This is a genomic window from Streptomyces sp. 5K101 (assembly GCF_046506645.1).
GTDB lineage: Bacteria > Actinomycetota > Actinomycetes > Streptomycetales > Streptomycetaceae > Streptomyces.
Window position 1 is genome coordinate 115,343 of the sequence record NZ_JBKFFO010000009.1, and the last position, 56,646, is coordinate 171,988.

Annotated in this window: 50 protein-coding genes and 3 pseudogenes (1 of these 53 running past the window's edge); 39 read left to right on the top strand and 14 right to left on the bottom strand. The window is 72.2% G+C overall.

The features are described 5' to 3' along the window. The first annotated feature begins 498 nt into the window (after positions 1 to 498). The 3 genes from ACLB9X_RS18895 (at position 499) to ACLB9X_RS18905 (ending at position 4,745) form a co-directional block, all read left to right on the top strand. Complete coding sequence (locus ACLB9X_RS18895) at positions 499 to 1,146, top strand: helix-hairpin-helix domain-containing protein (RefSeq protein ID WP_410361549.1); 648 nt, start codon at positions 499 to 501, stop codon at positions 1,144 to 1,146. Continuing rightward, positions 1,143 to 3,746, top strand: a complete 2,604-nt coding sequence (locus ACLB9X_RS18900) for a ComEC/Rec2 family competence protein (protein WP_410361550.1) — start codon at positions 1,143 to 1,145, stop codon at positions 3,744 to 3,746. The genes ACLB9X_RS18895 and ACLB9X_RS18900 overlap by 4 nt, the downstream gene beginning before the upstream one ends. A 171-nt stretch (positions 3,747 to 3,917) precedes the next feature. Continuing rightward, positions 3,918 to 4,745: an arylamine N-acetyltransferase family protein gene (locus ACLB9X_RS18905; RefSeq protein WP_410361551.1), complete on the top strand. Its 828-nt coding sequence runs from the start codon at positions 3,918 to 3,920 to the stop codon at positions 4,743 to 4,745. Between the two features lie 112 nt (positions 4,746 to 4,857). Here the strand turns inward: ACLB9X_RS18905 and ACLB9X_RS18910 are convergent, their stop codons facing one another. After that, positions 4,858 to 5,100: a hypothetical protein gene (locus ACLB9X_RS18910; RefSeq protein WP_410361552.1), complete on the bottom strand. Its 243-nt coding sequence runs from the start codon at positions 5,098 to 5,100 to the stop codon at positions 4,858 to 4,860. 69 nt (positions 5,101 to 5,169) lie between these two features. Here ACLB9X_RS18910 and holA point away from each other — a divergent pair, with 69 nt between their 5' ends. Then, positions 5,170 to 6,156: a DNA polymerase III subunit delta gene (holA, locus tag ACLB9X_RS18915; RefSeq protein ID WP_410361553.1), complete on the top strand. Its 987-nt coding sequence runs from the start codon at positions 5,170 to 5,172 to the stop codon at positions 6,154 to 6,156. Positions 6,157 to 6,468: 312 nt separating this feature from the next. Here the strand turns inward: holA and rpsT are convergent, their stop codons facing one another. Continuing rightward, positions 6,469 to 6,735, bottom strand: a complete 267-nt coding sequence (gene rpsT, locus ACLB9X_RS18920) for a 30S ribosomal protein S20 (protein ID WP_365990413.1) — start codon at positions 6,733 to 6,735, stop codon at positions 6,469 to 6,471. 270 nt (positions 6,736 to 7,005) lie between these two features. Between rpsT and lepA the strand changes: the two genes are divergently transcribed. The 4 genes from lepA to hemW all read left to right on the top strand — a co-directional run bounded on the left by lepA (position 7,006) and on the right by hemW (position 14,556). After that, the gene (gene lepA, locus ACLB9X_RS18925; RefSeq protein ID WP_410361554.1) at positions 7,006 to 8,871 is read left to right on the top strand and encodes a translation elongation factor 4; all 1,866 of its coding nucleotides are present in this window, start codon (positions 7,006 to 7,008) and stop codon (positions 8,869 to 8,871) included. A 328-nt stretch (positions 8,872 to 9,199) separates the two neighbouring features. Then, positions 9,200 to 11,089, top strand: a complete 1,890-nt coding sequence (locus ACLB9X_RS18930; RefSeq protein ID WP_410361555.1) for an AMP-dependent synthetase/ligase — start codon at positions 9,200 to 9,202, stop codon at positions 11,087 to 11,089. 206 nt (positions 11,090 to 11,295) lie between these two features. Next, positions 11,296 to 13,296, top strand: a complete 2,001-nt coding sequence (locus ACLB9X_RS18935; protein WP_410361723.1) for a SpoIIE family protein phosphatase — start codon at positions 11,296 to 11,298, stop codon at positions 13,294 to 13,296. Between the two features lie 27 nt (positions 13,297 to 13,323). Then, positions 13,324 to 14,556 (top strand): radical SAM family heme chaperone HemW, encoded by a 1,233-nt coding sequence (gene hemW, locus ACLB9X_RS18940; protein WP_410361556.1) that lies wholly within the window; start codon positions 13,324 to 13,326, stop codon positions 14,554 to 14,556. A gap of 39 nt (positions 14,557 to 14,595) precedes the next feature. Here the strand turns inward: hemW and ACLB9X_RS18945 are convergent, their stop codons facing one another. Continuing rightward, entirely contained in the window at positions 14,596 to 15,402 is an 807-nt protein-coding gene (locus tag ACLB9X_RS18945; protein WP_410361557.1) for a DUF3097 domain-containing protein, read from the bottom strand. Between the two features lie 26 nt (positions 15,403 to 15,428). After that, positions 15,429 to 16,151: an MBL fold metallo-hydrolase gene (locus tag ACLB9X_RS18950; protein ID WP_410361558.1), complete on the bottom strand. Its 723-nt coding sequence runs from the start codon at positions 16,149 to 16,151 to the stop codon at positions 15,429 to 15,431. A gap of 163 nt (positions 16,152 to 16,314) precedes the next feature. Here ACLB9X_RS18950 and hrcA point away from each other — a divergent pair, with 163 nt between their 5' ends. The 9 genes from hrcA (at position 16,315) to ACLB9X_RS18995 (ending at position 27,106) form a co-directional block, all read left to right on the top strand. Next, a complete protein-coding gene (gene hrcA / locus ACLB9X_RS18955; protein WP_410361724.1) occupies positions 16,315 to 17,331 on the top strand; it encodes a heat-inducible transcriptional repressor HrcA in 1,017 nt (338 codons plus the stop codon). Further along, on the top strand, positions 17,332 to 18,468 hold the full coding sequence (gene dnaJ, locus ACLB9X_RS18960; protein ID WP_410361559.1) for a molecular chaperone DnaJ: 1,137 nt from the start codon (positions 17,332 to 17,334) through the stop codon (positions 18,466 to 18,468). It begins immediately after the preceding gene. Positions 18,469 to 18,826: 358 nt separating this feature from the next. Then, positions 18,827 to 19,900 (top strand): nitronate monooxygenase, encoded by a 1,074-nt coding sequence (locus ACLB9X_RS18965; RefSeq protein WP_410361560.1) that lies wholly within the window; start codon positions 18,827 to 18,829, stop codon positions 19,898 to 19,900. Continuing rightward, positions 19,897 to 20,640: a 16S rRNA (uracil(1498)-N(3))-methyltransferase gene (locus tag ACLB9X_RS18970; RefSeq protein WP_410361561.1), complete on the top strand. Its 744-nt coding sequence runs from the start codon at positions 19,897 to 19,899 to the stop codon at positions 20,638 to 20,640. Before ACLB9X_RS18965 ends, ACLB9X_RS18970 begins: the two co-directional genes overlap by 4 nt. Before the next feature lie 93 nt (positions 20,641 to 20,733). After that, positions 20,734 to 21,264 (top strand): hypothetical protein, encoded by a 531-nt coding sequence (locus ACLB9X_RS18975; RefSeq protein WP_410361562.1) that lies wholly within the window; start codon positions 20,734 to 20,736, stop codon positions 21,262 to 21,264. A 45-nt stretch (positions 21,265 to 21,309) separates the two neighbouring features. Further along, positions 21,310 to 24,510 carry a S41 family peptidase gene (locus tag ACLB9X_RS18980; protein ID WP_410361563.1) on the top strand — a complete coding sequence of 1,067 codons (3,201 nt, stop codon included), beginning with the start codon at positions 21,310 to 21,312 and terminating at the stop codon, positions 24,508 to 24,510. 288 nt (positions 24,511 to 24,798) lie between these two features. Next, positions 24,799 to 25,158 carry a histidine triad nucleotide-binding protein gene (locus ACLB9X_RS18985; protein WP_410361564.1) on the top strand — a complete coding sequence of 120 codons (360 nt, stop codon included), beginning with the start codon at positions 24,799 to 24,801 and terminating at the stop codon, positions 25,156 to 25,158. Between the two features lie 15 nt (positions 25,159 to 25,173). Continuing rightward, positions 25,174 to 26,082, top strand: a complete 909-nt coding sequence (locus ACLB9X_RS18990) for a ribonuclease Z (protein WP_410361565.1) — start codon at positions 25,174 to 25,176, stop codon at positions 26,080 to 26,082. A gap of 25 nt (positions 26,083 to 26,107) precedes the next feature. Then, a complete protein-coding gene (locus ACLB9X_RS18995; protein ID WP_410361566.1) occupies positions 26,108 to 27,106 on the top strand; it encodes an adenosine deaminase in 999 nt (332 codons plus the stop codon). Positions 27,107 to 27,113: 7 nt separating this feature from the next. Here ACLB9X_RS18995 and ACLB9X_RS19000 read toward each other — a convergent pair whose 3' ends face one another. Beyond that, positions 27,114 to 28,409 carry a YncE family protein gene (locus ACLB9X_RS19000; RefSeq protein ID WP_410361567.1) on the bottom strand — a complete coding sequence of 432 codons (1,296 nt, stop codon included), beginning with the start codon at positions 28,407 to 28,409 and terminating at the stop codon, positions 27,114 to 27,116. 150 nt (positions 28,410 to 28,559) lie between these two features. On the opposite strand from ACLB9X_RS19000, the gene ACLB9X_RS19005 reads away from it, so the two are divergent. From ACLB9X_RS19005 to era, 10 genes and pseudogenes are all read left to right on the top strand, one after another. Next, the gene (locus ACLB9X_RS19005; protein WP_410361568.1) at positions 28,560 to 29,210 is read left to right on the top strand and encodes a TetR/AcrR family transcriptional regulator; all 651 of its coding nucleotides are present in this window, start codon (positions 28,560 to 28,562) and stop codon (positions 29,208 to 29,210) included. 55 nt (positions 29,211 to 29,265) lie between these two features. Beyond that, positions 29,266 to 29,828 (top strand): annotated as a pseudogene (locus ACLB9X_RS19010) (enolase C-terminal domain-like protein); the annotation flags it as partial. Between the two features lie 279 nt (positions 29,829 to 30,107). Further along, positions 30,108 to 31,214: a carbohydrate kinase family protein gene (locus ACLB9X_RS19015; protein ID WP_410361569.1), complete on the top strand. Its 1,107-nt coding sequence runs from the start codon at positions 30,108 to 30,110 to the stop codon at positions 31,212 to 31,214. 145 nt (positions 31,215 to 31,359) lie between these two features. After that, positions 31,360 to 32,373 carry a PhoH family protein gene (locus ACLB9X_RS19020; RefSeq protein ID WP_410361570.1) on the top strand — a complete coding sequence of 338 codons (1,014 nt, stop codon included), beginning with the start codon at positions 31,360 to 31,362 and terminating at the stop codon, positions 32,371 to 32,373. A 12-nt stretch (positions 32,374 to 32,385) separates the two neighbouring features. Next, entirely contained in the window at positions 32,386 to 32,883 is a 498-nt protein-coding gene (ybeY, locus tag ACLB9X_RS19025; RefSeq protein WP_410361571.1) for an rRNA maturation RNase YbeY, read from the top strand. Continuing rightward, positions 32,880 to 34,184 carry a hemolysin family protein gene (locus tag ACLB9X_RS19030; RefSeq protein WP_410361572.1) on the top strand — a complete coding sequence of 435 codons (1,305 nt, stop codon included), beginning with the start codon at positions 32,880 to 32,882 and terminating at the stop codon, positions 34,182 to 34,184. The genes ybeY and ACLB9X_RS19030 overlap by 4 nt, the downstream gene beginning before the upstream one ends. Further along, positions 34,181 to 34,534 (top strand): MmcQ/YjbR family DNA-binding protein, encoded by a 354-nt coding sequence (locus tag ACLB9X_RS19035; RefSeq protein ID WP_410361573.1) that lies wholly within the window; start codon positions 34,181 to 34,183, stop codon positions 34,532 to 34,534. The genes ACLB9X_RS19030 and ACLB9X_RS19035 overlap by 4 nt, the downstream gene beginning before the upstream one ends. A 108-nt stretch (positions 34,535 to 34,642) precedes the next feature. After that, positions 34,643 to 35,380: a hypothetical protein gene (locus ACLB9X_RS19040; RefSeq protein ID WP_410361574.1), complete on the top strand. Its 738-nt coding sequence runs from the start codon at positions 34,643 to 34,645 to the stop codon at positions 35,378 to 35,380. A 38-nt stretch (positions 35,381 to 35,418) separates the two neighbouring features. Then, positions 35,419 to 35,772, top strand: a complete 354-nt coding sequence (locus tag ACLB9X_RS19045) for a cytidine deaminase (protein WP_410361575.1) — start codon at positions 35,419 to 35,421, stop codon at positions 35,770 to 35,772. Between the two features lie 108 nt (positions 35,773 to 35,880). Then, the gene (gene era / locus ACLB9X_RS19050) at positions 35,881 to 36,831 is read left to right on the top strand and encodes a GTPase Era (RefSeq protein ID WP_410361576.1); all 951 of its coding nucleotides are present in this window, start codon (positions 35,881 to 35,883) and stop codon (positions 36,829 to 36,831) included. Between the two features lie 60 nt (positions 36,832 to 36,891). Here era and ACLB9X_RS19055 read toward each other — a convergent pair whose 3' ends face one another. Together ACLB9X_RS19055 and ACLB9X_RS19060 are read right to left on the bottom strand one after the other, a co-directional pair. After that, a complete protein-coding gene (locus ACLB9X_RS19055; protein ID WP_410361577.1) occupies positions 36,892 to 37,158 on the bottom strand; it encodes a protealysin inhibitor emfourin in 267 nt (88 codons plus the stop codon). 78 nt (positions 37,159 to 37,236) lie between these two features. Continuing rightward, a complete protein-coding gene (locus ACLB9X_RS19060) occupies positions 37,237 to 38,295 on the bottom strand; it encodes a M4 family metallopeptidase (RefSeq protein WP_410361578.1) in 1,059 nt (352 codons plus the stop codon). A gap of 292 nt (positions 38,296 to 38,587) precedes the next feature. Here ACLB9X_RS19060 and leuA point away from each other — a divergent pair, with 292 nt between their 5' ends. The 5 genes and pseudogenes from leuA (at position 38,588) to ACLB9X_RS19085 (ending at position 45,702) form a co-directional block, all read left to right on the top strand. After that, positions 38,588 to 40,354: a 2-isopropylmalate synthase gene (leuA, locus tag ACLB9X_RS19065; RefSeq protein WP_410361579.1), complete on the top strand. Its 1,767-nt coding sequence runs from the start codon at positions 38,588 to 38,590 to the stop codon at positions 40,352 to 40,354. 234 nt (positions 40,355 to 40,588) lie between these two features. After that, positions 40,589 to 41,299, top strand: a complete 711-nt coding sequence (locus tag ACLB9X_RS19070; protein WP_410361580.1) for a TerB family tellurite resistance protein — start codon at positions 40,589 to 40,591, stop codon at positions 41,297 to 41,299. Between the two features lie 196 nt (positions 41,300 to 41,495). Next, a pseudogene (locus tag ACLB9X_RS19075) lies at positions 41,496 to 43,660 on the top strand (MMPL family transporter). 199 nt (positions 43,661 to 43,859) lie between these two features. Then, a pseudogene (locus tag ACLB9X_RS19080) lies at positions 43,860 to 45,046 on the top strand (sensor histidine kinase). Continuing rightward, positions 45,043 to 45,702 (top strand): response regulator, encoded by a 660-nt coding sequence (locus ACLB9X_RS19085; RefSeq protein ID WP_410361581.1) that lies wholly within the window; start codon positions 45,043 to 45,045, stop codon positions 45,700 to 45,702. The pseudogene ACLB9X_RS19080 and the gene ACLB9X_RS19085 overlap by 4 nt, the downstream one beginning before the upstream one ends. A gap of 142 nt (positions 45,703 to 45,844) precedes the next feature. Here the strand turns inward: ACLB9X_RS19085 and ACLB9X_RS19090 are convergent, their stop codons facing one another. Beyond that, positions 45,845 to 47,212, bottom strand: coding sequence for an FAD-dependent oxidoreductase (locus ACLB9X_RS19090; RefSeq protein WP_410361582.1), 1,368 nt, complete (start codon positions 47,210 to 47,212; stop codon positions 45,845 to 45,847). 331 nt (positions 47,213 to 47,543) lie between these two features. On the opposite strand from ACLB9X_RS19090, the gene ACLB9X_RS19095 reads away from it, so the two are divergent. Beyond that, positions 47,544 to 47,759: a hypothetical protein gene (locus tag ACLB9X_RS19095; RefSeq protein ID WP_410361583.1), complete on the top strand. Its 216-nt coding sequence runs from the start codon at positions 47,544 to 47,546 to the stop codon at positions 47,757 to 47,759. An 11-nt stretch (positions 47,760 to 47,770) separates the two neighbouring features. Here the strand turns inward: ACLB9X_RS19095 and ACLB9X_RS19100 are convergent, their stop codons facing one another. Then, entirely contained in the window at positions 47,771 to 48,283 is a 513-nt protein-coding gene (locus tag ACLB9X_RS19100) for a DinB family protein (RefSeq protein WP_410361584.1), read from the bottom strand. Between the two features lie 134 nt (positions 48,284 to 48,417). On the opposite strand from ACLB9X_RS19100, the gene recO reads away from it, so the two are divergent. The 4 genes from recO (at position 48,418) to ACLB9X_RS19120 (ending at position 51,211) form a co-directional block, all read left to right on the top strand. Next, on the top strand, positions 48,418 to 49,164 hold the full coding sequence (gene recO, locus ACLB9X_RS19105) for a DNA repair protein RecO (RefSeq protein WP_410361585.1): 747 nt from the start codon (positions 48,418 to 48,420) through the stop codon (positions 49,162 to 49,164). 14 nt (positions 49,165 to 49,178) lie between these two features. After that, on the top strand, positions 49,179 to 50,024 hold the full coding sequence (locus tag ACLB9X_RS19110; protein ID WP_410361586.1) for an isoprenyl transferase: 846 nt from the start codon (positions 49,179 to 49,181) through the stop codon (positions 50,022 to 50,024). 34 nt (positions 50,025 to 50,058) lie between these two features. Next, positions 50,059 to 50,583 carry a YcxB family protein gene (locus ACLB9X_RS19115; RefSeq protein WP_410361587.1) on the top strand — a complete coding sequence of 175 codons (525 nt, stop codon included), beginning with the start codon at positions 50,059 to 50,061 and terminating at the stop codon, positions 50,581 to 50,583. Between the two features lie 88 nt (positions 50,584 to 50,671). Next, positions 50,672 to 51,211, top strand: coding sequence for a YcxB family protein (locus tag ACLB9X_RS19120; RefSeq protein ID WP_410361588.1), 540 nt, complete (start codon positions 50,672 to 50,674; stop codon positions 51,209 to 51,211). Between the two features lie 284 nt (positions 51,212 to 51,495). Here ACLB9X_RS19120 and ACLB9X_RS19125 read toward each other — a convergent pair whose 3' ends face one another. From ACLB9X_RS19125 to ACLB9X_RS19140, 4 genes are all read right to left on the bottom strand, one after another. After that, a complete protein-coding gene (locus tag ACLB9X_RS19125) occupies positions 51,496 to 51,927 on the bottom strand; it encodes a Fur family transcriptional regulator (RefSeq protein ID WP_410361589.1) in 432 nt (143 codons plus the stop codon). 72 nt (positions 51,928 to 51,999) lie between these two features. Then, positions 52,000 to 52,890 (bottom strand): metal ABC transporter permease, encoded by an 891-nt coding sequence (locus ACLB9X_RS19130; protein ID WP_410361590.1) that lies wholly within the window; start codon positions 52,888 to 52,890, stop codon positions 52,000 to 52,002. 2 nt (positions 52,891 to 52,892) lie between these two features. Then, the gene (locus ACLB9X_RS19135) at positions 52,893 to 53,675 is read right to left on the bottom strand and encodes a metal ABC transporter ATP-binding protein (protein WP_410361591.1); all 783 of its coding nucleotides are present in this window, start codon (positions 53,673 to 53,675) and stop codon (positions 52,893 to 52,895) included. Between the two features lie 50 nt (positions 53,676 to 53,725). Next, positions 53,726 to 54,715 (bottom strand): metal ABC transporter substrate-binding protein, encoded by a 990-nt coding sequence (locus tag ACLB9X_RS19140; RefSeq protein WP_410361592.1) that lies wholly within the window; start codon positions 54,713 to 54,715, stop codon positions 53,726 to 53,728. Positions 54,716 to 54,860: 145 nt separating this feature from the next. On the opposite strand from ACLB9X_RS19140, the gene ACLB9X_RS19145 reads away from it, so the two are divergent. Continuing rightward, positions 54,861 to 56,240 carry a glycine--tRNA ligase gene (locus tag ACLB9X_RS19145; protein ID WP_410361593.1) on the top strand — a complete coding sequence of 460 codons (1,380 nt, stop codon included), beginning with the start codon at positions 54,861 to 54,863 and terminating at the stop codon, positions 56,238 to 56,240. 75 nt (positions 56,241 to 56,315) lie between these two features. Further along, the gene (locus ACLB9X_RS19150) at positions 56,316 to 56,519 is read left to right on the top strand and encodes a hypothetical protein (protein ID WP_410361594.1); all 204 of its coding nucleotides are present in this window, start codon (positions 56,316 to 56,318) and stop codon (positions 56,517 to 56,519) included. Between the two features lie 9 nt (positions 56,520 to 56,528). On the opposite strand, the gene ACLB9X_RS19155 is transcribed toward ACLB9X_RS19150, so the two are convergent. Beyond that, positions 56,529 to 56,646: the end of a TetR/AcrR family transcriptional regulator gene (locus tag ACLB9X_RS19155; protein ID WP_410361595.1), read on the bottom strand. Its footprint extends 467 nt past the window's final position; 118 of the gene's 585 nt are visible here — the last part of the coding sequence; its start codon lies beyond the right edge, outside the window; it ends in the stop codon at positions 56,529 to 56,531.

Here is a 56,646-nt window from a genome sequence, read left to right on the forward strand (position 1 = left end):
GCCGTCCGCCGGAGGGCCGACGCACTGTTCGCGGGCGTCCCGCCCGCCACGGGAGGGGACAGGACGACGCCGACCATCCCGTCGGCCCCCGATCCCCCGGCCCGTCCAGGCACCGCGGCGAGGCGTCCGTCGTCCGCCGGGCCGGGTGCGCCGGTGTACGAGCCGGGCGCCGGCGTTGCCGCTGCTGCGGCGAGGCGTGCGTCATCTGCCGGTCCCGGCAGTTCGGCGTACCGGCCGGTGCCCGGAGCGGACACTGCCGCTGCGGCGAGGCGTGGCCCGTCGATTGGCCCGGGTGCGTCGGCTTATCGGCCGGGACCCGGCGTGGCGGGAGCCGCCGCGGCGGAGCTGCGTGACCCCGCCCATCGCGGCGGTCGGCTCGGCACCGGCGCAGACGGGCGACCGACGGCGGCGACGAACCTGGCAGACGCCGGCCACGCAGGCACAGGACCGCGCGGCGCTGCGCGGTGGCTCACGGTGCGCGAGCGGTTACCCCTATGGGTGCAACTCAGGTGCGGGCTCGAACCGCGGACCCTCGCCGCCCTGTCCGTAGTCCTCGTAGTCGCCGCGGTCTTCGCGGTCCAGCACTCCTGGGCAGGGCGGCCGCAGGCCGTGCGGGCCCCGGAGGTGGTTGAGCAGGGCGCCACGCCACTGCCGGGCCCCGTGGCGGAACCCGCGCCGTCGCCGGGTGCCCCTGCGTCCGCCGACGCACGGCAGTCCGCACGGATCGTGGTGGATGTGAGCGGCAAGGTCCGCAGGCCCGGCGTGCTGCGCCTGCCCGCCGGGTCACGCGTGGCCGATGCGCTGGAGGCGGCCGGGGGAGTGACAGCGGGGACGGACATGACCGGGCTCAACCGGGCACGTGTGCTGATGGACGGCGAGCAGGTGGTCGTCGGTGCTCCGCCGTCCGTCGCCGGGGCCGGGCCGCCCGGCCCGACGGGCACCGGGCCGGAGACCGGACCGATCAGTCTCAATACGGCGACCGCCGAGCAGTTGGAGACGCTGCCGGGCGTCGGCCCGGTCCTGGCCCAGCACATCATCGACCACCGCACCCGAAGCGGAGGCTTTCGCTCGGTCGACGAACTGCGCGAGGTCAACGGGATCGGCGACCGGCGCTTCGCGGACCTGCAGAACCGGGTGCGGCCATGACACGGGCGGCCGTGCACGCTGCCTCAGGGAACCGGCTCGGCGTGGCGGACCCGCGCCAGGAGGGACCCGCCGACCTGCGCCTCGTCCCTCCCGCCCTGGCGGCCTGGGCGGCGGCGGCGCTCGCCGTCGCCGCTCCGGGCCGGTGGACGGCGACCGGTGTCGCCGCATGCATCGTGACGGCGGGCATGATCCCGCTCGTCCCGGCCGCACGTCGGCGGTGGAGGGCCCGAGGCCAGTCGTCCCACGGCTCCGGGGAAGACGGCCCGCAGAGGCTCGACGCGGACGTCTCGGCGCTGTGGCATGACCGGGACGACTGCCGTGGGCGACCCGACGCGCACGGCTCGCGGCTGCGGCTCAACGCGACGGCCGTCGTCGCGGTGCTGCTGTGCGCCGCCGCCTCGGCCGCCTCCGCGGGGCTGCACAGCGCCGACGTGCGCCGGGGGCCGCTGCCCGGGCTTGCCCGTCAGCAGGCCGAGGTGACACTGGAGTTGACCGTCACCTCGGACCCGAGACCTGTGCGGCCCAGGGTCGTCGGCAACCGGATCGCGCCGGGAGCGACTGTGCTGAACGCCGAGGCGACCCGGGTGACGGGGCCTGGCGGCGTCACCACCGGCACGCGGACGCCGATCCTCGTGATGGTTCCCGCGGGCGGAGCGGTCGCGAAGTGGCGGCGGCTCCTGCCCTCCACCCGGCTGACGCTCGCCGGCCGGCTCGTACCGCCGCTCCGGCCGGACGACCCCGTCGCCGCCGTGCTGCGAGCCCAAGGCTCCGGCCCACCGCGGATCACCGGACCACCGACCGCCCTGCAGCGCATGGCGGGGGACCTGCGGGCCGGGCTGCGCGCGGCCACCGACGATCTGGCGCCGGACGCCCGGGCTCTGCTGCCCGGCCTGGTCGTCGGCGACACCTCCCGCGTACCGGAGGACCTGCACGAGGCGTTCGAGGCGACGGACCTGACGCATCTGCTGGCCGTGTCCGGCAGCAACCTCACCATCGTCCTCATTCTGCTGATCGGCCCACCCGGCAGGGCACTGCTCGCGGAACGGGGCGGCCTCGCACCACGTTTGGGCATCACCCTGCGCGGCACGGCCCTGCTTGGGGGAGCGCTCACGCTCGCCTTTGTCATCGTGTGCCGACCGGAGCCGAGCGTGCTGCGGGCGGCCGCCTGCGGGCTCGTCACCCTGCTTGCCATCGGGACCGGCCGCCGCAGATCGCTCGTGCCCGCGCTGGCCGCCGCCGTCCTTCTGCTCGTGCTGTACGACCCGTGGTTGGCGCGGAGTTACGGCTTCCTGCTCTCCGTTCTGGCGACGGGGGCGCTGCTCACCGTGGCGCCCGGGTGGAGCGCCGCTCTCCAGCGCCGGCGCGTGCCGCCACGGCTCGCGGAGGCCCTGGCCGCGGCCGCCGCGGCACAGGCCGTGTGCGGACCTGTGGTGGCGGTCTTCGCCGCCCGGGTCAGTCTGGTGGCGATCCCGTGCAACCTCGTCGCCGAAATCGCTGTCGCGCCGGCCACGGTCCTCGGCTTCGCCGCGCTGGCGGCGGCGCCGGTGGCGATACCGGTCGCGGAGGTGCTGGCCCGCTGCGCGGGTTGGCCGGCCGGCTGGATCGCCTCTGTGGCGCGGACCGGCGCGGCGCTCCCAGGTGCGGACGCCGAATGGCCGCGCGGCTGGACCGGCGGGCTGCTGCTGGCGGCGGTCACGGTCGTGGTCCTGCTCCTGGTCCGGCGGCTGCCACGCCATCCACTGGCAGGCGCGCTGTGCGCACTGCTGCTGCTCCTGGTGGTGCTGCGCCCGCCGCCGGTCACCGGAGTCATCAGCGGCTGGCCACCGCGGGAGTGGGACTACGTGATGTGCGACGTCGGGCAGGGGGACGCCACCGTCCTCGCGGCGGGGAGCGGTACGGCCGTGGTCGTGGACGCGGGCCCCGACCCGGAGCTGGCGGACCGCTGTCTGCGGGATCTCGGCGTGACGAGGATTCCGCTCCTGCTGATCACGCATTTCCATGCCGACCATGTCGCCGGGCTTCCCGGCGCGCTCAGAGGAAGGAGTGTCGGGGTCATCCAGACGACGATCCTTCAGGAGCCTTGCGGGCAGGCGGAATTCGTCCGGCGCATCGCCGCGGCGGCCGGAGTGCCGGTGGCGCGCGCCGCGCCGGGGGAGCGCCGCCGTACGGGCGGCATCGACTGGCAGGTGCTGTGGCCCGACGCCCGGGCGGGCCTGAGGCCGCAGGAACCGAACGACTCCAGCGTCGCCCTGCGGGTCCGCGCGGCGGGCGGCCTGTCACTGCTGCTCCTCGGCGACCTCGAACCGCCCGCCCAGCAGGCGCTGCTGCGGGCGCATCCAGAGATACCGCACGTGGACGTGCTCAAGGTGGCCCATCACGGCTCGGCGTACCAGCACCCCGCACTGATCGCCGGGGTCCGGCCGAGACTGGCGCTCATCAGCTGCGGTCGCGACAACCCGTACGGTCACCCGGCGCCCGGGACCGTCGGGCTGCTGCGGTCACAGGGGGCGATGGTGCTGCGCACGGACCGGGACGGGGCGATCGCGGTGGCCGGAGCGGGCCCGCGCCTGCGGGTCACGACCCGCGCGGGGCCTGGATGATCCCTGGCTCGCACGATTCGAGCCGCCGCGGCGCCGCTGCCTCCGGCAATGCCGGGCACGGCCGGGACGTGGCGGGCTCGGTACCTAGGTCCGGAGACCGACCCCTCCTACCGGAGGCCCGGGACCAGCGGCGCATGGCGTGGCGGCGCGCGACCGACGAGACTGCTCGACATGGGAACACCAGGACAGGAACGGCGGCCCCAGCCCGCGCTCTCCCCGCGGACCGTGGACGCGTACCTGCGCCGGATCGGCGCCGACCGGCCGGCGCGGGCCGACGCGGCGGCCCTGCGCGAGCTCCAGCTGCGGCATCTGCGCACGGTGCCGTTCGAGAATCTGTCGATCCACCGGGGCGAGGACATCGTCCTCGCCGACGACGTGCTCGTCGCCAAGATCGTGGAGGCCCGGCGGGGCGGCTTCTGCTACGAACTCAACGGCGCCTTCGCGGCGTTGCTGCGGGCTCTCGGCTTCACCGTGACGCTCTACCAGGCGCGCGTCTTCGGGGACGCCGGGCGGCTGGGCATCCCGTACGACCACCTCACCCTGCGCGTGGAGACGGTGGACGGCACCGGGCCGTGGCTGGCCGACGTCGGGTTCGGGGACCACAGCCACCATCCGCTCGTGCTGGACGACAGGGGGGACCAGCAGGACCCGGCCGGTGTGTTCCGGATCGTGGCCGGAGCGCAGTACGGGGACCTCGACCTGCTGCGGGACGGCAAGCCGCAGTTCCGGATCGACACCCGGCCGCGTGACCTCACCGACTTCGAGGCCGGCGCATGGTACCACCGCACGTCGCCGGCCTCGCACTTCACCCGCTCCCTGGTCTGCTCGCGGCTGACTCCCGAAGGCCGGGTCACCCTGAGCGGCCGCAAGCTGGTGGTCACCGAGCGCGGCGAGCGGCACGAGCGGCAGCTCGCCGGCGACGCCGCCGTACTGGCCGCGTACGAGGAGCACTTCGGGCTGGTGCTCGACCGGCTCCCGCCCGATCCGGCGGCCGGCTAGCAGCCGCCGGGGGGCCGATTCGCGCCTGGCGGCGCGCAGTCCCGTCCGCCCGTCCCGTGGGACCCGGCGCGGGCGCATCAGGCGGACTGCCGCCCGGTCTGCGCGCTCCCGGTCACGGGGCCTCGAGCCAGCCGTCGTACTCGGCGGCGAACTCGTCGAGAGCGCTCGCGTCCAGGCGTCCGTCGGGGTCCTCCACCACCACGAGCCACTGGGCGTCCTCGGCGTCGTCCTCGCCCGCCAGCGCGTCCCGCACCAGCTGTGGTTCATCCGTGACGCCGAAGCGTTCCGCCAGCTCCTCGGCCGCCTCCTCTGCGGCGTCGCGGTCGGGCAGCACCAGTACATGTCGTTCGTTCACCGGCCCATTCTCCGCTACGGCTCGGGACGCGCCGGAGGGTGTCAGTGGGCCGTGGGATGCTTGACCGCGATGGCCAGGAAGAATTCGACCGACGACCCGCTCGCCCCCGTCACGCTCGCCGTGGGCCAGGAGGACCTGCTCCTCGACCGCGCCGTGCAGCAGGTGGTGGCCGCGGCGCGGGCGGCCGACGCCGACACGGACGTACGCGACCTCACCGCCGACCAGTTGCAGCCCGGCACGCTCGCCGAGCTGACGAGCCCCTCGCTCTTCGCCGAGCGCAAGGTCGTGATCGTGCGCAACGCGCAGGATCTGTCGGCGGACACGATCAAGGACGTCAAGGCGTATCTCGATTCCCCCGTCGAGGAGATCACGCTCGTGCTCCTGCACCCCGGCGGCGCCAAGGGCAAGGGGCTGCTCGACGCGGCGCGGAAGGCGGGGGCGCGCGAGGTCGCCTGCCCCAAGACGACGAAGCCGGGCGAGCGGCTCACCTTCGTCCGCGCGGAGTTCCGGGCGCTGGGGCGGTCAGCGACGCCCGAGGCGTGCCAGGCCCTGGTCGACGCCATCGGCAGCGACCTGCGGGAGCTGGCGAGCGCGGTGTCCCAGCTGACCGCCGACGTCGAGGGCACGATCGACGAGGCGATCGTCGGGCGTTACTACACCGGCCGCGCCGAGGCGTCGAGCTTCCACGTCGCCGACCGGGCCGTCGAGGGCCGGGCGGCGGAGGCGCTGGAAGCGCTGCGCTGGTCGCTGTCGACCGGCGTCGCGCCCGTGCTGATCACGAGCGCGCTGGCGCAGGGCGTGCGCGCGATCGGAAAGCTGTCCTCGGCGCGGGGCGGCAGGCCCGCCGACCTGGCGCGGGAGCTGGGCATGCCGCCGTGGAAGATCGATCGGGTCCGCCAGCAGATGCGCGGCTGGACCCCCGACGGCGTCGCGATGGCCCTGCGGGCGATCGCGGAGGCGGACGCGGGGGTGAAGGGCGGCGGGGACGACGCGGAGTACGCCCTGGAGAAGGCGGTCGTCACGATCGCCCGAGCGGCCCGCCTCCGCCGCGCCTGACCCTCCGGGGCGTTGGCCCACGGCCCCGCCGCCCCTCGGGGGCCGTGCCGCCCCACTCGGACGCGGCCACTCCCTGAGGGCCCACCCCGAACCGCCAGGCGCGGCCGGCCCCTGCGCCCTCAGGCCCGAACTCTCCCCGGGCATGGCAAAGGCCCCGTCCGGTCCTGGGGAAGGAGCCGGGGCCGGGGCCTTGGCTTCGAGCTTGGTGCGCCGCACCCGCGTGGCGAACGCAGGCCGCGTGCGGCGCGAGGGGTGCCGGTCGGGAGCGGATGAGAGGGCCCGCTTGATCCCTAACGGCGATCAGTCACGTGCTCAGCCCTGGAGGGAGGCAACCTTGGAGGCCAGCGCCGACTTCTTGTTGGCGGCGGCGTTCTTGTGGATGACACCCTTCGAGACGGCCTTGTCGAGCTGACGCGAGGCGGCACGGGCAGCCACGGTCGCCTTCTCGACGTCGCCGGCGGCGACGGCCTCACGGGCCTTGCGGATCGCGGTCTTGAGCGACGACTTGACGGCCTTGTTGCGCAGGCGCGCCTTCTCGTTCGTCTTGTTCCGCTTGATCTGGGACTTGATGTTCGCCACGAAAAGCCCTTTTCTGGGGTTTCACCCACGCCCATGGGGCGCAGGGGGAGTTCGATGATCTTCAACTGCATGTCTCTTCCCCCTGGCCCTTCGGACACGGGAGGTGCCCCCGGAGAGGGCGCGAGACACAGCTGCTCAGGCTACCAGTCGCCCCACGGGTGGCCCAAACCGGGCACAGCCCCGCACGCGTGGGACCATAGAGCCTACGTATCGATCCGACACGGACCCGAGCTCACCGACCCGGCGTCTGCCAAAGAATCAGGACCCTGCGTGCCCGCGACTCCTACCCACGTGCCCGAGCCGAGCCGTACCGACCCGGCGCTGATCCGCAATTTCTGCATCATCGCGCACATCGACCACGGCAAGTCGACGCTTGCCGACCGGATGCTCCAGCTGACCGGTGTGGTCGAGCAGCGGCAGATGCGTGCTCAGTACCTCGACCGTATGGACATCGAGCGCGAGCGCGGCATCACGATCAAGTCCCAGGCGGTCCGTCTGCCGTGGGCGCCCACCGAGGGTGAGGACCAGGGGAGGACCCACATCCTCAACATGATCGACACCCCCGGGCACGTCGACTTCACCTATGAAGTGTCGCGGTCGCTCGCCGCCTGCGAGGGCACCATCCTGCTCGTGGACGCCGCTCAGGGCATCGAGGCGCAGACCCTGGCCAACCTCTACCTGGCCATGGAGAACGACCTCACGATCGTCCCGGTGTTGAACAAGATCGACCTGCCGGCCGCGCAGCCGGAGAAGTTCGCCGAGGAGCTGGCGAACCTCGTCGGCTGCGAGCCGGACGACGTCCTGCGCGTCTCCGCCAAGACGGGCGTCGGTGTCGAGGCGCTGCTCGACCGGGTGGTCAAGGACGTCCCGGCCCCGGTCGGTGTCGCCGACGCGCCCGCCCGCGCGATGATCTTCGACTCGGTCTACGACTCGTACCGCGGTGTGGTCACGTACGTGCGAGTGGTCGACGGCCAGCTCAGCAAGCGTGAGCGGATCCGGATGATGTCGACCGGCGCGACGCACGAGCTGCTGGAGATCGGCACCAACTCCCCGGAGATGCTGCCCGCCGACGGCCTCGGCGTCGGCGAGGTGGGTTACCTGATCACCGGTGTGAAGGACGTCCGCCAGTCCAAGGTGGGTGACACCATCACCCAGCAGACCAAGGGGGCCACCGAGGCGCTCGGCGGCTACAAGGACCCCAAGCCCATGGTCTTCTCCGGGCTGTATCCGCTGGACGGCTCGGACTACCCGGAGCTGCGCGACGCACTCGACAAGCTCCAGCTCAACGACGCGGCCCTGGTCTACGAGCCGGAGACCTCCGCCGCCCTCGGCTTCGGTTTCCGCGTGGGCTTCCTCGGCCTGCTGCACCTCGACGTCATCCGGGAGCGGCTGGAGCGCGAGTTCGGCCTCGACCTGATCGCCACGGCCCCGAACGTGGTCTACCGCGTGACCATGGAGGACGGCACCGAGCACACGGTCACGAACCCGAGCGAGTTCCCCGAGGGCAAGATCAACGAGGTGCACGAGCCGGTCGTGCGGGCCACGATCCTCGCGCCGAGCGAGTTCATCGGCTCGATCATGGAGCTCTGCCAGACCCGCCGCGGCACCCTGCTCGGCATGGACTACCTCTCCGAGGACCGGGTCGAGATCCGCTACACCCTGCCCCTCGCGGAGATCGTCTTCGACTTCTTCGACCAGCTGAAGTCCAAGACGCGCGGTTACGCCTCCCTCGACTACGAGCCCACCGGCGAGCAGGCCTCCAGCCTCGTCAAGGTCGACATCCTGCTGCACGGCGACAAGGTCGACGCCTTCTCCGCCATCACCCACAAGGACCAGGCGTACGCGTACGGCGTCCGGCTCGTCGCCAAGCTCAAGGAGCTCATCCCGCGGCAGGCGTTCGAGGTCCCGGTCCAGGCGGCCATCGGCTCCCGGGTCATCGCCCGCGAGACCATCCGCGCCATCCGCAAGGACGTTCTCGCCAAGTGCTACGGCGGTGACATCTCCCGTAAGCGGAAGCTGCTGGAGAAGCAGAAGGAAGGCAAGAAGCGCATGAAGATGGTCGGCTCCGTGGAGGTCCCGCAGGAGGCCTTCATCGCGGTGCTGTCCAGCGACGATGGCGGCAAGAGCAAGAAGTAGTCACGAGGCCGGGCGGGTGACGGCGGGTGCGCCGGGAACGGCCCCCCACGCCGGCAGCCCGCCTTCCCTTCCCGCGCGTACCAAAAAGCGCCCGTCCGGACCAGGACGGGCGCTTTTCGGCCACCTGGACAGGTGCGAATCGTTACATGTGCGGGGCACCGATCCGTTGCTCCGGAGAGCGGACCTGCGCTCCGTTCGTTATGAAGCGGCAGCCCGCAGGCTCTTACGCGCCGCCCATGTGCGCTCTACTCTGATCACGGCTCGATGGTTACTCGCCAGTTAAACAACCAGCCAGTCGTGCATGCTGCCGCCAGGCCCGGAGGACGTCGTGAGCGAAACCCAGACCCAGATCGAGAACCGACCGCCATCGGTGGCGACCATCTTCACCGAGCGCGTGGCCGCCACGCCGGACGGCGAGGCCTACCGCTATCCGGTGCCCCCCGCCTCGGGGACGGGGCCCGACGACTGGAAGTCCCTGAGCTGGGGCCAGGCCGCCGAGCGGGTCTACGCCATCGCGGCCGGCCTCATCGACCTCGGGGTCGCCCACGAGGAGCGGGTCGCGCTCGCCTCCTCCACCCGGGTCGAGTGGATCCTCGCCGACCTCGGCGTCATGTGCGCGGGCGGCGCGACCACCACCGTCTACCCCTCGACCAATGCCGAGGAGTCGGCGTACATCCTCGCCGACTCCGAGAGCCGGGTGCTCATCGCCGAGGACGCCGCCCAGCTGGCGAAGGCCCGTGAGCGCCGCGCCGAGCTGCCCGAGCTGCGCCACGTCGTCGTCTTCGACGCCGAAGGCGTCGAGCCCGACGACGCCGACCCGGAGGGCTGGGTCCTCACTCTCGCCGACCTGGAGGCGCGCGGCGCCGCGTACCTCGAGAAGCACCCCGAGGCCGTCAAGGAGCGGGTCGCGGCCATCACCGCCGACCAGCTCGCGACGCTCATCTACACCTCCGGCACCACGGGCCGGCCCAAGGGCGTGCGGCTGCCGCACGACAACTGGTCCTACATGGCCAAGGCCATGACCGCCACGGGCCTGATCGGCAAGGACGACGTCCAGTACCTGTGGCTGCCCCTCGCCCACGTCTTCGGCAAGGTGCTGACCTCCGGCCAGATCGAGGTCGGGCACGTCACCGCCGTCGACGGCCGCGTCGACAAGATCATCGAGAACCTGCCGGTGGTCCAGCCGACCTACATGGCCGCCGTTCCGCGCATCTTCGAGAAGGTCTACAACGGGGTCGCAGCCAAGGCGCGGGCCGGCGGCGGCGCCAAGTACAAGATCTTCCAGTGGGCCGCCGGGGTCGCCCGCGAGTACGCCAGGACCACGCAGGACAACTTCCGCCGCACCGGCACCGCTTCGGCCCCCCTCGGCCTGAGCGCCAAGCACAAGATCGCCGACGCGCTCGTCTACTCCAAGCTCCGCGAGGCGTTCGGCGGCCGGCTGCGCGCCGCCGTGTCCGGCTCGGCCGCGCTCGCCCCCGACATCGGCTACTTCTTCGCCGGCGCCGGCATCCACATCCTGGAGGGCTACGGCCTCACCGAGTCGAGCGCCGCCTCCTTCGTCAACCCCGGCGAGGCGTACCGCACCGGCACGGTCGGCAAGCCGGTGCCCGGCTGCGAGGTGCGCATCGCCGACGACGGCGAGATCCTGCTGCGCGGCCCCGGCATCATGGAGGGCTACCACAAGCTGCCCGAGAAGACCGCCGAGGTCCTGGAGCCCGACGGCTGGTTCCACACCGGCGACATCGGCGAACTGTCCGCGGACGGCTACCTGCGGATCACCGACCGCAAGAAGGACCTGATCAAGACCTCCGGCGGCAAGTACATCGCACCGGCCGAGGTCGAGGGCCAGTTCAAGGCCGTGTGCCCGTTCGTCTCCAACATCCTCGTCCACGGCGCCGACCGGAACTTCTGCACGGCGCTCATCGCCCTCGACGAGGCCACGATCCTCGGCTGGGCCGAGGAGAACGGTCTGGGCGGCAGGTCCTACGCGGAGGTGGTCGCCTCTCCGCAGGTCGAGCAGCTCGTCGACGGCTACGTGAAGCGGCTCAACGAAGGCCTGCAGCGCTGGCAGACCATCAAAAAGTTCCGGCTCCTGCCCCGCGACCTGGACATCGAGCACGGCGAACTGACGCCCAGCCTCAAGCTCAAGCGCCCGGTCGTCGAGCGCGAGTACATGGACCTCATCGAGGAGATGTACGCCGGGTCCCGCGAGTCCTGATCCGTACGACACGGGGACACGCCGCACGCCTGCGACACAGGCGTGCGGCGTGATCCTCGCAGCACCCCTCGCGACCAGCGGAAACACGAAAGGGCTCACCCAGTTCGGTGACTCCGTGCTTATGAACGGGCTCGGTCTGTCACCCTGTCGGTGTCATAGCGGCGCACAACAGCACCGACCAGGAGCCGCACGTGGGGTCCATTCCGTTGCAGCGAGACACCGGCAAACGGCCCGCACCCATGTCCGCCGGATGGCCAGATCTCGGCGGTACAGGGGTGCGCGTCAGCCTGCCCGGCAGCCTTCTGGCACCCGGCACCGCGCGGCGCCTCGTGCGCTCGGCCGTCGCCGAATGGACCGGGCTCGGGCTGTTCGACGCGTGCTCCTGCTGCGCCGGCCCGGCCGGCGGCTGCCCGCCCGGCACCCCCTGCCCCGAGCGGCTCGCGGACGACGCCGCGCTTGTCGCAGGCGAGCTCGTGACCAACGTCGTCGTCCACGCGGGCACGGCCGCCGAGCTCGTGTGCCGCTACGATCCGCCCGCCGAGGACGCCGCCGACGCCGACGGGACCGCCGCCCTGATCGTCGAGGTCTCCGACCACCATCCCGACCGGCCCGTCCACAGCCATCCGCACGACTACGACCAGTCCGGCACCCCCGACTACGGACGCGGCCTCCACCTCGTCGCGGCCCTCGCCGAACGCTGGGGCATCACCTACCGCGCCGCGCTCAAGACCGTATGGGCACGGCTGCCGCTCGACGGCCGCGGCAGCCGGCCGCGGACCGGCGAGGAGCCCGCAGACCCGCACCGGCTTCGGCCCGTCGGCAGTACCGCCCCCGCGGCGCCCACGGCCGGGCGGGACGACCACGACTGGCTCGCCCGCGGCGGGGCCGCCTCCTTCCTGGCCGAGGCGTCCGACCTGCTCGCCGGCCAGCTCGACGAGAACATGGTCGCCGCCCTCGCCGGACAGCTCCTCGTGCCGCGCCTCGCCGACTGGTGCGCCGTCTGGCTCGACGACGAGACCGGCCCGTACGGGCTGCGCGAGCCCGGCCGCACCGCCCCCCCGCCGCGCCTCGCCGGTGTCTGGCACCGCGACGAGGCCGCCGTGGAACACCTGCGCGCGGCGCTCGGCGCCGAGGCGCCCAAGCCGCCCGACCCGCGCTTCCGGAGCCCCGTGCCCGTCCCGTGGCCGGCCGCGTCCCACGACGGCGTCCCGGCGGCGGACGCGGGCGGCCACGGGAACAGCGGGGCGGCCCTGGCGTACCGGCTGGCCGCGGGCGGGCGCGGGCTCGGCGTGCTCGTCGTCGCCCAGCAGGGCGCGGCCCGGCTGCCCGACGACGTGACCGCGCTCGTCGAGGACTTCGCCCGCCGGGTCGCCCTCGCGATCAGTGCCGCCCGCGAGTACACCCGGCAGGCGACCATCAGCCGTGTCCTGCAGCGCGGACTGCTGCCCAGCAAGGTGGGCCAGATCCCCGGCGTCGACACCTGCCTGGTGTACGAGCCGAGCGGGGACGGCGTGGCGGGCGGCGACTTCTACGACGTCTTCCCGGCCGGGTCGAGCGGCCGCTGGTGCTTCGTGCTCGGCGACGTCCAGGGCAGCGGCCCCGAGGCCGCCGTCGTCACCGGGCTCGCCCGCCCCTGGCTGCGCCTCCTCGCCCGCGAGGGCTACCAGGTCGGGCAGGTCCTCGACCGGCTCAACGGCCTGCTCCTCGACGACGCCATGGAGGCCGCCGAGGCCGCCGCCCTGCTCGTCACCGGCGGCCACGGCCCCGGCCTGCCGGACGGGCAGCACGCCCGCTTCCTGTCCCTGCTCTACGGCGAGGTCGTGCCCTCCCCGGACGGCCGCGGCGGCGCCCGGTGCACCCTCGCGAGCGCCGGTCACCCCCTGCCGCTGCTGCTGCGCCCCGACGGCACGGTCACCGTCATCGCCGAGCCGCAGGTGCTCCTCGGCGTGGTCGACGACGTCGCGTACCGGAGCACCACGTTCGACCTCGCGCCGGGCGAGACGCTGCTGTGCGTCACGGACGGCGTGACCGAGCGGCGCTCCGGGCCCCGGATGTTCGACGACGAGGACGGTCTCGCGACGGTCCTCGCCGAGTGCGCGGGGCTGTCGGCGCAGGGCGTGGCGGAACGGATCAGGGCGGCGGTGCACGCGTTCGCGCAGACGCCGCCGGGGGACGATCTGGCGCTGCTGGTGCTCCAGGCGGGATGACGCCGCGGGTGACGGACAATGGGGGGCATGCCTTCCGTACTGCCCGACGGCGAGCCCGTGCCCGAGGACGGCTCGCTGCCCGCGTCCGCCCTCGACGGCGCGGGTGACCGGCCGCTCGCCTTCTACCTGCACGTGCCGTACTGCGCGACGCGCTGCGGCTACTGCGACTTCAACACCTACACGGCGACCGAGCTGCGCGGCTCGGGCGGCGTGCTCGCGTCCCGCGACAACTACGCCGAGACGCTGGCCGACGAGATCCGGCTGGCCCGGAAGGTCCTCGGCGACGACCCCCGCCCGGTGCGGACCGTGTTCGTCGGCGGCGGCACGCCGACGCTGCTCGCCGCGGACGACCTCGTACGGATGCTGGACGCGGTGCGGGCGGAGTTCGGGCTGGCCGACGACGCGGAGATCACCACGGAGGCCAATCCGGAGTCGGTCGGTCCGCAGTACCTGGCGGACCTGCGGGCCGGGGGCTTCAACCGGATCTCCTTCGGCATGCAGAGCGCGCGGCAGCACGTGCTGAAGGTCCTCGACCGCACGCACACGCCGGGTCGTCCCGAGGCGTGCGTCGCGGAGGCGCGGGCGGCGGGCTTCGACCACGTCAACCTCGACCTGATCTACGGAACGCCGGGCGAGAGCGACGACGACTGGCGGGCGTCCCTGGAGGCGGCGGTCGGCGCGGGACCGGACCATGTGTCGGCGTACGCGCTGATCGTAGAGGAGGGCACGCAGCTGGCGCGGCGCATCCGGCGCGGCGAGGTCCCCATGACCGACGACGACGTCCACGCCGACCGCTATCTGATCGCGGACGACGTGCTGTCGCGCGCCGGCTACGAGTGGTACGAGGTCTCCAACTGGGCCACCTCCGAGGCCGGCCGCTGCCTGCACAACGAGCTGTACTGGCGCGGCGCGGACTGGTGGGGCGCGGGCCCGGGAGCGCACAGCCACGTCGGCGGGGTGCGCTGGTGGAACGTCAAGCACCCCGGCGCGTACGCGGCGGCGCTCGGCGAGGGACGGTCGCCGGGGGCGGGCCGCGAGGTCCTGACGTCCGAGGACCGCCGGGTGGAGCGCATCCTGCTGGAGCTCCGGCTGCGGGACGGGGTGCCGCTGTCGCTGCTCCGGGAGCAGGGGCTGGCCGCTTCCCGTCGTTCCCTCGCGGAGGGGCTTCTTCAGGCCGGGGCGTACGAGGAGGGGCGCGCGGTCCTGACCCTGCGGGGGCGGCTGCTGGCGGACGCGGTGGTGCGCGGCCTGGTCGATTGATCACTCCGCCGACTTCAGGACCCTCCCGGGCAGTCCCCGTTAGCCCGGCTCCGTGACGAAGTCGATCAGTTCCTCCACCCGCCCCAGCAGCGCCGGCTCCAGGTCCTTGTAGGACCGCACGTGCGACAGGATGTGCTGCCAGGCCGCACCCGTGTGGGACGGCCAGCCCAGCGCCCGGCACACGCCCGTCTTCCAGTCCTGGCCGTGCGGGATCCTCGGCCACCCCGCGATGCCCAGCGACGACGGCTTCACCGCCTCCCACACGTCGATGTACGGATGGCCGACGACCAGCACGTGCGGGTCCGTCACCGACGCCGCGATGCGGGACTCCTTGGAGCCGGCGACCAGGTGGTCGACCAGCACGCCCAGGCGCGCGTCCGGGCCCGGGGCGAACTCGGCGACGATCGACGGGAGATCGTCGATGCCCTCCAGGTACTCCACGACCACGCCCTCGATGCGCAGGTCGTCTCCCCACACCCGTTCCACGAGTTCGGCGTCGTGGCGGCCCTCCACGTAGATGCGGCCCGCGCGGGCGACCCGGGCGCGGGCGCCGGGGACCGCGACCGAGCCCGAGGCCGTACGCGTGGGGCGGGCCGGGGCCGGCGCGGACGGGCTGACCAGCGTGACCACCTTGCCCTCCAGCAGGAAGCCCCGCGGCTCCAGCGGGAAGACCCGGTGCTTGCCGAAGCGGTCCTCCAGCGTCACGGTCCCCGCCTCGCAGCGGATCACCGCACCGCAGAAGCCGGTCGCGACCTCCTCCACCACGAGGTCGGGTTCCGCGGGGACCTCCGGGACCGGTGCCGACCGCTTCCACGGAGGTGTCAGATCAGGGCTGTAGCTGCGCATGTCGGATGACGATACGACCGGCCGCCCTACGACACGCCGAAGCGCGCCGCCAGCTCGTCACGCTGCGTCCGCACGAACGCCGCGTCCACCGCCGCCCCGTGCCCCGGCACGTACAGCGCGTCCTCGCCGCCGAGCGCGAGCAGGCGGTCGAGCGCCGCGGGCCAGCGCGAAGTGATCGCGTCCGGGCCCGCCTGCGGCTCGCCCGACTCCTCCACCAGGTCGCCGCAGAAGACGACCTCCGGCTCGCCGGGCACGAACAGCGCCAGGTCGTGGCCCGAGTGGCCGGGGCCGACGTTGGCCAGCAGCACCCGGCGGCCGCCCAGGTCGAGCGTGCACTCCCCGCTCACCAGGTGGTGCGGCACCACCAGCAGATCGGCGGCCTCCGCCGCCGCGGCCGCCGGGACCCCGTGGCGCACGGCGTCGGCGCGGATCGCGTCGCGTTCGCGGCCTAGCAGCGTGTCCACACCGACGGCCCCGTAGATCTCCACACCGGCGAACGCGGCCGTGCCCAGCACGTGGTCGAAGTGCGGGTGACTCAGTGCGATGTACGTCACGCGGCGCCCGCCCGCCAGTGCCTGCGCCTGTGCGCGGAGCCCGGCGCCCTCGCGGATCGTCGAACCCGTGTCGTACAGCAGGACGTGTTCCTCGCCCAGCACCAGGCCGACCGTCGCGTCCCAGGTCGGCATCCTTCGCCGGCCGACTCCGGCGGCCAGCCGTTCCCACCCGAAGTCTTCCCAAGCGGCGTCCATACGGCGACGCTATCCGCATCGACCAGCACAGGTCTCGCGGTAGCGTGGTCGGCCGCCCTTGCTAGGGGCGTACCCCGCCGCCGTACACTGGCCGGGGAAAGCTGGCACTCGGGCGTATCGAGTGCCAGGACACACCGAGGACCGGCAGCTGGAGGTGCGCGCGATGCTCAGCGAACGCAGACTCGAAGTCCTGCGCGCCATCGTCCAGGACTACGTCGGCACCGAGGAGCCCGTCGGTTCCAAGGCGCTGACGGAGCGCCACAAGCTCGGTGTCTCCCCGGCCACCGTCCGCAACGACATGGCCGTGCTGGAGGACGAGGGCTACATCGCCCAGCCCCACACCAGCGCCGGCCGCATCCCCACGGACAAGGGCTACCGGCTGTTCGTCGACAGGCTGGCGGGTGTCAAGCCGCTGTCGTCCCCCGAGCGCCGGGCCATCCAGAACTTCCTGGACGGAGCCGTCGACCTCGACGACGTCGTGGGCCGCACGGTCCGTCTGCTCGCCCAGCTGACCCGGCAGGTCGCCGTCGTCCAGTACCCCTCGCTGACCCGCTCGACCGTCCGGCACGTGGAGCTGCTGTCGCTCGCTCCCGCCCGGCTGATGCTCGTGCTGATCACGGACACCGGCCGCGTCGAGCAGCGGATGGTCGACTGCCCCGCGCCGTTCGGCGAGACCTCGCTGGCCGACCTGCGGGCCCGGCTCAACAGCCGCGTCGTCGGCCGCCGTTTCGCGGACGTGCCGCAGCTGGTGCAGGACCTGCCGGAGTCGTTCGAGACGGAGGACCGCGGCACGGTCTCCACCGTGCTCGCGATCCTGCTGGAGACCCTGGTCGAGGAGACCGAGGAGCGGCTGGTGATCGGCGGCACCGCCAATCTCACCCGCTTCGGACACGACTTCCCCCTGACGATCAGGCCGGTGCTGGAGGCGCTGGAGGAGCACGTCGTGCTGCTCAAGCTGCTCGGCGAGGCCAAGGAATCGGGCGTGACCGTGCGGATCGGGCATGAGAATGCCCACGAGGGACTCAACTCCACGTCCGTCGTCTCGGTCGGCTACGGTTCGGGCGGCGAGGCAGTCGCCAAACTCGGCGTGGTCGGACCGACCCGCATGGACTACCCCGGAACGATGGGAGCGGTACGCGCAGTGGCACGTTACGTCGGACAGATCCTGGCGGAGTCGTAAGTGGCCACGGACTACTACGCCGTACTCGGCGTACGCCGCGACGCATCGCAGGACGAGATCAAGAAGGCGTTCCGCCGGCTCGCGCGTGAACTCCACCCGGACGTGAATCCGGACCCGAAGACGCAGGAGCGCTTCAAGGAGATCAACGCGGCGTACGAGGTGCTCTCGGACCCGCAGAAGAAGCAGGTCTACGACCTCGGCGGCGACCCTCTGTCCCAGGCCGGCGGCGGTGGCGCGAGCGGCTTCGGCGCGGGCGGCTTCGGGAACTTCTCCGACATCATGGACGCCTTCTTCGGCACGGCGTCGCAGCGCGGACCCCGTTCGCGTACGCGGCGCGGCCAGGACGCCATGATCCGCCTGGACGTCGAGCTCAACGAGGCGGCCTTCGGCACGACGAAGGACATCCAGGTCGACACGGCCGTGGTGTGCACGACGTGCTCCGGCGAGGGCGCGGCGCCCGGCACCTCCGCGCAGACCTGTGACATGTGCCGCGGCCGCGGTGAGGTCTCGCAGGTGACGCGGTCCTTCCTCGGCCAGGTCATGACGTCGCGTCCGTGCCCGCAGTGCCAGGGCTTCGGCACCGTCGTGCCGACCCCGTGCCCGGAGTGCGCGGGCGACGGTCGGATCCGGTCGCGCCGCACCCTCACGGTGAAGATCCCCGCGGGTGTCGACAACGGCACGCGCATCCAGCTCGCGGGCGAGGGCGAGGTCGGCCCGGGCGGCGGCCCGGCCGGTGACCTGTACGTCGAGATCCACGAGATCGCGCACCCGGTCTTCCAGCGGCGCGGCGACGACCTGCACTGCACCGTGACGATCCCCATGACGGCGGCGGCGCTGGGCACGAAGTGCCCGCTGGAGACGCTCGACGGCATGGAGGAGGTCGACATCCGGCCCGGCACGCAGTCCGGCCAGTCGATCCCGCTGCACGGGCGCGGCATCACGCACCTGCGGGGCGGCGGCCGGGGTGACCTGATCGTCCACGTCGAGGTGACGACGCCGACGAAGCTGGACCCGGAGCAGGAACGACTGCTGCGGGACCTGGCGAAGCTGCGGGGCGAGGAGCGGCCGACGGGCCAGTTCCAACCGGGGCAGCAGGGGCTGTTCTCGCGCCTGAAGGACGCCTTCAACGGCCGCTGATCCGGGGCCTTCGGCCCCGGGGCCCTGTCCGGGGCTGCGCCCCGGGCCGGTGCGCGCTGCGCGGCTGGCCGGGCTCGGTGCTCCGCCCTCGCCGGACCGCGCTGCGCGCTGACGGGTTCGGGGCTCTGCCCCGAGTGGCGCTGCGCGCTCGTGGGCGCGGGCTTTGGGGTCGCCTCGTCGCGCGGGCCCGTGCTTGGGCCCTGCCCTGGCCCCGTACCGCGGCGCGGGGGCCGGGGCTTGCCCCGGTTTCGGGAAGGGGCGGGGAGGGGACAGCCCGCCGCAGGCGCCTCCCCGTGGCGCCCGGTGGGGCGGAATACCCGATTCGGGTCGGGGGACCGGGGCATGGGACGATGCCTGCATGTCGTCCGCGCTGACCGATCTCTGTCGTCATCCGATCGTGCAGGCCCCCATGGCCGGCGGTGCGTCCTGTCCGGAGCTCGCCGCCGCTGTGTCCGACGCCGGCGGGCTCGGCTTTCTCGCGGCCGGGTACAAGACGGCGGACGGCATGCACCAGGAGATCACACAGCTCCGCACCCGCACCGCGAGGCCCTTCGGCGTCAACCTGTTCATGCCGCAGCCCGGCGCCGCCGATCCGGCCGCCGTCGATGTCTACCGGCAGCAGCTCGCCGGTGAGGCCTCCTGGTACAACACCCCGCTCGGCAACCCCGGCGCCGGGCGGGACGACGACTACGAGGCCAAGCTCGCGATACTGATCGACGACCCCGTCCCGGTCGTCTCCTTCACCTTCGGCTGCCCCTCCCGCGCCACGCTCACCGCGCTTTCCGCCGCCGGCACGACCACCGTCGTCACCGTCACCACGCCGGAGGAGGCGCAGGCGGCGCAGCGGGCCGGGGCCGACGCCGTGTGCGTGCAGGGCATCGAGGCGGGCGGCCACCAGGGCACGCACCGTGACGACCCGGCCGCGGACGGAACCGGCATCGGCCTGCTCTCCCTGATCCCCCTCGTCCGCGAGGCCGTGCACCTTCCGGTCGTCGCGGCCGGCGGCCTCATGCGGGGCGCGCAGATCGCCGCGGTGCTGGCCGCGGGGGCGAGCGCCGCGCAGCTCGGCACGGCGTTCCTCGTCTGCCCCGAGTCCGGCGCGAACGCCCTCCACAAGCAGGCCATGACCAACCCCCTGTTCGCCCGCACCCAATTGACCCGTGCCTTCTCCGGCCGGCCCGCCCGCGGGCTGGTGAACCGTTTCATGCACGAGCACGGCCCGTACGCCCCCGCCGCCTACCCCGACGTCCACCACCTCACGAGCGGGCTGCGCAAGGCGGCGGCGCAGGCCGGGGATCCGCAGGGCATGGCGCTGTGGGCCGGGCAGGGCCACCGGATGGCGCGCGAGCTGCCCGCCGGGCGGCTGGTGGAGGTCCTCGCCGCAGAACTGGACGCCGCACGGGCGGTGTTGGCGCTGGGCGGTGCGCGATGACCGCCCCCGTGTTCCTCGTCGAGTCGCTCGAAGGCGTCGCGCCCGGCGGCCTCGTCACCCTGGACGGCCCCGAGGGGCGGCATGCCGTGTCCGTACGGCGGCTCCAGCCTGGTGAGGAGATCGTCCTGACGGACGGTCACGGACGCGGCGCCGCGGGCTCCGTGCTGGCCACCGAGGGCAAGGACCGGCTGACGGTCGAGGTGCGCGAGTGTGTGGCCGAGCCGGAACCGGCGCCGAGGATCACCGTCGTCCAGGCGCTGCCGAAGGGCGACCGCGGCGAACTCGCCGTGGAGACGATGACGGAGACGGGCGTGGACGCCGTCGTGCCGTGGGCGGCCGCGCGTTGCATCACGCAGTGGAAGGGCGAGCGCGGGGCCAAGTCGCTGGCCAAATGGCGTTCCACGGCACGGGAGGCGGGCAAGCAGTCCCGCAGGCTGCGCTTCCCCGAGGTCGCGGAGGCGGCGACGACCAGACAGGTGGCGGCACTGCTGGCGGCCGCGGACTTCGCGGCCGTGCTGCACGAGGAGGGCGCGGAGCCGCTGGCCACCGCCGAACTCCCCGCGCGGGGCTCGATCGTGCTGGTCGTCGGCCCGGAGGGCGGCGTGTCCCCGCAGGAGCTGGAGGCGTTCGCGGAGGCGGGCGCGAAGCCGTACCGCCTGGGCCGCAGCGTGCTGCGCACGTCGACGGCCGGCACCGCGGCGACGGCACTGCTGCTGGGTCGTACGGGCCGCTGGTCCTGAGGGGCCCTTCCGGGTCATGGGGCGACCCCGTGCGCACCACACTGGCCACAACAGTCCTTCTCCCGGGCCCTCCTGGATGGCACCCTGCCACCCATGAGGGTGCTCAGAACCGTGGTCGCCACCGGTGCCTGCGGAATCGCCGTCGCGGGCCTCGCCGCCTGTGAGCCGGCGGCCGGCGGGCTCGACTCCGCCGCCGTGGCCGTCACCACCGACCGGACCGCGACCGCCACGCTGGAGCGGCTGACGTTCGACGTGGCGTGGCTCAGCTGCAACGCCAGAGTGAACAGGGGCCCGAGTCCCTCGGCTGCCACCACGGCACCGGGCAGCGCGACGGTCGACTGCCGGGGAGAGACCGAATCCGGTCAGGACATCATCCTCAAGGGCACGGTCACCGAGGAGCGCGCCGGACACTGCGTACGCGGTGATATGACTGCCCGGATCGACCGGAAGGTCGTCTTCCAGGCGACCATGCTCGGCGACTGCTCCGCCGCGCCGAGCACCACCGCACCCGGCACGTCCGGGCCGGGAGCCACCGCGCCGCCCCCGCCCACCGCGCCGGCTCCGCCGGCCCCCGTCGTCACCGTCACCGAGACCGTCACCGTGACCGCCGTTCCGGCCAAGTGATCCAAAGCCTCCCGCGCAGACGCTCCACCTGCCTAGGGTGACGGTGTGACGCACCCTGCCTACCTCCGGTTTCCCCATCTGCACGGCGAGTCGATCGCCTTCACCGCCGAGGACGACGTCTGGGTGGCGCCGCTCGACGGCGGCCGCGCGTGGCGCGTCAGCGCCGACGACGTCCCCGTGAACCATCCGAGAATCTCGCCCGACGGCACGCGCATCGCCTGGACCTCGTACCGCGACGGCGCGCCCGAGGTGCACGTCGCGCCCCTCGACGGCGGGCCGTCGGACCGCCTGACCCACTGGGGCAGTTACCGGACCTCCGTACGCGGCTGGACCCCGGACGGCCAGGTCCTCGCGCTCACCACCCACGGGCAGGCGTCGCTGCGCCGCACCTGGGCGCAGGCCGTGCCCCTCGACGGAGGCCCCGCCGCCACCCTGCCCTTCGGACCCGTCGGCGACGTCGCCTTCGGCCCGCAGACGCTGCTGCTGTCGGCGACGATGGGTCGCGAGGCCGCCGCCTGGAAGCGCTACCGGGGCGGCACCGCGGGCAAGTTGTGGATCGACGCGGCGGGCGACGGGGAGTTCGTACGCCTCCACGAGGGCATCGACGGCAACATCGAGTGCCCGCTGTGGCTCGGTGACAGGATCGCGTTCCTGTCCGACCACGAGGGCGTCGGCGCGCTGTACTCCTCGCTGCCCGACGGCTCGGACCTCCGCCGCCACACCGGCATCGAAGGCTTCTACGCCCGCCACGCCGCCACCGACGGCGCCCGCGTCGTCTACTCCTGCGCGGGCGAACTGTGGATCCTCGACGACCTGGACGGCGCCGAGCCGCGCCGGCTCGACATCAGGCTCGGCGGTCAGCGCACCGACCTGCGGTCCCGGCCCGTCGACGCCGACCACCACCTCGGCGACGCCGCCCCCGACCACACCGGCCGGGGCAGCGCCGTCGAGGTCCGCGGCGGCATCCACTGGGTCACCCACCGCGGAGGGCCCGCGCGTTCGCTCGCCGTGGAGCCCGGCGTGCGGTCCCGGCTGCCGCGCACGTTCCGGGTGGACGGCGAGGAGCATGTCGTCTGGGTGACCGACGCCGAGGGGGACGACGCGCTCGAGTTCGCGCCGGCGACCGGGCCCGCCGCGGGCGCCACGCCCCGCAGGCTCGCCGCGGGCCGGATCGGCCGCGTTCTCGGCCTGGCCGTCGCGACCGACGGCAGCCGCGCGGCCGTCGCCTCGCACGACGGCCGGGTGCTGCTCGTCGAGCGCGAGTCCGGCGAGGTCCGCGAGGTCGACCGCAGCGAGCACGGCGACGCCACGGGGCTCGTCTTCTCACCCGACTCGGGCTGGCTCGCCTGGTCGCACCCCGGCCCGAGCCCGCTGCGCCAGATCAAGCTCGCCAACACCGGTGATCTGACGGTCTCCGAGGCGACGCCGCTGCGGTTCAAGGACTTCCAGCCCGCCTTCACACTCGACGGCAAGCACCTCGCCTTCCTCTCCGAGCGGTCCTTCGACCCGGTCTACGACACGCACGTCTTCGACCTCGCCTTCATCGGCGGCTGCCGGCCGCACCTGATCACGCTGGCCGCGACGACGCCCTCGCCGTTCGGCCCCCAGCGGCACGGGCGGGCCTTCGACCCGGACAAGGACGGCCCGTCCGACTCCGGGGCGGACGAGGGGGCCGCGCCCGTCACCCGTATCGACCTCGACGGACTCGCGGACCGCATAGTGCCGTTCCCCGTCGAGGCCGCGCGCTACTCGACGCTGCGCGCCGCGAAGGACGGGCTGCTGTGGCTGCGGCACCCGCTGCGCGGGGTCCTCGGCGCAGCCCGCGCCACGCCCGACGACCCGGGCCCGAAGACCGCGCTGGAGCGCTATGACCTGGTCCAGCAGCACATCGAGGAACTCTGCGGCGACGCCGACCACTTCCGCGTCAGCGGCGACGGCAAGCGGATCCTCCTCCACACCGACGACACGCTCAAGGTCGTCCCCAGCGACCGGCGCGCCTCACGCGACGAGGACTCCGACACCAACATCACCGTCGACCTGAGCCGCGTGCGCCGGATGATCGACCCGGCCGCGGAGTGGCGGCAGATGTACGACGAGGCCGGCCGGTTGATGCGCGACCAGTTCTGGCGGGCCGACCTCGGCGGCGTCGACTGGGACGGGGTGCTGGAGCGGTACCGGCCGGTGCTGGCCCGTGTCGCCACCCATGACGACCTGGTGGACCTGCTGTGGGAGGTGCACGGCGAACTCGGCACCTCCCACGCGTACGTCATGCCGCGCGGCGGCTACGGCAGCGGCGCGACCCGGCAGGGGCTGCTCGGCGCGGACATCTCCATCGCGGAGGACGGGTCCTGGCGGATCGACCGCATCCTGCCCTCGGAGACGTCCGACCCGCACGCCCACTCGCCGCTCGCGGCACCGGGCGTCGCCCTGCGCGCGGGCGACGCGATCGTCGCCGTGGACGGGCGGCCCGTTGACCCCGTGCGGGGCCCCGGGCCGCTGCTCGTCGGCTCGGCGGGCAAGCCCGTCGAACTCACCGTGTCCCCGGCGGGCGGCGGCGACCCGCGCCACGCCGTGGTGGTACCCCTCGCCGACGAGGAGCCGCTGAGGTACCACGCCTGGGTCGCGGACCGGCGCGCGTACGTCCACGAGAAGTCGGGCGGACGTCTCGGCTACCTCCATGTCCCGGACATGCAGGCGCCCGGCTGGGCCCAGATCCACCGTGACCTGAGGGTGGAGGTGGCGCGCGAGGGCCTGGTCGTCGACGTACGCGAGAACCGCGGCGGCCACACGTCGCAGCTCGTCGTCGAGAAACTGGCCCGCCGCATCGTGGGCTGGGACCTGCCGCGCGGGATGCAGCCGTCCAGCTACCCGCTGGACGCTCCCCGGGGGCCGGTGGTGGCCGTGGCGAACGAGTTCTCCGGCTCGGACGGCGACATCGTGAACGCGGCGATCAAGGCGCTCGGCATCGGCCCGGTGGTGGGCACCCGGACGTGGGGCGGCGTGGTGGGCATCGACAGCCGCTACTCCCTGGTCGACGGCACGCTGGTGACGCAGCCCAAGTACGCCTTCTGGCTGGAGGGTTACGGCTGGGACGTGGAGAACCGCGGCGTGGACCCGGACGTGGAGGTGGTGGTGACGCCGCAGGACCACGCGGCCGGGCGGGATCCCCAGCTGGACGAGGCGATCCGGATGGCGCTGGCGGCGCTGGAGGAGAGCGCGGCGAAGACGCCGCCGCGGCTGCCGTGACGGGGGCGCCTGCGGCGTGCTCTTCCCCTACCCGCCCCTTCCCTAACCGGGGGCTCCGCCCCGGACCCCCGCGCCTCAAACTCCCCCTACGGCCTGGCGGCCGTGGGAGGTGCCCCCAGCGGGGCTGCTTTGCAGCCCGTCCGGTGATTGAGGACACCGCGCGAAGCGCGGTACGGGGTCCGGGGGCGGAGCCCCCGGGGAACGAGCCCCGCGCAGCGGGACCGCCACCGCGGGGCCGATAGCATGCCGTCAGCAGTGACACCCCACCCGCGAGGAGGCACCCCCCGCATGGCCGGAGAACCGCAGGCGGACTGCCTGTTCTGCAAGATCGCCACGGGGGACGTCCCCGCCACCATCGTGCGCGAGACCGGGACCACCGTCGCCTTCCGGGACATAAACCCCCAGGCCCCCACCCACGTCCTGGTCATCCCCAGGGCCCACTACTCCGACGCCGCCGCCCTCGCCGCCGCCGCGCCGGAGCTCGCCGCCGACGTGCTGCGGGAGGCCGGCGAGGTCGCCGCCGACGAGAAGGCCGACGCGACCGGCTACCGCATCGTCTTCAACACCGGCTCCGGCGCGGGACAGACCGTCTTCCACGCCCACGCCCACGTGCTCGGTGGCCGCGGTTTCGAGTGGCCCCCCGGGTAGGGGCGGGGCAGCGCAGTGTCCGTACGTGAACTGGTCGTGCTCGGCACCGCCAGCCAGGTCCCGACCCGGCACCGCAACCACAACGGCTATCTGCTGCGCTGGGACGGCGAGGGCATCCTCTTCGATCCCGGCGAGGGCACCCAGCGGCAGATGCTGCGCGCCGGCGTGTCCGCGCACGACATCGACCGGATCTGCGTCACGCACTTCCACGGCGACCACTCCCTGGGCCTGGCCGGGGTGATCCAGCGGATCAACCTCGACCAGGTCCCGCATCCGGTGGTCGCCCACTACCCCGCGAGCGGACAGCGCTTCTTCGACCGGCTGCGGTACGCGACGGCCTACCGCGAGACCGTGCGGCTCGTTCAGACGCCCGTCGCCGCCGACGGTGTCCTCGCGAGGGCGGCCACGTACACCCTGGAGGCGTACCGGCTGTCCCACCCCGTCGAGTCCTACGGTTACCGGCTCGTCGAGCCGGACGGCCGCCGGATACTCCCCGAGCGGCTCGCCGCGCACGGCATCAAGGGCCCGGACGTCGGCCGGCTCCAGCGCGAGGGGCTGCTGGGCGGTGTCACGCTGGACGACGTCAGCGAGGTCCGCCGGGGGCAGCGGTTCGCGTTCGTCATGGACACCCGGCTCTGCGACGGCGTGCACGCCCTGGCCGAGGGCTGCGACATGCTGGTCATCGAGTCCACGTTCCTCGACGAGGACGTGCGACTGGCCACCGAGCACGGGCACCTGACCGCAGGTCAGGCCGGGCGTGCCGCCCACGAGGCGGGCGTACGGCACCTCGTCCTCACGCACTTCTCGCAGCGCTACACCGACGCTGCCGACACCTTCGAACGCGAGGCCCGCGCCGCCGGGTTCGACGGCGAGGTGACCGTCGCCCGGGACCTGTGGCGCATTCCCGTGCCTAAGCGCTCCTGAAGGTCCTCCCGCCTAGAATCGGATCATGCCCCTCCCCAAGGCCGAACTGCACCTTCACATCGAAGGCACCCTGGAGCCCGAGCTCGCCTTCGCCCTCGCCGCGCGCAACGGCGTCGAGCTCCCCTTCGCGGACACCGCCGAGCTGCGGAACGCGTACGACTTCAAGGACCTCCAGTCGTTCCTCGACCTGTACTACGGGCTGATGGCCGTGCTGCGCACCGAGGACGACTTCGCCGAGCTGGCGGACGCCTATCTCGCGCGCGCCGCCGCGCAGGGCGTACGCCACGCGGAGATCTTCTTCGACCCGCAGGCGCACACCGCCCGCGGTGTCCCGATCGGCATGGTGATCGAAGGCCTTGGACGGGCGCTGGACGCGGCCCGCGACCGGCACGGCGTCTCCACCCGCTTGATCATGTGCTTCCTGCGCGACGAGCCGGCCGAGTCCGCGCTGGCGACGCTGCGGGAGGCGGAGCCGTATCTGCGCCGGATCACGGGGGTCGGTCTCGACTCGGCGGAGGTCGGGCACCCGCCGTCGAAGTTCCGGGAGGTCTACGAGGCGGCGGCCGCCCTCGGGCTGCGCCGGGTCGCGCACGCGGGGGAGGAGGGCCCGGCGGCGTACGTCCGCGAGGCGCTGGACGTCCTCGGTGTCGAGCGGATCGACCACGGGCTGCGCTCCATGGAGGACCCGGACCTGGTGGCGCGGCTGGTGCGCGAGCGGGTGCCGCTGACGCTGTGCCCGCTGTCGAACGTCCGGCTGCGGGCCGTCGACCGGCTCGCGGATCATCCGCTGCCGAGGATGATGGCCGCCGGTCTGGTGTGCACGGTCAACTCCGACGACCCCGCGTACTTCGGGGGCTACGTCGGCGACAACTTCCGCGCGGTGCGCGAGGCGATGCCGCTCGGCGACGAGGAACTGCGCGAACTGGCCCGCAACTCCTTCCTGGCGTCGTTCCTGGACGACGAGGAGGAGCTGCGGGCCCGGTATCTGGCCGAGGTGGACGCCTACGACTTCGGGCGCGGCTGACGAGCGGTCAGCGGCTCGCCGCCGGGCCTGTCCAGTCCGCCGGGATGCGGGCGACGCGGACCCGCTGCGGATGGTCGCCGACGGCCACGGTCGCGACCTTCCGGCCGGTCGCGAAGTCGATCGCGGTGACGGCGTCCGCGCCGCTCTCCGAGATGACGCACGACCTGCCGTCGCCGCTCACCGTTGCCCAGTACGGCTTCGATGCCGGCACCAGCGGGCCCTCCCGGAGTGTGGCGCGGTCGACGATCGTGGCGTAGTCGTCCATGGTCCCGGCGACGCAGAGCTTGTCGCCCCGGGGACTTATTGATATGCCGTGGTGGCGCGAGTCGTTGACCCACGTGGTGCGGTCCTCGCTGGTCGCCGGGTGCTTCGGCAGCTCCTTCACGCGGGTGACCTTGTCGGCGGCGACGTCGTACTCGACGAAGCCGTTGAAGAACGACACCTGGAAGTAGAGCTTTGACTCGTCGGGCGTGAACGCGACCGGACGGACCGCGTCGGACAGGTCCCGGCGGCCGGACGCGTCCAGGCGCTGACGCATGTCGATGACCTTGACCTGCTGATACGTCCGCGCGTCGACGACGGTGATCCGGCGGTCGCCCTTCGTCCAGTCCAGCCAGGGCGCATCGAGTGCGGTGTGGACCTCGCCGATCGACATGTTCCACAGGTACTTACCGCCGTCGGTGAAGACGTTCTCGTGCGGCTTGTCACCGGTCGTGAACGAGCCGGTCTGCCGGCCGGTGGTGATGTCCAGGACGTGCACCGTGTTCGACGTCGACGCGGAGACGGCGACGCGCGTGCCGTCGGGGGAGACCGCCATGTGGTCGGCGCGGTAACCGGACACCGGGAAACGCCAGTTGATGCCGCCGGTCGCGAGGTCGATGGAGACGACGTCGGCGAAGCTCGGCCGGGAGACGACCATGGCCCTGCCGTCCGGCGTCGCGTACATGTCGTCGACGAACTGGTCGTGCCCCTCGCCAGGACCCTGCCGTACGCCGAGGAAGAAGGCGAGCCTGACGGGGTCGAGGTGGATCTCCCGCAGCCGCTCCTCCTTGTCCGGGATGACGTTCACCCGGCCGATCCGCCCGAAGTCGCCCCTGGCCTCGATGACATCGGCGGTGCCGTCCCAGTTGTTGCCGACGAACATCACCTCGCGCAGCGCGGCTCCGCTCGTCGCGTTCCGCCCGTCCGTCGTGTCCGTCGTGCTCGTCGTGTCCTCCGCGTGGGCCGGGAGCGCGGCGCCGGAGGCGAGGGCCAGGGCGGCGGCGAGCGCGCCTGCGGTCCGCCTGGTGCGGGACAGAGACATGGTCGTTCCTTCCGGGCAGGCGGCCGGTCCGACACCGGGCGCAGTCTGAAAACAAGCGCGTTCAGATTGGGCTACTGGAAAGTAACGAGTGGTGGCAGACTCCACAAGACTGTGGACACGACAAAATGAGCGGTCTACGAGGGAGGGTCATTGGGGGGCAGGATCAAGGCTCCGAAGGGCCGTTACGGCGGCAGGTCGGCCGAGGAGCGGCAGGCCGAGCGCCGGCAGCGGTTCCTCGACGCGGGGCTTCGGCTGTTCGGTGACAGCCCGGGCTACCGGGCGACGACGGTCACGGCGCTCAGCGAGGCGGCGGGGCTTTCGACCCGGCAGTTCTACGAGGAGTTCCGCACACTGGAGGACGTGCTCGCGGCGCTCCATCTCCAGGTCAACGACTGGGCCGAGGAAGCGGCGCTGGCCGCGCTGGCGGAGGCGGAGGACCTGCCGCTCGCGCAGCGGGCGACGGCGGTCTTCCGTGCGTACGCCGCGAACGTGACGGGTGACCCGCGGCGCATCCGCCTCACCTTCACCGAGATCGTCGGGGTGAGCGCGGCGATGGAACGGCAGCGGCTGGCCCGGCGGGCCCGTTGGGTGGACTTCATCTGCGCCGAGGCGGCGCGGGCGGTGCAGCGGGGCGAGGCCGAGCCGCGCGACTACCGGATCGCCGCGGCGGCGTTCATCGGCAGCGTCAACGGCCTGCTGCACGACTGGACCGCCGGCTGGGTGGACGCGACGCTCGACGAACTGGTCGACGAGCTGGTGCGGATGCTGCTCGGCATTCTGCGTCCCGCGCCGCCGCTCTGACACCGTCGTTCACTTCTCTGGACGTCGCGCCCGGGGCGTCGGGGCCATTGACCGCACCAAGTACCTCGACCTGGCACGGCCGTTGGCCGGCCGCCGGGTCGTGCGACGTCAACGCGCTGCCAGGCCTCGCCGAACGCGTCTGCGGCGACTCGCCCGAGGCGACCGGCGCGGACGCCGTCGACGCGGGAGGTCTGCGCGGCGTCCAGACCGCCGAAAAGCTCCGTCTCTCCGTCGTCTCCGCCTTCGAGGTCGCCTGCCTCGACGCCCTCGGAAAGACGCTCGGACTGCCCGTGCACGCGCTCTGTCGATGCACTCCAACACCCACCTGGGCATCAGCCTCGCCGCGATGACGCAGGTCGCGGCCGTCGTCCCCACCTCGGCCACGCCTGCGACAGCCACTACCCGTGGCAGACGGAGGACGTGATCACCGAGCGCCTCGTCTTCGAAAACGGCCGTCTCGCGGTGAGCGACCGGCCCGGTCTCGGCGTGGAACTCGACCGCGACCGGCTCGCCCGCCTGCACCGGCGCTGGCTGGACGACGACGCCTCGATGCGCGACCGCGACGACGCGACGGCGATGCGGACCGCCGAGCCGGGCTGGACCCCGCGCCGCTGGTAGCGCGCGGCCACCGGTCTGATCAGCCAGGCGCCGGGCACCGGGCGCCGGGCCGTGCACGGCTCCGAGCCACCGGGCGCCGTCGGCAGCCGGCCGGCCTCGGGGCCGAGGCCCGGACGACGAGCCCGGCCGCGCCGTGCTCGGCCTTGGCGCCCGGAAGCCGCCACCGGGGTCGGCCGTTTCTGCGCCCACGCGACGTGAACCGCGTCACCGGACGTCGACGTGTCGCGCGTTTCGGGCAGACTGGTCTGATCCCTGCATCACGTACTCGGAGCGCGCACGGTGACCATTCGCGACGGAGAGCACCTGTCCACGGCGGCCGGAGTGGACCCCCTGGCCGCGCTGCGCACGCCGGACGACCCGCCCCACGACGTCTACCTCACGGGCAGCGTCTTCCTCGACATCATCTTCACGGGTCTGGACTCCGCGCCCGTCCGCGGCACCGAGTCCTGGGCGACCGGCATGGGCTCCAGCCCCGGCGGCGTCGCCAACATGGCCACCGCGCTCGCCCGTCTCGGGCTGCGCACGTCCCTCGCCGCGGCCTTCGGGGACGACCACTACGGCGAGTACTGCTGGGACGCGCTGGAACAGGGCGAGGGCATCGACCTCGCCCTCTCGCGAACCGTCCCCGGCTGGCACTCGCCCGTCACCGTCTCCATGGCCTACGAGGGCGAGCGCACGATGGTGTCCCACGGACACGAGGCCCCGCCGTCGGAGTCCGCCCCCGAGTGCCCGCCGGCCGCGCGCGCGGCGATCGCCTCCCTCGTCCCCGACCGTGCCGAGTGGATCGCCCAGGCCGCCCGCAAGGGCACCCGCGTCTTCGCGGACGTCGGCTGGGACGAGAGCGGCCGCTGGGACCCGGCCGACCTCGCCGACCTGGAGCACTGCGAGGCTTTCCTGCCCAACGCCGAGGAGGCGATGCGCTACACCCGCACCGAGTGCCCGCTCGCCGCCGCCCACGCCCTGACCGAGTACGTGCCGCTCGCGGTCGTCACGCTCGGTGCCGAGGGCGCGTACGCCGTGGACGGGGCGACCGGTGAATGCGCCCAAGTCCCGGCCATCGAGGTGGAGGCGCTCGACCCCACCGGCGCGGGCGACGTGTTCGTGGCGGGCTTCGTCACGGGCACGCTCGCGGGCTGGCCGCTCGCCGACCGGCTCGCCTTCGCCGGGCTGACCGCCGCCCTGTCGGTGCAGGAGTTCGGCGGATCGCTCTCCGCGCCGGGCTGGTCGGAGATCGCGGCCTGGTGGCAGTCGGTGCAGGGCCTTCCGGACCAGGACCCCGCCGCGCTGCGCCGCTACGCCTTCCTGGAGGACCTGCTGCCCCACGCGGCCCGGCCGTGGCCGCTGCGCAGGGCGGTCCCGACGATCGGCTTCGGGCGCAACGGCTGAGCACGATCCGTACTCCGTCCCGGCCCGCTCCGGACGGAAAAGCTCTCGGTCCTGTCAGTGACAGGTCGTACCCTGGATGGTCCAGAGGTTGTCGAGCAGCGAGAACCCTGCAACGGGAGGTATGTGCAGGCCACAGAGCCGGCCCATGACTCAGACACCCACAGCCCAGACCCCAGCGCCGGGGCAGGCGCGAGCCCACTTCACCGTCCCCGCCAAGCATCCGATGGTGACGGTCCTCGGCTCTGGTGACGCCCTGCTGCGCGTGATCGAGAAGGCCTTCCCCCAGGCAGACATCCATGTCCGCGGCAACGAGATCAGCGCCGTCGGTGACGCCACGGAAGTCGCGCTGATCCAGCGCCTGTTCGACGAGATGATGCTGGTGCTCCGCACCGGGCAGCCGATGACGGAGGACGCAGTGGAACGCTCCATCGCCATGCTCAGGGAGGAGACCGGGGGCAAGGCCATCGAGACCCCGTCGGAGGTGCTCACCCAGAACATCCTCTCCAGCCGTGGCCGCACCATCCGCCCCAAGACGCTCAATCAGAAGCGGTACGTCGACGCGATCGACAAGCACACGGTCGTCTTCGGCATCGGCCCCGCGGGTACGGGCAAGACGTATCTCGCCATGGCCAAGGCCGTGCAGGCGCTGCAGTCCAAGCAGGTCAACCGCATCATCCTGACTCGGCCCGCCGTCGAGGCCGGCGAGCGCCTCGGCTTCCTGCCCGGCACGCTGTACGAGAAGATCGACCCCTATCTGCGCCCGCTCTACGACGCGCTGCACGACATGCTCGATCCCGACTCGATCCCGCGCCTGATGGCCGCGGGCACGATCGAGGTCGCGCCCCTCGCGTACATGCGCGGCCGCACGCTCAACGACGCGTTCATCATCCTCGACGAGGCACAGAACACGAACCCCGAGCAGATGAAGATGTTCCTCACCCGGCTCGGATTCGACTCGAAGATCGTGATCACCGGTGACGTGACGCAGGTCGACCTGCCGGGCGGCACCAAGAGCGGTCTGCGTCAGGTCCGGGAGATCCTGGACGGCGTCGACGACGTGCACTTCTCCCTACTCACCTCGCAGGATGTCGTACGGCACAAGCTCGTCGGCCGTATCGTCGACGCGTACGAGCAGTACGACAGCCGCAACGGGAAGTAGACCAGCCGCACCATGTCGATCGACGTCAACAACGAGTCCGGAACCGAGGTCGACGAGCAGGCGATCCTCGACGTCGCCCGCTACGCGCTCGCGCGGATGCGCATCCACCCGCTCTCCGAGCTCTCGGTGATCGTCGTGGACGCCGAGGCCATGGAGCAGCTGCACATCCAGTGGATGGACCTGCCGGGCCCGACCGACGTCATGTCCTTCCCGATGGACGAGCTGCGTCCGCCGGCCAAGGACGACGAGGAGCCCCCGCAGGGGCTCCTCGGCGACATCGTGCTCTGCCCCGAGGTCGCCAAGAAGCAGGGTGAGGAAGCACCGACGCAGCACTCCATGGACGAGGAGCTCCAGCTCCTCACCGTGCACGGAGTGCTGCACCTGCTCGGTTACGACCACGAGGAGCCGGACGAGAAGGCAGAGATGTTCGGGCTGCAGGCCGCGATCGTCGACGGCTGGCGGGCGGAGAAGGGCCTGACCGGCCCGTCCCCGGCGCCGACCGTCTCATGACCGGCCAACTGCTCGCGGGCGCCGTCGCGCTGGTCGTCGTCGCCTGGCTCGCCGCCTGCGCGGAGGCCGGACTCGCCCGGATCTCCAGTTTCCGCGCCGCCGAGGCCCTACGGCTGGGCCGACGGGGCGCCGCCAAGCTGGCGCAGGTCGCCTCCGACCCGACCCGCTATCTCAACGTCGCCCTGCTCGTGCGGGTCGCCTGCGAGATGGCGGCCGGCGTGCTCGTCACCTTCGTGTGCCTGCAGGAGTTCGAGGAGACCTGGTCGGCGCTGCTCGTGGCCATCGCTGTGATGGTGCTCGTCAGTTACGTCGCCGTCGGTGTCTCCCCGCGCACCATCGGACGCCAGCACCCGCTCAACACGGCGACCGCCGCGGCGTACGTCCTGCTGCCGCTGGCCCGCGTCATGGGCCCCGTTCCGCAGCTGCTGATCCTCATCGGCAACGCGCTGACCCCCGGAAAGGGCTTCCGCAAGGGCCCGTTCGCCTCCGAGGCCGAGCTGCGGGCCCTGGTCGACCTCGCGGAGCAGGAGTCGCTGATCGAGGACGACGAGCGCCGGATGGTGCACTCCGTCTTCGAGCTCGGCGACACCCTCGTCCGCGAGGTGATGGTCCCGCGCACCGACCTTGTGTCCATCGAGCGGTTCAAGACCGTGCGGCAGGCGCTGACGCTGGCGCTGCGCTCCGGCTTCTCCCGCATCCCCGTCACCGGGGAGAACGAGGACGACATCGTCGGTGTCGTCTACCTCAAGGACCTGGTCCGCAAGACGCACGTCAACCGCGACGCGGAGGCCGACCCGGTGTCCACGGCGATGCGGCCCGCGATGTTCGTCCCGGACACGAAGAACGCGGGCGACCTGCTGCGCGAGATGCAGCAGAAGCGCAGCCACGTCGCCGTCGTCATCGACGAGTACGGCGGCACGGCGGGCATCGTCACGATCGAGGACATCCTGGAGGAGATCGTCGGTGAGATCACCGACGAGTACGACCGCGAGCTGCCGCCCGTCGAGGAGCTCGGCGACGGCCGCTTCCGGGTGACCGCGCGGCTCGACATCGGCGACCTCGGCGAGTTGTACGGCCTCGGGGCCGACGAGCTCGACGACGAGGACGTCGAGACGGTCGGCGGCCTGCTCGCCAAGGCGCTCGGGCGCGTGCCGATCGCCGGTGCGCGGGCGGTGGTGGACCTGCCGGACGGCCGCGCCCTGCGGCTGACCGCCGAGTCGCCGGCGGGCCGCCGGAACAAGATCGTCACGGTGCTGTCGGAGCCGGCGGAGCAGCCGGCACAGGAGGGGGCGGCGGGATGAAGGCGCAGGATCTGAGGGCGTTCTGCCTCGGCTTCAACGCGGCGGTCGAGGCGTTCCCGTTCGGACCCGAGACGTCGGTGTTCAAGGTGCTGGGGAAGATGTTCGCCCTCAGCGCGCTGGACGCCCGGCCGCTGACGGTGAACCTCAAGTGCGAGCCGGACCTGGCGGTCCAGCTGCGCGCGGAGCACCCGGCGATCGTGCCGGGCTGGCACATGAACAAGCGTCACTGGAACACGGTGACGGTCGGACAGCTCCCGGACCGGATGGTCCGGGAGCTGATCGAGGACTCCTACGACCTGGTGGTGGCGGGCCTGCCGAAGGCGGAGCGCCTGCGTCTGGACCGGAGTTAGCGGACGCCGTCCCCGTGGCGGGACCACTTCCGCTTCTGTGTATTGTCTGTGCGTCAAAGGGGAGGGGGGAAGCTCCCCATGAGCTGTTTCACAAGGGGAGACAACGCAATGCGTACCCGTATGCGCCGTGGCGCCGCTGCCGTTCTTACCGCTTCCGCTCTGTGCCTCGCGGCCACCGCGTGCGGTGCGGAGGACGACAAGAAGCCGAGCGCGTCCGCCGACAAGAGCGGCGACGCGAAGGGCTCGGCGCCCGCCGAGGACAAGGCGTCCACCGAGCCGCTGACGGCCGAGCAGATGAAGGCCGCCCTCACCGAGGCCGGCGACCTGCCGGCCGGCTGGACGGCCACCAAGGTCCCGGCCTCCAACGACGCGGCTCCGAAGGCCGACAAGCCCGAGTGCCAGCCGCTCGCCGACCTGATGAGCGACGAGATCAAGGGCGCGACGGACGGTGGCAGCGTCGACTTCAAGAACAAGGACGGCAAGACCCAGCTGAGCCAGCAGGTCGTCACCTTCCCCGGCACGGGGGCCGCCGACTACGTCAAGGCGATCGAGACGGCACTCGCCGGCTGCACCAGCGTCTCCTTCGACGCCGAGGGCACGAAGATCCCGGTCAAGATCAAGCCGATCGAGGGGAGCGCGAAGGTCGGTGAGGCCTCCTCCACCTTCTCGATGTCCCTCGAGATGGCGCCGGGCATCGCGATCAACTCCAACCTGGTCGTCGCGCAGCAGGGCACGGGCGTCACGCGTGTCGCGTACCTCAACGACGGCAGCGCCGCCGCGCAGACCGGCTTCGCCGACGTGATCACCCGGGTCGGCGACAAGTTCGTCAAGGGCGTCCAGGGCTGACGTCAGTGCTGCCTCGGGGCCGATCTATGCTCGGGAGCATGACGCAGAGCACCGACCTCGGCCCCGAGGACCGCAAGATCATCACGCTGGCCCGCAGTGCCCGGGCCCGCAACGGTGTGCCCGAGGGTGCCGCCGTGCGCGACGAGACCGGGCGGACCTATGTCGCCGGGACCGTGGCGCTGGACTCGCTGAACCTCAGCGCCCTGCAGACCGCGGTCGCGATGGCCGTGGCGTCCGGCGCGACGTCCCTGGAGGCGGCGGCCGTCGTCTCCGAGGCGGACACCGCGTCCGACGCGGACCGCGCCGCGGTACGGGACCTGGGCGGGGCGTCCACCCCCGTGCTGCTGGCCGGGCCCGACGGCGAACTGAAGTCCTCGGTCACGGCGGGCTGAACGGCCGGCCCGGGCCCGTTTCGTAACGGCGTCACCCCGTCCGGGGTGGCGCCGTCGCGCGTGCCGGGCGGGCGAGCGCGTACTCGGGAGCGTCCGGCATCAGGGAGAATGGGCGCCATGAGCGCTCGTACCCAGTCCTCCGGAGCCCCCCACAGGGCCGGCTTCGCCTGCTTCGTCGGCCGCCCGAACGCGGGCAAGTCCACCCTGACGAACGCTCTGGTCGGCCAGAAGGTGGCCATCACCTCCAACCGGCCGCAGACCACCCGGCACACGGTGCGGGGCATCGTGCACCGCACCGACGCGCAGCTGATCCTGGTGGACACCCCCGGCCTGCACAAGCCGCGCACCCTGCTCGGTGAGCGGCTCAACGACGTGGTGCGCACGACGTGGGCCGAGGTCGACGTCATCGGCTTCTGCCTGCCCGCCAACGAGAAGCTCGGCCCCGGCGACCGGTTCATCGCCAAGGAGCTCGCCGGGATCAGGAAGACCCCGAAGGTCGCGATCGTCACCAAGACCGACCTCGTCGACTCCAAGACGCTCGCCGAGCAGCTCATCGCGATCGACCGGCTCGGCAAGGAGCTGGGCATCGAGTGGGCCGAGATCGTCCCGGTCTCGGCCGTCGGCGACAAGCAGGTGCAGCTGGTCGCCGACCTGCTGATCCCGCTGCTGCCCGAGAGCCCGGCGCTCTACCCGGAGGGCGACCTCACGGACGAGCCGGAGCAGGTGATGGTCGCGGAGCTGATCCGTGAGGCCGCGCTGGAGGGGGTGCGCGACGAACTGCCGCACTCGATCGCCGTCGTCGTCGAGGAGATGCTCCCGCGCGAGGACCGCCCGGCGGACCGCCCGCTGCTGGACATCCACGCGAACGTCTACATCGAGCGGCCCAGCCAGAAGGGCATCATCATCGGCCCGAAGGGCAAGCGCCTGAAGGAAGTGGGCATCAAGTCCCGCAAGCACATCGAGGCGCTCCTGGGCACGCCGGTCTTCCTCGACCTCCACGTGAAGGTCGCCAAGGACTGGCAGCGCGACCCGAAGCAGCTGCGCAGGCTCGGATTCTGAGCCCGGGGCCTCGGTGAGGCCGAAGCCGGCCGTGTGCCGCCGGGCCCTGGACGGCCGGCGTCACGAGCCTTCCTTGAGCACCAGCGAGATCAGGTCCCGCTGGGCCTCGGACAGCCGCGGATCGGAGCAGTACACCGTCCGCCCGTCGACGGTGATCTGGTAGCTGAACCCGTCGGGCACCCCGACCGGGGGCGTGTCCCGGCCGTCGGCCACCGCGCGCTCGGCCAGGCTCTTCACCTCGCCCGCGTCGTCGCGCCCGTCGGTCTCCACCTCGGCGAGTCGCTCGATCCCCGCGAACCCGCCCGTACGCCTTACCTGGATACGCATGGCAACCGTTCTAGTACGGATCGTGCGCGGGCGACAGCGGGACGGCCCTCGGCCGCCCGCCGCACCGCGTACTCCGGCTCACCCGGCGGTCTCGACTCCGACCTGCGACCAGGCCTTCAGCACCGCCTCGAGCTCCTCACCCGCGCCGAACCGGTCGCGGGCGGCCGCGGCCGTCAACCGGGCGAAACTGGCGAAGTCCGCGTCCACCCTCAGGTCGCCGCCGGTCAGCACGTCGAACCAGATCTGCCCCGCCCGCTCCCAGGCCCGGCCGCCCAGTCGGGTGGCGAGCACGTAGAAGGCGCGGTTGGGGATGCCCGAGTTGATGTGGACGCCGCCGTTGTCGCGGCCCGTGCGGACGTAGTCCGCCATGGTCGCGGGCTGCGGGTCCTTGCCGAGCACGTCGTCGTCGTACGCGGTCCCCGGCGCCTTCAGCGAGCGCAGCGCCACCCCGCCGACCCGCGGCGCGAGCAGGCCGGCGCCGATCAGCCAGTCCGCCTCGTCGGCCGTCTGCCCGAGGGAGTGCTGCTTGACGAGCGAGCCGATCACGTCCGACACGGACTCGTTGAGGGCGCCCGGCTGGCCGAAATAGCTGAGGTTCGCCGTGTACTGCGTCAGGCCGTGGGCCAGCTCGTGGGCGATGACGTCGACGGCGACCGTGAAGTCGAGGAAGATCTCGCCGTCACCGTCACCGAAGACCATCTGCTCGCCGTTCCAGAAGGCGTTGCCGTACTTCTCGTCGTAGTGGACCGTCGCGTCCAGCGGCAGGCCCTCGCCGTCGACGGAGTCGCGTCCGTAGGCGGTGCGCAGCAGCTCGAAGGTCGCGCCCAGGCCGGCGTACGCACGGTTGACGGCGGCGTCCGGCACCGGCTCGTCGCCCTCGCCGCGTACCTTGGCGCCCGGCAGCACAGTGCCGTTCTCCGCGTCGTAGAGGGTGCGCCGCGGGCCCTGGGCGTCTGCCCGGGCCGGCCGTGCGGCCGCGCCGAGGACGGTGGTCAGGCGCCGGCCGGTGCGATGCGCGGCGTCCGCCTGCAGCGTGCGGCGGGCCGCATCGGAGAGGGCCCGTTCGCCCGAGCGGGCGAGCCTGTCGAGGATGTGCGGCGGCACGATGCCGCAGAAGACCGGGGTGCGAATGTCCATGTCGCGCAATGTGGCAGTACGTACCGGGGCTGTCACGAGATGCGACATCGATTAGCGAAATGGAGTGATAGGGCACATTCGCCCGTTGCCGATCGGTCGTCCCGCATACTGAAACGGGACGCACGCTCTCGCCGAGGCTCGGTTAGTCTTCTTCGCATCATGCGTTTCGGGCTGCTTCTCCTTAGCTGCCGCGGCGAGGGCCTGTAGTCGTAGGCCGACCCCCTCCCCGCGGAGTCTGGTGCTGCTTCGACACAGTCGGCCGTCCCTCAAAGGACCCGAGGAGCCCTACGCAATGTCCCAGTCGCAGTGGATCGGCCGCCCCACCCCGATCACCAACACGACGCACACGCAGAAGCCGTCCGGGATGCCGATCCACAAGTACGGCCGCTACGAAGCCGTCGACATCCCCGACCGTACCTGGCCCGAGCAGCGGATCACCAAGGCCCCCCGCTGGCTGTCCACCGATCTGCGCGACGGCAACCAGGCGCTGATCGACCCCATGAGCCCCGCGCGCAAGCGCGAGATGTTCGACCTGCTGGTACGCATGGGCTACAAGGAGATCGAGGTCGGCTTCCCCTCCTCGGGCGAGACGGACTTCGCGTTCGTGCGCTCCATCATCGAAGAGGGCGCGATCCCCGACGACGTCACCATCTCGGTGCTGACGCAGGCCCGTGAGGACCTGATCGAGCGCACCGTCGAGTCCCTGGTCGGCGCGAAGCGCGCCACCGTCCACCTGTACAACGCCACGGCTCCCACGTTCCGCCGCGTCGTCTTCCGGGGCTCCAAGGACGACATCAAGCAGATCGCCGTCGACGGCACCCGCCTGGTCATGGAGTACGCGGAGAAGCTGCTGGGCCCGGAGACCACCTTCGGCTACCAGTACAGCCCCGAGATCTTCACCGACACCGAGCTGGACTTCGCCCTGGAGGTCTGCGAGGCGGTCTGCGACGTGTGGCAGCCCGGCCCCGGCCGCGAGATCATCCTCAACCTGCCCGCCACCGTGGAGCGGTCGACGCCGTCCACGCACGCCGACCGGTTCGAGTGGATGTCGCGCCACCTGACCCGGCGCGAGTACGTCTGCCTGTCCGTCCACCCGCACAACGACCGCGGCACCGCCGTCGCCGCCGCCGAGCTGGCCATCATGGCCGGCGCCGACCGCATCGAGGGCTGCCTGTTCGGCCAGGGCGAGCGCACCGGCAACGTCGACCTGGTCACCCTGGGCATGAACCTGTTCTCGCAGGGCGTCGACCCGCAGATCGACTTCTCGCAGATCGACGAGATCCGTCGCACCAGCGAGTACTGCAACCAGATGGAGATCCACCCGCGCCACCCCTACGCGGGCGACCTCGTCTACACCGCCTTCTCCGGCTCCCACCAGGACGCCATCAAGAAGGGCTTCGACGCGATGGAGGCCGACGCGGCCTGCCAGGGCAAGACGGTCGACGAGATCGAGTGGGCCGTGCCGTACCTGCCGATCGACCCCAAGGACGTCGGCCGCTCCTACGAGGCCGTCATCCGCGTCAACTCGCAGTCCGGCAAGGGCGGCATCGCCTACGTCCTGAAGAACGACCACAAGCTGGACCTGCCGCGCCGGATGCAGATCGAGTTCTCCCGGATCATCCAGGCCAAGACCGACACCGAGGGCGGCGAGGTGACCCCGGCCGCGATCTGGTCCGTCTTCCAGGACGAGTACCTGCCGAACCCGGACAACCCGTGGGGGCGCATCCAGATCCGCTCCGGCCAGACCACCACCGACAAGGACGGCGTCGACACCCTGACCGTCGAGGCGGTCGTCGACGGCGCCGAGACGGTGCTGACCGGCTCCGGCAACGGCCCGATCTCCGCGTTCTTCGAGGCGCTGAACGCCATCGGCGTCGACGTACGCCTGCTGGACTACCAGGAGCACACCATGAGCGAGGGCGCGTCCGCGCAGGCCGCCTCGTACATCGAGTGCGCCATCGACGGAAAGGTGCTGTGGGGCATCGGCATCGACCCCAACACCACCCGTGCCTCCCTGAAGGCCGTCGTCTCCGCCGTCAACCGCGCGGCCCGGCAGTAAGCCCAGTAATCCACCCGCATCGCCGGGCGTGCCCGCACCCGCGCACGCCCGGCGATTTTGCGCCGCTGTGCGCCCGATTGGGCATCGAGCGGATCCGGCCATGTCCACGCATCCTCCGGTCGGGGTGCTGACGCCGCCTCAATCGTGTGGCTAACATCACGTCCACGCGGCAACGTTGCCGCAGGGGGCACCGCCCGTGCCCGAAGGGCTACGGGGGAATGACGGAGGTGCGACGTGCTGCCAGCCCGAGGAGTGTTCGGCCGGAAACTGCGGGTCTGCGGCATTCAGCGGGTATGCGGCATTCATACGTCCTGGAGCACCGTCGGCGACGGGGAGTTCTTCTGCCCCGGCTGCGGAGGCGACCGGAACTACCGCCGCCGCACGGGCCGCCGCCGCTTCACCCTCCTCGGTGTGCCCCTGCTGCGCCGCGGTCTCGCCGGCCCCGTCGTCGAATGCGCCGCCTGCCACTCCCACTTCGGCCCCGACGCCCTGGACCACCCCACCACCAGCCGGTTCTCGGCGATGCTCCGGGACGCCGTGCACACCGTGGCCCTCGCCGTCCTCGCCTCCGGCGGCACCTCGTCCCGGTCCGTGCGCGAGACCGCCGTGCACACCGTCCGCGCCGCCGGCCTCGACGACTGCACCGAGGACCAGTTGACCTCCCTCATCGAGGCGCTCGCCGCCGACACGGGCCGCTTCGTCGCCCACACCACCCCGTACGGCGCGGCCCTCGCCATCGAGCTGCACGAGGCGCTGGAACCGCTCGCGCCCCATCTCGCCCCCGCCGGGCGGGAGTCGATCCTGCTGCAAGGCGCCCGTATCGCCCTCGCCGACGGCCCCTACACGCCGGCCGAGCGCGAGGTGCTGACCACCGTCGGCGCGGCACTGCAGCTCGGCGAGGACGACACGATCCGCCTGCTGGAAACGGCCCGCGCGCCCTTCTAGGTCCTGTCCGGCCCGATCGACCGGACAGGACCCGCGGCGTCCGGCGCACTCCTTCGGCCTTACTCCCCGGGGAGTAAGGCCGAAGCCGGGCCGACCACGGCAGTAGCCCCCATCTCGCCCCGGCGCGCGACGAAAGAGCCCCCGGCCGCCGGGAGTCTGGTGACGCAGCCAGCCACCGGACGAAGGGAAGGCACCCATGGGGGCCGTACGGAGCGCAACCGAACCACCGCAGGCGAAGCCGCCCGCGCGCCACCGGGCCGTGCCCTGGGCGATCGTCCTGCTCTGGGCCGCGGTCATCGCTCTCGCCGGCCCGTTCGCGGGCAAGCTGGGTGACGTCCAGCGCGACAACATCGTCGACTACCTTCCGGCGAGCGCCGACTCCACGCAGGTCGCGAAGATCCAGCAGGCCCTGCCCGGTGGCGAGTCCACCGACCTCGTCGTCGTCTTCCACCGCGACGGCGGGCTGACGGAGGCCGACCGAGCCGACGCGCAGCGTCGGCTCGACCGGATCGCGGACGCCCACCGGCTCGCGAGCGGCCCGCCCCGCGGTGTGCCGTCGCAGGACGGCAGCACGCTGATGTATCCGGTGTCCAGTAACGAGCCCGGGACCGACAACGAGGCGCGCGCCGCGTTCGTCGAGGACGTGCGCGAACGGCTGGGCGACGCAACCGGGGCGAGCGGAGGCGGCGAGACCGCGGCGGGGGGAGGCGGCGAGGGACTCACCGTCGAGGTCGGCGGGTCCGGCGCCCTGCAGACCGACATGGAGGCCGTCTTCGAGACCATCGACGGCACCCTCATGATCGCCACGGTCAGCGTGGTCGCCGTCCTGCTGATCCTCACCTACCGCAGCCCGTTCCTGTGGCTGGTGCCCCTGGCCGTCGTCGGCGTCGCCGCGCTCACCTCGCGGGCCGTGATCTACGGTCTCGTCCAGGGCTTCGACCTCACCGTCACCAGCCAGAGCGGCGGCATCATGACCGTCCTCGTCTTCGGCGCCGGCACCGACTACGCCCTCCTGCTGGTCGCCCGCTACCGCGAGGAACTGCGCCGCGTCCAGCGGCCGTACGAGGCCATGCTCGCCGCCCTGCGCGGCTGCGGACCCGCCGTCTCGCCTCCTGCGGCACGGTCGCCGCCGGACTGCTGTGCCTGCTCGCCGCCGACCTCAACAGCGCGAGCGGGCTCGGGCCGGTCGGCGCGGTCGGCGTCCTCTGCGCGCTGGCCGCCATGCTCACGCTGCTCCCCGCCGTCCTGGTGCTCCTCGGCCGCCGCGTGTTCTGGCCGCTCGTGCCCGCGTACGGCTCGCGGCCCAAGCCGCGCCGGTCGCTGTTCACCGCGATGGGCGGCTCCGCCGGGCGCAGGCCCGGACTCGTCCTCGGCTCCGGCGTCGTCCTGCTCGGCGCGCTCGCCCTCGGTGTGCTCGGGCTGCCGGGCAGCCCGAGCCAGGAGGACAGCTTCACGGACCGGCCCGAGTCGGTCTCCGCGATGCGCACCCTCGCCGACGCGTATCCCGGGCGCAGCGCCCAGCCCATCAGCGTCGTGGCGCCGGCGGACCGCGCCGACCAGGTGCTCGCCGAGGTCCGCGCGACCGAGGGCGTCGCTGCGGCCGAGGCCGGGCGCACCGGCGACGGCTGGACCGAGATCGCCGTCTTCGCGAAGGACGGGCCGGACACCGCCGGCGAGACGGCCACCATCGAGGCGCTGCGTGCCGGTCTCGACGGCAGCCACGTCGGCGGGCCCAGCGCCCAGCAGCGCGACCTGGAGGAGACCAACACCCGCGACAGCCTCGTGATCATCCCGTTGGTGCTCGTCGCCGTCCTGCTCGTCCTGATCGCCCTGCTGCGCAGCCTCGTCGCTCCGCTGATCCTCATCGCCGCCGTCGTCGCCGTCTGGGGGGCTTCGCTGGGGCTCGGCGGTCTCGTCTTCGAAGGGCTCTTCGGCTTCCACGGCATGGACCCCGGACTGCCGTTGCTCTCCTTCGTGTTCCTCGTGGCGCTCGGCGTCGATTACGGGATCTTCCTGATGCACCGGATGCGTGAGGAGGCCCTGTCGGGCGCGGACCCGGCCGCCGCGGCGCTGACGGCGCTGCGCACCACGGGCGGGGTTATCGCGTCGGCGGGCCTCGTACTGGCGGCGACGTTCGCCGTGCTGATGAACCTGCCGCTGGTGGCGCTGGTCGAGATGGGCTTCGTGGTGGCGGTGGGGGTGCTGCTGGACACGTTCCTGGTGCGGACGTATCTGGTGACGTCGGCGAGTGTGCTGCTGGGGCGGCGGGTGTGGTGGCCGGGGCCGCTGAGCCGACGGCCGGGCGGGGTGCGGGAGCCGGCGGGAGGGGCACGGCTGCGGGAACCGGCGGGCCGGGCGTAGGGGGTGGGGTCGAGCCCCAGCGGGCGCGTGGCGCGTGCTCAGCCTCGCCGGTGTGTGAGGCGCAGGGGCGCCGCGCGGAGGGCGGCGTGGGGCCGGGCGGAGGCCGGTTACGGGGCGGGGCGGGGTGGGGAAACGTACGCAACGCGACCAGGATGGAGCCGTGTCAGACACCTCACCCCGCCCCCGCCTCGGCGAGCGCATTCTCACCGCGGTGAGCCGCGACCCCCTCACCGCACCCCACCGCGCCCGCAACGACGCGATCCTCGCCGCCGTCGTCGGGCTCGTGTCGTTCGTTCTCGCCCTGTTCGCCGACGACGGGCGCAGGCCCGACGCCCTGGGCTGGGCGCTCCTCGCCGGGACGGCCGTGGCCCTCGTGTGGCGGCGGTCGCGGACCGGGCTCGTGCTCGCCGCCGTCCTGCTGTGCGTCGCGCCGTACCACGCGCTCGACAACGCCCACGCCGCCCCCGTCCCGGCGTCGTTGCTCGCCCTGTACACCTTCGCCGCCACCGCCCGCCCGCTGCACACGCTGCTCGTCGGCGGCGGCGTCATCGCCGTCACGCTCACCGTGATGTTCCGCGTCGGGGCACACGAGGGGCTGGAGACCCTGCGGACCTCGGGCTGGATCCTCGCCGTCCTCGTCTTCGGCGTCGACGTGCGCGTCTACCGCCTCTACATCGCCTCCGTCCTCGGCCGCGCCGAGCGTGCCGAACGCACCCGCGAGGAGGAGGCCGCCCGGCGGGTCGCCGAGGAGCGGCTGCGCATCGCCCGGGACCTGCACGACCTGCTCGCGCACTCCATCACCCTCATCGGCGTGCAGACCTCGGTCGCGTCCCACGTGCTGACCGTCGACCCCGACCGCCTCGACCGCGCCCAGATCGCCAAGGCGCTCGACGACATCGCCGACACGTGTCGTACCGCGCGCGGCGAACTGCGCACCACGTTGGAGGTGCTGCGCGCGGTACGACACGGGCCCGACGGGGACGGGCCGTTGCCCGGCCTGGCCGCGCTCCCCGGTCTCGTACGGGCGGCGGGGGCGCGGCTGACCCTGGACACCGGAGAGGGGGCACTGCCGCCCGCGGTCGAGGCCGCCGCGTACCGGATCGTGCAGGAGTCGCTGACCAACGCCGTACGGCACGGCGGCGCGGGGCCCGTGTCGACGTCGCCCTGGAGCGGCGCGGCCGGGAGCTGCACGTCATGGTCACCGACGACGGCACGTCGTCCGCGGCGGCCGACACGGCGTCCGGATCCCACGGATTCGGCATCATCGGGATGCGCGAACGCGCCCGCAGCGTCGGAGGGACGCTGTCGGCCGGCCCGCGCACGGACGCGGCCGGCTTCGCGGTCGCCGCGATACTGCCCCTGCAGCCCACGGAGGCCGCCGCATGATCCGCGTACTGCTCGCCGACGACCAGAACCTCGTACGTGCCGCGTTCGCGATGCTCGTCGAGTCGGCCCGTGACATGGAGGTCGTCGGTCAGGCCGGGACCGGCGCCGAGGCCGTCGAACTGGCCCGCAGCGAACGGGCGGACCTCGTCGTCATGGACATCCGCATGCCCGAGCTCGACGGCATTGAGGCCACCCGGCTGATCGCCGCCGACGAGGACCTCGCGGGCGTGAAGGTCCTGGTGCTCACGACGTACGACACGGACGAGCACATCGTCGAGGCGCTGCGCGCGGGCGCGTCCGGGTTCCTGGTGAAGGACACCAAGCCGGCCGACCTGCTGGCCGCGATCCGGACGGTCGCGGCGGGGGAGTCGCTGCTCTCCCCGGGCCCCACGTCCCGCCTGATCGCCCGCGTGCTGAGCGCTCCCCGGCTGCCGTCCACCGGTGGTCCGGACGGTCTCACCGACCGCGAGCGCCAGGTCCTCACCCTGGTCGCCCGCGGCCTCAACAACACCGAGATCGCCGAGTGCCTGGGCCTCAGCCCGCTCACGGCCAAGACGCACGTGAGCCGGATCATGGGCAAACTGGGTGCGCGCGACCGGGCGCAACTCGTCATCGTCGCGTACGAGTCGGGCCTGGTGACGCCGGGCGGCGAGTAGTCACCGACCCGCCCGGAACAGAGGCTCTCACGGCGCGATGCTGTGGTTGAGCCGGAACAGGTTCCCGGAGCCGTCACGCGACGACGGCCGGTTCCGGGGCCGTCGAGCCCGGGACCGGCCGTCCGTGCGGTCCGCGCGAGCGCTACGCGCCGCTCGCCCTGAGCATGTCCTCACGCTCGACGATCTTCACGCGCTCGCGGCCCTGCGGCTCGCCCAGCGCCTTCTCGGCCGCGTCCAGCCGGTACCAGCCGTCCCACGTCGTGTAGCGGACGTTCCGGTCCGCGAGGAAGGACTCCACCGCATCCGGCTCCGGCGAAACCGGCGTCTGGAGACGGCCGTTCGCGTGGTCGTCCAGCAGGTTCGCGACGGTCTCGTTCGCGTCGCCCTTGGTGTGGCCGATCAGGCCGACCGGGCCGCGCCGGATCCAGCCGGTCACGTACGTCGACGACAGGTGCTCGCCGGACTCCTCGACGACCCGGCCGCCCTCGTCCGGGACCGTGCCGGACGCCACGTCCCAGGGGAGCTTGGGCAGTTCGTCCGAGAGGTAGCCGACCGCGCGGTAGACCGCGGTGACGTCCCAGTCCTTGAACTCGCCCGTGCCCTTCACGTTGCCCGTGCCGTCGAGCCGCGTGCGCTCGGTGCGCAGGCCCGTGACCCTGCCGTCCTCGCCGAGGATTTCGGCCGGGGACTCGAAGAAGTGCAGGAACAGCTTGTGCGGGCGGTCGCCGACGTCGCGGATCGCCCAGTTCTCCAGGGTCTTCGCGACCATGTCCGCCTGCTTGTTGCCGCGGCGGGTCTCGATCGAGCCCTCGTCGTAGTCGATGTCCTCGGGGTCGACGATGACCTCGATGTTCGGCGAGTGGTCGAGCTCCCGCAGCTCCATCGGGCTGAACTTCGCCTGTGCGGGGCCGCGCCGCCCGAAGACGTGGATCTCGAGGGCCTTGTTGGCCTTGAGCCCGTCGTAGACGTTCGGCGGGATCTCGGTCGGCAGCAGCTCGTCCGCGGTCTTCGCGAGGATGCGGGCCACGTCGAGCGCGACGTTGCCGACGCCGAGCACCGCGACCTTCTCGGCCTCCAGGGGCCAGGTGCGGGGCACGTCCGGGTGCCCGTCGTACCAGGAGACGAAGTCCGCCGCGCCGTACGAGCCGTCGAGGTCGATGCCGGGTATGTCGAGCGCCCGGTCCGCGGTCGCGCCCGTGGAGAAGATCACCGCGTCGTAGAAGGAGCGCAGGTCGTCGAGGCTGATGTCGTTCGGGTAGTCGACGTTGCCGAAGAGCCGGATCTGCGGCTTGTCGAGCACCTGGTGCAGGGCCGTGATGATGCCCTTGATCCGCGGGTGGTCGGGCGCGACGCCGTAACGGATCAGGCCGAAGGGCGCGGGCATCCGCTCGAAGAGGTCGATGGAGACGCCGGGCTCGGCGGCGGCCACCTCGGACTTCAGCAACGCATCGGCGGCGTAGATCCCGGCGGGGCCGGCTCCGACGATGGCTACCCGCAGGGTGCGGGGCATGTTCAGGTTCCCTTCGAGCGGCGACAACTGGCTCGTCGCACACCCTAAACAAAGGCAAGCCTAAGTTTGTACTCGGCCCAAACCTATGACCTCATAAGTGAGGCTTATGGCTAGTCAAAGGCCTGCTTGATGAGGGTGTCCCGCGCGGCGGCGGAGGGCGGGACGGGCGCGCCCGTCGAGGGCCTTGCCCGGCACCTTGCCCGTGAGGCCGCCGCGTGCGGGAGCACCCGGAGGAGGACACGCCGCGCCCCCTCGCCGCATCGGGGCGCTGCCCGATGGACACTGTCCGCCTGATCGCGACAGCTCTGCCCAGGGAAGGGGGCCGTACGCCATGACCCTGCCCATCGGTACGTACGTCGTCGACACCCGCACCGGGCGGGTGGGCCGGCTCATGGGGACGGCCGGCCCGTTCCTCTCGCTGAGACCCGTCGGCGGCGGCCGGGAGTGGGAGTGCGCTCCTGAGGAGGTGCGACCCGCGACGGCGGCGGAGCGGATCAGCGCGACGACGGCGTACGTGAACGCCCGCAGCCGGGGCGAACTGCCCTGAGCCCCGGCTGATCAGTAGTAGCCGGTCTCGCCGTCCAGGAGCTCGCGGATCGCGTCCATGTGGCCGGCGTGCCGGGCGGTCTCCTCGACCATGTGGATCACCATCCAGCGCAGCGACGCCCGGGCCGACGTGAAGTCGGGATGGCGGCCGGTCTCGTCGAAGCCGTGGGCGGCGATGATCTCGTCCGAGATCGCGCACTGCTTCTCGTACGCGTCGAGGAGCTGCGCGAGCGGCACACCCTCGACACGCATGTCGGCGTCCTCGGGGTCCTGCGAGAACTGGGGCCCGTCGGCGGGGCTCCCCAGGAAGAGGACCTCGAACCAGGTCTGCTCGGTCCAGCGCAGGTGGGAGACGATGCCCGCCATGGTCATCAGGGGCGAGGAGGGCAGGACCGCGCGGTGGGCGTCCTCGTCGGACAGGCCCTCGCACTTGTAGTGGATGATCGCGCGCTGCATGGCGAACCAGCCGAGGAGCTGCGTCCGTTCATCCCCGGAGAAGGGGGGCCGGGTGCGGGAAGGCGTCATGGGGCCGGACGCTAGCGCGGCCGCAGGCCCGGCGGCACCGGGTTTTCGGCCGGTGCCCGGCTCCTGGGTGCGCGGTCCGTTCCGCATGACGAACCCGTGCCCGGGAGCCGCCCGCGGTACGGGAGAATGGGCCCATGAGCCTGTTCCGCGATGACGGCGTCGTCCTGCGCACCCAGAAGCTGGGTGAGGCGGACCGCATCATCACGCTGCTCACTCGCGGTCACGGACGGGTACGCGCCGTCGCGCGCGGCGTGCGGCGCACCAAGTCGAAGTTCGGGGCCAGGCTGGAGCCCTTCTCGCACGTCGACGTGCAGTTCTTCGCCCGGGGCAGCGAGCTCGTGGGCCGCGGGCTGCCGCTGTGCACCCAGTCGGAGACCATCGCGCCCTACGGCGGCGCCATCGTCACCGACTACGCCCGCTACACCGCCGGCACGGCGATGCTGGAGACCGCCGAGCGGTTCACCGACCACGAGGGCGAACCGGCCGTCCAGCAGTACCTCCTGCTCGTCGGCGCCCTGCGCACCCTCGCCCGCGGCGAGCACGCGCCGGGCCTCGTGCTCGACGCCTTTCTGCTGCGCTCGCTCGCGGTCAACGGCTACGCCCCCAGCTTCGACGACTGTGCCCGCTGCGGACTGCCCGGCCCCAACCGCTTCTTCTCCGTCGCCGCAGGCGGCGCCATATGCGGCGACTGCCGGGTGCCGGGCAGCGTCGTACCCTCGGCGGAGGCCATCGGCCTGCTCAGCGCGCTGCTCACCGGCGACTGGGCGACGGCGGACGCGGCCGAGGCACGTCACGTCAGGGAGGGCAGCGGACTCGTGTCCGCCTATCTGCACTGGCACCTGGAGCGCGGCCTGCGCTCGCTCAGATACGTAGAGAAATAGGAGATGTGAGCCGCATGGCACGACGCGGAATCCTGGGCCGGTCCCGCCGCGAGTACAAAGTCCCCGAGCCGCATCCGTCGGGGGCGCGCCCGCCGAGGATTCCCGGCGAGCTCGTGCCGAAGCACGTGGCGATCGTCATGGACGGCAACGGCCGCTGGGCCAAGGACCGCGGCCTGCCGCGCACCGAGGGCCACAAGGTCGGCGCCGAGCGCGTGCTGGACGTGCTGCAGGGCGCGGTCGAGATGGGCGTCGGCAGCGTCTCCCTGTACGCCTTCTCCACCGAGAACTGGCGGCGCTCGCCCGACGAGGTGCGCTTCCTGATGAACTTCAACCGGGACTTCATCCGCAAGACCCGCGACCAGCTCGACGAACTCGGCATCCGGGTGCGCTGGGTGGGCCGGATGCCCAAACTGTGGCGGTCGGTGGCGAAGGAGCTCCAGATCGCCCAGGAGCAGACCAAGGACAACGACAGGCTCACGTTGTACTTCTGCATGAACTACGGCGGCCGGGCCGAGATCGCGGACGCCGCACAGGCGCTCGCGGCGGACGTGAAGGCCGGGAAGCTCGACCCGGCGAAGATCACGGAGAAGACCTTCGCCAAGTACCTGTACTACTCCGACATGCCGGACGTGGACCTGTTCCTGCGCCCGAGCGGCGAGCAGCGCACGTCCAACTACCTGCTCTGGCAGAGCGCGTACGCCGAGATGGTCTTCCAGGACGTGCTCTGGCCCGACTTCGACCGCCGCGACCTGTGGCGCGCCTGCCTCGAGTACGCCCAGCGCGACCGCCGCTTCGGCGGCGCGATTCCCAACGAGGAGCTGCTGGCCATGCAGGGCCGGCCGGACGGCGAGACCGGCTGACGGGCGCGGACCGGGAGCCGTTAGGGTCCCGCCCATGGATCATCAGGGGCGGGACACCCGACACACGACGGAAGCGATCGAGCTGGTCTACCGGCACACCCGCGCCGGCATCCTGGCGGCCGTGCTGGTGCGCGAGCGCCACCGGCGGATGACCTGGCCGCGGCGGATCATGTCCGGCCTGCTCCTGTGCATGGCGCTGCTGCTGGTCTACGGCGGCCGGACGCCGCTCGCCTCGGTGGCCGTCTGGCTGCTGCTCGCCGTGTTCTTCTGGGCGATCCCGCACGTGTACACGTTCCATGCGCTGCGCATCGTCCAGTGGCAGGGCGAGTTCCGCACGACGGTGACCGAGGACGGCGTGGCCGCCGTGAACGACCACTGCTCGCTCACCCAGCGCTGGACCCTCTTCCGCGGCTACCGGGAGATCTCCGACGCCTTCGTCCTGCTCAGCCGCGACCGGGGCGTGATGTGGGTGGAGACCCTCCCCAAGGACGGCCTGAGCGATCCCCGGGACGCCGACCGGCTGCGCGCCCTGCTCGACCGGCACCTGAAGAGGCTGTGACCAACCTCCCTGCCCCGGGTGGGGATTGGCACCTTCCGCCGATACGATCACGGCTCCGCAGTGGTGGACAGTCGTGTACGGAGGGGCCGTGGCAGAGGTGCAGGAGCAGGACGGACAGACGGTGTCGCTCACCTACGAGCCCACCGCCGCGGACATGACGGGAGCGCTGCACGCGCGGATGCGCGGCACCGCCTCCGGCCGCCGGACCCGCCGGCTGCTGCTGGTCACCGGGGTGGCCGGCCTGTGCTGCGCCGCCGTCCTCGTGGGCCTCGGCGAGAGCGACTTCCTGCGCCTGTTCGTCAGCGTCTTCCTCGCCGTCTTCGCCTTCGGCAGCGTGTACGCGCTGCCCCGGCTGCAGGCCCGCCAGCTCGAGCAGCTCGCCGCCCGCCAGGGCGAGTTCCGTGCCACGGTCGACCACCGAGGGATACGGGTGGCCACGCGCGACACCGAGACCGCGACGAACTGGGAGACGTACCCGCGCTACGCCGAGACCGACGAGCTGTTCGTCCTGCTCAGCGCGGACAAGCACGGTGTCGGCGTCATCGTCCTCCCCAAGCGCGGCGTCCCCGCCCAGGGCGACGTCGACCGCCTGCGCGCGCTGCTCGACGGGCACGTCCAGCGGGTCTGACCGTACGGGCCCGTCACGGCCGGTACGCGGCCGCGACACGCGAGGGTTCACCCCCGTCGGTCCGACCGCGCTGCGGTCACTGGGCCGGCGTCGCCGCCGGGGGCGGCCACAGGCGGGCGTACGAAGCCGGGCGGCGCCCACGAGGCGGGCGGCCACGCGGCACGCTGCCGGGTTCGGTGGTCACGAGGCGGACGTACGAAGCCGGGTGGCAGACATGACGCGGGCGTACGGCGATGCGGCCCGCGTGGCGCGCCGCCGAGGCGGTGGTCACGCCGCGCGGGCGGTCAGTTCGCCTTCGCCGCGCACTCCGCACACGTACCGAAGATCTCGACCGTGTGCGCCACGTTCACGTATCCGTGCTGCGCGGCGACCGTCTCCGCCCACTGCTCCACGGCCGGGCCCTCGACCTCCACCGCTTTGCCGCACATCCGGCACACCAGGTGGTGGTGATGGTCGTCCGTCGAGCAGCGCCGGTACACCGACTCGCCGTCGCTGGTCCGCAGCACGTCCACCTCGCCCGCGTCGGCGAGCGACTGGAGCGTGCGGTAGACCGTCGTCAGGCCCACCGAGTCGCCGCGGTGCTTGAGCATGTCGTGCAGCTCCTGCGCACTGCGGAACTCGTCCACCTCGTCCAGCGCCGCCGCCACCGCGGCACGCTGCCGGGTGGACCGGCCTCGCACCGGGGCGGTGTTCCCGCCGGTTGGCGCCGTGGTCACAGGAGCCTCCTTGCCTCGCCCGCACATGTGTCGGGCCATTCTGCCAGGCCCGCGCGCGGCCCCCGCCCGCGCTCAGACCTTGACGTCGTCACTCGGCCGTCGCGTACCCGGCATGCCCACCGTGCACTCCGCGTCCCCGGCCGCCGGCGTCGCCCGCAGACGCGCCAGCGGCAGCGCCAGCGCGGTGAGCACCAAGAAAACGGCGATGGCCAGCAGGATAATCGTCGCTCCCGGCGGCACGTCCTGGTAGTAGGACGTGCTGGTTCCGGTCAGGGCCACGGCGACCCCGATCCCCACCGCGAGCGCGAACGTCGCCCGGAACGACCGCGTCACCTGCTGCGCGGCCGCCACCGGCACCACCATCAGCGCGCTGACCAGCAGCAGGCCCACGACGCGCATCGCCACGCTGACCGTGACCGCGGCGGTCACCGCGATCAGCAGGTTCAGCGCGCGGACCGGCAGGCCGGTCACCCGGGCGAACTCCTCGTCCTGGCTGATCGCGAACAGCTGCTTGCGCAGCCCCAGCGAGACCAGCACCACGAAGCCGGCCAGGATCGAGATGGCCGTCAGGTCCTCCTGCGACACCGTGGACAGCGAGCCGAACAGGAACGAGCTCAGGTTTGCGGTCGACCCCGTGTCCGAGAGGTTGACGAGCATCACGCCGCCGGCCATGCCGCCGTAGAACAGCAGCGCCAGCGCGATGTCGCCGCGCGTACGCCCGTAGGCGCGGATGAGCTCCATCAGCACCGCGCCGAGCACCGACACCAGCGTCGCCACCCACACCGGGTTGACGGACAGCAGGAAGCCGAGGCCGACACCGGTCATCGCGACATGGCCGATTCCGTCGCCCATCAGCGCCTGTCGGCGCTGGACCAGGTGAATGCCGACCGCCGGGGCGGTGATGCCGACCAGCAGCGCCGCGAGCAGAGCCCGCTGCATGAACTCGGTTTCCAGGATTTCCATGATCAGGTCAGCAGTCCTGTGCGGAGCGGCTCATGGGCCGCGTGCGGATGTACGTGGTCGTGGCCCGGCAGGGCGTGCTGGCCCAGCGCCGCCGGCGGCGGCCCGTCATGGACCACGCAGCCGTCGCGCAGCACCACAGCCCGGTCGATCAGCGGCTCCAGCGGCCCCAGCTCGTGCAGCACGAGCAGCACCGACGTGCCGTCCGCGACCTGGTTCCGCAGTGTCGACGCGAGGATCTCCTGGCTCGCCAGGTCCACGCCCGCCATCGGCTCGTCCATGATCAGCAGTTCGGGTTCGGAGGCGAGCGCCCGCGCGATGAGCACCCTCTGGTGCTGGCCACCCGACAGCGCGGTCACCGGGTCCCCGGCCCGGTCGGCGAGCCCCACCAGCTCGATGGCCCGCTGCACGGCCGCCTTGTCGGCGCGCGAGGAGAAGCCGAAGCGGGTGCGGGAGAGGCGGCCGGCGGACACGACCTCACGCACGGTCGCCGGCACGCCGCTCGCGGCCGTCGTACGCTGCGGCACGTAGCCGACCCGCGCCCACTGCCGGAAGCGGCGCAGGGGCGTGCCGAACAGCTCGATCGAGCCGTCCGTCAGCGGCACCTGGCCGATGACGGAGCGCACCGCCGTCGACTTGCCGGAGCCGTTGGCGCCCAGCAGCGCCACGACCTCACCGCGCCCGACGGTGAGGTCCACTCCGCGCAGCACGGGGCGCGTGCCGAGCGTGGCCCGGGCGCCGCTGACGGATATGACCGGATCCGCGGCCGGTTCCGTGACGGGCTCCATGGCGTGTGCCTCCGTTGCGTGCGTGGTGGGTGTCGCGTCGTGCTGCGGGATCACTCCGCGCCGAGGGCCTTCTGCAGCGCGGCGAGGTTGGAACGCATGACCTCCATGTAGTCATCGCCCTTGGACCTGTCGGTGATTCCCTCCAGCGGGTCGAGGACATCGGTCCGCAGGCCGGTGTCCTCCGCGAGGGTCTTCGCCGTCCGGTCGCTCGCGAGGGTCTCGAAGAAGACCGTGGTGACCTTCTCCTCCTTCGCGATCGTCTGCAGCTCCTTGATCCGCGCCGGGCTGGGCTCGGACTCGGGGTCGACGCCCGCGATGCCCTCCTGGTCCAGGTCGTAGCGCTCGGCGAGGTAGCCGAAGGCGGAGTGCGTGGTGATGAACGTCCTCGTCTTCGCGTCCTTCAGGCCCTGTGCGAACTCGGCGTCCAGCGCGTTCAGCTTCGCGGCCAGCGCGTCGGCGTTCTTCGTGTAGTCCGCCGCGTGGTCGGGGTCGGCCTTCCCGAGGGCCTTGCCGACGCCCTCGGCGACCTCGGCGTACTTCGCCGGGTCGAGCCAGAGATGCGGGTCCGCGCCGGCCTCGCTCTCGTGGCCGTGCTCGTCCTCGTGTGCGGCCTCTTCGTGGCCGCCCCCCTCGTGCCCGTGGTCGTGACCGGACCCGGTGCCGTGGCTCTCCAGCGTGGTCAGGGTGGCGGCGTCGACCTTGTGCTCCGCGCCGGACCCGGCGATCGCGTCGTCGACGGCGGGCTGGATGCCCTTGAGGTAGAGGATCAGGCCGGAGTCGTTCAGCTCGGCGGTCTGGCGGGGCCCCAGTTCGAGGTCGTGCGGCTCGACGCCCGGCTTGGTGAGCGTGGTGACGGAGACGTTGGCGCCACCTATCTGCTCGGCGAGATACTGCATCGGATAGAAAGACGCCACGACCTTCAGCTTGCCGTCGTCGCCGCCCTCGGCGGCGTCGGAGCCGGAGCACGCGGAGACGGCCATGAGGCCGAGCGCGACGGCTCCGGCGACGGCGGTGGTGGGTATGAGGCGTCGTACGTTCATGACAGTCATTTTCAACAAAATCGGAAACGATTGTCAATAAACCCCCGTGGCCAGGCCATGACCCGGACCGATTTGATCCGGGGGGTGCGGCCGCCGGTAACCTGAAGCATTCTCCGTTCGTCGTCGTCGTAATGAAGAGAGCACCGTGGCCGCCGACAAGATCGACACCATCGTCAGCCTGAGCAAGCGCCGTGGCTTCGTCTACCCGTGCAGCGAGATCTACGGCGGTCAAAAGGCCGCCTGGGACTACGGACCGCTGGGTGTCGAGCTCAAGGAGAACATCAAGCGCCAGTGGTGGCGCTACATGGTCACGTCCCGCGAGGACGTCGTCGGCATCGACTCGTCGGTGATCCTGGCCACCGAGGTGTGGGAGGCCTCCGGTCACGTCGCCACGTTCACCGACCCGCTCACCGAGTGCACCTCCTGCCACAAGCGCTACCGCGCCGACCACCTGGAGGAGGCCTTCGAGGCGAAGCACGGCCGCCTCCCGGACAGCCTCGCCGAGGTCAACTGCCCCAACTGCGGCAACAAGGGCCAGTTCACCGAGCCCAAGCAGTTCTCCGGCCTGCTCTCCACCCACCTCGGCCCCACGCAGGACTCCGGCTCCATCGCCTACCTGCGCCCCGAGACCGCCCAGGGCATCTTCACCAACTTCGCCCAGGTGCAGCAGACCTCGCGGAAGAAGCCCCCGTTCGGCATCGCGCAGATGGGCAAGTCCTTCCGGAACGAGATCACGCCGGGCAACTTCATCTTCCGCACCCGCGAGTTCGAACAGATGGAGATGGAGTTCTTCGTCAAGCCGGGCGAGGACGAGCAGTGGCACGAGTACTGGATGGAGCAGCGCTGGAACTGGTACACCGGCCTCGGCCTGCGTGAGGAGAACATGCGCTGGTTCGAGCACCCGGCCGAGAAGCTCTCCCACTACTCCAAGCGCACCGCCGACATCGAGTACCGCTTCCAGTTCGGCGGCAACGAGTGGGGCGAGCTCGAGGGCGTCGCCAACCGCACCGACTACGACCTCTCCGCGCACTCGAAGGCGTCCGGCACCGACCTGTCGTACTTCGACCAGGAGGCCGGCGAGCGCTGGACCCCGTACGTCATCGAGCCCGCGGCCGGTGTCGGCCGCACCATGCTCGCCTTCCTCCTCGACGCCTACACCGAGGACGAGGCCCCCAACGCCAAGGGCGTCATGGAGAAGCGCACGGTCATGCGCCTCGACCCGCGCATCGCGCCCGTCAAGGTCGCCGTGCTCCCTCTGAGCCGCAACGCGCAGCTGTCGCCGAAGGCCAAGGGCCTTGCCACCGACCTCCGGCAGAACTGGAACATCGAGTTCGACGACGCCGGCGCCATCGGCCGCCGCTACCGCCGCCAGGACGAGATCGGCACCCCGTTCTGCGTCACCGTCGACTTCGACACGCTCGACGACAACGCGGTCACGGTTCGCGAGCGCGACACCATGAAGCAGGAGCGCGTCTCCCTGGACCAGATCCAGGGCTACCTGGGCAGCCGCCTGCTCGGCTGCTGACGTTCGTCGGCCGTTCGTCACGAAGCCCCCGGTTCCGGGTACGGAACCGGGGGCTTCGTGTGCACACTGGGGCGCATGGTGTCGATGACCACCAGCAAGGTCAGCAGATGGGACGGGCACGGCAGGGAACACGTCGTGCACGTCCAACGGTCCGGTGTGCAGCGGCACTTGCGCTGCGACACCTGTGGGTGGCGCAAGAGCGCCCAGTTTCTTCCCTGGCTGAAGGCGGAGGAGCACCTGGTCCTGGAGCACCAGGCGACGGTCGACCCGAGGGCCTAGCCGACGCCGTCAGACGCGCAGGCCGCGCAGCAGAAGGCCCACCACGGCCTCGAACTCGGCGTCGACGGTGGGTTTTCCCCATTCCGGCGCGTACGCGGGGTCGTGGAAGCGGGCCGTCGCGTCGAAC

Bases quoted from the DNA above. Each gene is read 5' to 3' on its own strand.
- ACLB9X_RS18950 (WP_410361558.1), bottom strand. From the start codon at position 16,151: ATGGACGCCGCTTGGGAAGACTTCGGGTGGGAACGGCTGGCCGCCGGA.
- ACLB9X_RS19110 (WP_410361586.1), top strand. From the start codon at position 49,179: ATGGCACGACGCGGAATCCTGGGCCGGTCCCGCCGCGAGTACAAAGTC.
- ACLB9X_RS19085 (WP_410361581.1), top strand. From the start codon at position 45,043: ATGATCCGCGTACTGCTCGCCGACGACCAGAACCTCGTACGTGCCGCG.
- ACLB9X_RS19140 (WP_410361592.1), bottom strand. From the start codon at position 54,715: ATGAACGTACGACGCCTCATACCCACCACCGCCGTCGCCGGAGCCGTC.
- era (WP_410361576.1), top strand. From the start codon at position 35,881: ATGGGCGCCATGAGCGCTCGTACCCAGTCCTCCGGAGCCCCCCACAGG.
- recO (WP_410361585.1), top strand. From the start codon at position 48,418: ATGAGCCTGTTCCGCGATGACGGCGTCGTCCTGCGCACCCAGAAGCTG.
- ACLB9X_RS18985 (WP_410361564.1), top strand. From the start codon at position 24,799: ATGGCCGGAGAACCGCAGGCGGACTGCCTGTTCTGCAAGATCGCCACG.
- ybeY (WP_410361571.1), top strand. From the start codon at position 32,386: ATGTCGATCGACGTCAACAACGAGTCCGGAACCGAGGTCGACGAGCAG.
- leuA (WP_410361579.1), top strand. From the start codon at position 38,588: ATGTCCCAGTCGCAGTGGATCGGCCGCCCCACCCCGATCACCAACACG.
- ACLB9X_RS18905 (WP_410361551.1), top strand. From the start codon at position 3,918: ATGGGAACACCAGGACAGGAACGGCGGCCCCAGCCCGCGCTCTCCCCG.
- holA (WP_410361553.1), top strand. From the start codon at position 5,170: ATGGCCAGGAAGAATTCGACCGACGACCCGCTCGCCCCCGTCACGCTC.
- ACLB9X_RS19115 (WP_410361587.1), top strand. From the start codon at position 50,059: ATGGATCATCAGGGGCGGGACACCCGACACACGACGGAAGCGATCGAG.
- ACLB9X_RS18970 (WP_410361561.1), top strand. From the start codon at position 19,897: ATGACCGCCCCCGTGTTCCTCGTCGAGTCGCTCGAAGGCGTCGCGCCC.
- ACLB9X_RS19045 (WP_410361575.1), top strand. From the start codon at position 35,419: ATGACGCAGAGCACCGACCTCGGCCCCGAGGACCGCAAGATCATCACG.
- ACLB9X_RS19040 (WP_410361574.1), top strand. From the start codon at position 34,643: ATGCGTACCCGTATGCGCCGTGGCGCCGCTGCCGTTCTTACCGCTTCC.
- ACLB9X_RS19095 (WP_410361583.1), top strand. From the start codon at position 47,544: ATGACCCTGCCCATCGGTACGTACGTCGTCGACACCCGCACCGGGCGG.
- ACLB9X_RS19150 (WP_410361594.1), top strand. From the start codon at position 56,316: ATGGTGTCGATGACCACCAGCAAGGTCAGCAGATGGGACGGGCACGGC.
- ACLB9X_RS19100 (WP_410361584.1), bottom strand. From the start codon at position 48,283: ATGACGCCTTCCCGCACCCGGCCCCCCTTCTCCGGGGATGAACGGACG.
- ACLB9X_RS19055 (WP_410361577.1), bottom strand. From the start codon at position 37,158: ATGCGTATCCAGGTAAGGCGTACGGGCGGGTTCGCGGGGATCGAGCGA.
- ACLB9X_RS19060 (WP_410361578.1), bottom strand. From the start codon at position 38,295: ATGGACATTCGCACCCCGGTCTTCTGCGGCATCGTGCCGCCGCACATC.
- ACLB9X_RS18975 (WP_410361562.1), top strand. From the start codon at position 20,734: ATGAGGGTGCTCAGAACCGTGGTCGCCACCGGTGCCTGCGGAATCGCC.
- ACLB9X_RS19030 (WP_410361572.1), top strand. From the start codon at position 32,880: ATGACCGGCCAACTGCTCGCGGGCGCCGTCGCGCTGGTCGTCGTCGCC.
- hrcA (WP_410361724.1), top strand. From the start codon at position 16,315: ATGCTCAGCGAACGCAGACTCGAAGTCCTGCGCGCCATCGTCCAGGAC.
- ACLB9X_RS19020 (WP_410361570.1), top strand. From the start codon at position 31,360: ATGACTCAGACACCCACAGCCCAGACCCCAGCGCCGGGGCAGGCGCGA.
- ACLB9X_RS18995 (WP_410361566.1), top strand. From the start codon at position 26,108: ATGCCCCTCCCCAAGGCCGAACTGCACCTTCACATCGAAGGCACCCTG.
- ACLB9X_RS19135 (WP_410361591.1), bottom strand. From the start codon at position 53,675: ATGGAGCCCGTCACGGAACCGGCCGCGGATCCGGTCATATCCGTCAGC.
- ACLB9X_RS18965 (WP_410361560.1), top strand. From the start codon at position 18,827: ATGTCGTCCGCGCTGACCGATCTCTGTCGTCATCCGATCGTGCAGGCC.
- hemW (WP_410361556.1), top strand. From the start codon at position 13,324: ATGCCTTCCGTACTGCCCGACGGCGAGCCCGTGCCCGAGGACGGCTCG.
- ACLB9X_RS19000 (WP_410361567.1), bottom strand. From the start codon at position 28,409: ATGTCTCTGTCCCGCACCAGGCGGACCGCAGGCGCGCTCGCCGCCGCC.
- ACLB9X_RS18900 (WP_410361550.1), top strand. From the start codon at position 1,143: ATGACACGGGCGGCCGTGCACGCTGCCTCAGGGAACCGGCTCGGCGTG.
- ACLB9X_RS19130 (WP_410361590.1), bottom strand. From the start codon at position 52,890: ATGGAAATCCTGGAAACCGAGTTCATGCAGCGGGCTCTGCTCGCGGCG.
- ACLB9X_RS18945 (WP_410361557.1), bottom strand. From the start codon at position 15,402: ATGCGCAGCTACAGCCCTGATCTGACACCTCCGTGGAAGCGGTCGGCA.
- ACLB9X_RS19090 (WP_410361582.1), bottom strand. From the start codon at position 47,212: ATGCCCCGCACCCTGCGGGTAGCCATCGTCGGAGCCGGCCCCGCCGGG.
- ACLB9X_RS19035 (WP_410361573.1), top strand. From the start codon at position 34,181: ATGAAGGCGCAGGATCTGAGGGCGTTCTGCCTCGGCTTCAACGCGGCG.